This is a genomic window from Propionivibrio sp. (genome assembly GCF_016790145.1).
In the GTDB taxonomy this organism is placed as follows: Bacteria; Pseudomonadota; Gammaproteobacteria; order Burkholderiales; family Rhodocyclaceae; genus Propionivibrio.
The window spans coordinates 1-56,371 of sequence record NZ_JAEUOI010000026.1 but is presented as its reverse complement, the minus strand read 5'-3'; the positions used below and the strand labels follow the sequence as shown (position 1 = coordinate 56,371).

The 56,371-nt window shown below is 57.5% G+C and carries 54 protein-coding genes and 2 pseudogenes (1 of these 56 cut by a window edge); 26 read left to right on the top strand and 30 right to left on the bottom strand.

Going from position 1 to position 56,371, the window contains the following annotated elements:
• The 3 genes from JNM42_RS02845 to fliE all read left to right on the top strand — a co-directional run.
• A protein-coding gene (locus JNM42_RS02845; protein WP_294265847.1) for an ATP-binding protein crosses the window boundary here: on the top strand, positions 1 to 1,177 show its 3' portion. 8 nt of this gene lie to the left of the window's left edge; 1,177 of the gene's 1,185 nt are visible here — the last part of the coding sequence; the start codon falls outside the window, past its left edge; its stop codon occupies positions 1,175 to 1,177.
• Between the two features lie 10 nt (positions 1,178 to 1,187).
• Positions 1,188 to 2,561, top strand: coding sequence for a sigma-54 dependent transcriptional regulator (locus JNM42_RS02840; RefSeq protein ID WP_294265844.1), 1,374 nt, complete (start codon positions 1,188 to 1,190; stop codon positions 2,559 to 2,561).
• A 69-nt stretch (positions 2,562 to 2,630) separates the two neighbouring features.
• On the top strand, positions 2,631 to 2,954 hold the full coding sequence (fliE, locus tag JNM42_RS02835; protein WP_294265842.1) for a flagellar hook-basal body complex protein FliE: 324 nt from the start codon (positions 2,631 to 2,633) through the stop codon (positions 2,952 to 2,954).
• A 55-nt stretch (positions 2,955 to 3,009) separates the two neighbouring features.
• On the opposite strand, the gene JNM42_RS02830 is transcribed toward fliE, so the two are convergent.
• Positions 3,010 to 3,813 carry a flagellar brake protein gene (locus JNM42_RS02830; RefSeq protein ID WP_294265840.1) on the bottom strand — a complete coding sequence of 268 codons (804 nt, stop codon included), beginning with the start codon at positions 3,811 to 3,813 and terminating at the stop codon, positions 3,010 to 3,012.
• 161 nt (positions 3,814 to 3,974) lie between these two features.
• Between JNM42_RS02830 and JNM42_RS02825 the strand changes: the two are divergent.
• Positions 3,975 to 4,213 (top strand): annotated as a pseudogene (locus tag JNM42_RS02825) (ISNCY family transposase); the annotation flags it as partial.
• A gap of 220 nt (positions 4,214 to 4,433) precedes the next feature.
• Positions 4,434 to 5,199 (top strand): annotated as a pseudogene (locus tag JNM42_RS02820) (histidinol dehydrogenase); the annotation flags it as partial.
• Positions 5,200 to 5,331: 132 nt separating this feature from the next.
• Here the strand turns inward: JNM42_RS02820 and JNM42_RS02815 are convergent.
• The 10 genes from JNM42_RS02815 to JNM42_RS02770 all read right to left on the bottom strand — a co-directional run bounded on the left by JNM42_RS02815 (position 5,332) and on the right by JNM42_RS02770 (position 15,965).
• Positions 5,332 to 6,219 carry a cation diffusion facilitator family transporter gene (locus JNM42_RS02815; RefSeq protein WP_294265836.1) on the bottom strand — a complete coding sequence of 296 codons (888 nt, stop codon included), beginning with the start codon at positions 6,217 to 6,219 and terminating at the stop codon, positions 5,332 to 5,334.
• Positions 6,216 to 7,235: a DUF533 domain-containing protein gene (locus JNM42_RS02810; RefSeq protein ID WP_294265833.1), complete on the bottom strand. Its 1,020-nt coding sequence runs from the start codon at positions 7,233 to 7,235 to the stop codon at positions 6,216 to 6,218. The genes JNM42_RS02815 and JNM42_RS02810 overlap by 4 nt, the downstream gene beginning before the upstream one ends.
• Positions 7,236 to 7,395: 160 nt before the next feature.
• The gene (locus tag JNM42_RS02805; protein WP_294265830.1) at positions 7,396 to 9,924 is read right to left on the bottom strand and encodes a cation-translocating P-type ATPase; all 2,529 of its coding nucleotides are present in this window, start codon (positions 9,922 to 9,924) and stop codon (positions 7,396 to 7,398) included.
• A 269-nt stretch (positions 9,925 to 10,193) separates the two neighbouring features.
• Entirely contained in the window at positions 10,194 to 10,943 is a 750-nt protein-coding gene (locus tag JNM42_RS02800) for a cytochrome c3 family protein (RefSeq protein ID WP_294265827.1), read from the bottom strand.
• On the bottom strand, positions 10,940 to 11,518 hold the full coding sequence (locus JNM42_RS02795; RefSeq protein WP_294265824.1) for a hypothetical protein: 579 nt from the start codon (positions 11,516 to 11,518) through the stop codon (positions 10,940 to 10,942). Before JNM42_RS02795 ends, JNM42_RS02800 begins: the two co-directional genes overlap by 4 nt.
• Positions 11,519 to 12,802 carry a 2Fe-2S iron-sulfur cluster-binding protein gene (locus tag JNM42_RS02790; protein ID WP_294265821.1) on the bottom strand — a complete coding sequence of 428 codons (1,284 nt, stop codon included), beginning with the start codon at positions 12,800 to 12,802 and terminating at the stop codon, positions 11,519 to 11,521.
• A 102-nt stretch (positions 12,803 to 12,904) separates the two neighbouring features.
• The gene (locus tag JNM42_RS02785; RefSeq protein ID WP_294265815.1) at positions 12,905 to 13,249 is read right to left on the bottom strand and encodes a BON domain-containing protein; all 345 of its coding nucleotides are present in this window, start codon (positions 13,247 to 13,249) and stop codon (positions 12,905 to 12,907) included.
• Between the two features lie 208 nt (positions 13,250 to 13,457).
• A complete protein-coding gene (locus tag JNM42_RS02780) occupies positions 13,458 to 14,777 on the bottom strand; it encodes a ferric reductase-like transmembrane domain-containing protein (protein ID WP_294265812.1) in 1,320 nt (439 codons plus the stop codon).
• Between the two features lie 22 nt (positions 14,778 to 14,799).
• The gene (locus JNM42_RS02775) at positions 14,800 to 15,306 is read right to left on the bottom strand and encodes a diheme cytochrome c (RefSeq protein WP_294265807.1); all 507 of its coding nucleotides are present in this window, start codon (positions 15,304 to 15,306) and stop codon (positions 14,800 to 14,802) included.
• A gap of 242 nt (positions 15,307 to 15,548) precedes the next feature.
• Entirely contained in the window at positions 15,549 to 15,965 is a 417-nt protein-coding gene (locus tag JNM42_RS02770) for a DUF1924 domain-containing protein (RefSeq protein WP_294265804.1), read from the bottom strand.
• A 656-nt stretch (positions 15,966 to 16,621) separates the two neighbouring features.
• On the opposite strand from JNM42_RS02770, the gene JNM42_RS02765 reads away from it, so the two are divergent.
• From JNM42_RS02765 to JNM42_RS02745, 5 genes are all read left to right on the top strand, one after another.
• Positions 16,622 to 17,362, top strand: a complete 741-nt coding sequence (locus JNM42_RS02765; RefSeq protein ID WP_294265802.1) for a hypothetical protein — start codon at positions 16,622 to 16,624, stop codon at positions 17,360 to 17,362.
• Positions 17,363 to 17,481: 119 nt separating this feature from the next.
• Entirely contained in the window at positions 17,482 to 18,009 is a 528-nt protein-coding gene (gene hemG / locus JNM42_RS02760) for a menaquinone-dependent protoporphyrinogen IX dehydrogenase (RefSeq protein WP_294265799.1), read from the top strand.
• Positions 18,010 to 18,130: 121 nt separating this feature from the next.
• The gene (locus JNM42_RS02755; RefSeq protein ID WP_294265796.1) at positions 18,131 to 18,469 is read left to right on the top strand and encodes a PepSY domain-containing protein; all 339 of its coding nucleotides are present in this window, start codon (positions 18,131 to 18,133) and stop codon (positions 18,467 to 18,469) included.
• A 16-nt stretch (positions 18,470 to 18,485) separates the two neighbouring features.
• On the top strand, positions 18,486 to 19,151 hold the full coding sequence (locus tag JNM42_RS02750; protein WP_294265790.1) for a response regulator transcription factor: 666 nt from the start codon (positions 18,486 to 18,488) through the stop codon (positions 19,149 to 19,151).
• Positions 19,148 to 20,578 (top strand): sensor histidine kinase, encoded by a 1,431-nt coding sequence (locus tag JNM42_RS02745; protein WP_294265787.1) that lies wholly within the window; start codon positions 19,148 to 19,150, stop codon positions 20,576 to 20,578. The genes JNM42_RS02750 and JNM42_RS02745 overlap by 4 nt, the downstream gene beginning before the upstream one ends.
• A 266-nt stretch (positions 20,579 to 20,844) precedes the next feature.
• Here JNM42_RS02745 and JNM42_RS02740 read toward each other — a convergent pair whose 3' ends face one another.
• The 5 genes from JNM42_RS02740 to bamE all read right to left on the bottom strand — a co-directional run bounded on the left by JNM42_RS02740 (position 20,845) and on the right by bamE (position 27,175).
• Positions 20,845 to 22,644, bottom strand: a complete 1,800-nt coding sequence (locus tag JNM42_RS02740) for a peptidase domain-containing ABC transporter (protein WP_294265784.1) — start codon at positions 22,642 to 22,644, stop codon at positions 20,845 to 20,847.
• A gap of 284 nt (positions 22,645 to 22,928) precedes the next feature.
• Positions 22,929 to 23,147, bottom strand: a complete 219-nt coding sequence (locus JNM42_RS02735; protein WP_294265781.1) for a hypothetical protein — start codon at positions 23,145 to 23,147, stop codon at positions 22,929 to 22,931.
• A gap of 121 nt (positions 23,148 to 23,268) precedes the next feature.
• The gene (locus JNM42_RS02730) at positions 23,269 to 25,857 is read right to left on the bottom strand and encodes a response regulator (RefSeq protein WP_294265778.1); all 2,589 of its coding nucleotides are present in this window, start codon (positions 25,855 to 25,857) and stop codon (positions 23,269 to 23,271) included.
• A gap of 36 nt (positions 25,858 to 25,893) precedes the next feature.
• Positions 25,894 to 26,700 carry a 4-hydroxy-tetrahydrodipicolinate reductase gene (gene dapB / locus JNM42_RS02725; protein WP_294265774.1) on the bottom strand — a complete coding sequence of 269 codons (807 nt, stop codon included), beginning with the start codon at positions 26,698 to 26,700 and terminating at the stop codon, positions 25,894 to 25,896.
• Position 26,701: 1 nt separating this feature from the next.
• Positions 26,702 to 27,175, bottom strand: a complete 474-nt coding sequence (gene bamE / locus JNM42_RS02720; RefSeq protein WP_294265770.1) for an outer membrane protein assembly factor BamE — start codon at positions 27,173 to 27,175, stop codon at positions 26,702 to 26,704.
• A gap of 128 nt (positions 27,176 to 27,303) precedes the next feature.
• Between bamE and fur the strand changes: the two genes are divergently transcribed.
• Positions 27,304 to 27,753 (top strand): ferric iron uptake transcriptional regulator, encoded by a 450-nt coding sequence (fur, locus tag JNM42_RS02715; RefSeq protein ID WP_294265767.1) that lies wholly within the window; start codon positions 27,304 to 27,306, stop codon positions 27,751 to 27,753.
• An 8-nt stretch (positions 27,754 to 27,761) separates the two neighbouring features.
• On the opposite strand, the gene JNM42_RS02710 is transcribed toward fur, so the two are convergent.
• The 3 genes from JNM42_RS02710 to JNM42_RS02700 all read right to left on the bottom strand — a co-directional run bounded on the left by JNM42_RS02710 (position 27,762) and on the right by JNM42_RS02700 (position 31,055).
• Complete coding sequence (locus JNM42_RS02710; protein ID WP_294265765.1) at positions 27,762 to 28,289, bottom strand: putative metalloprotease CJM1_0395 family protein; 528 nt, start codon at positions 28,287 to 28,289, stop codon at positions 27,762 to 27,764.
• 157 nt (positions 28,290 to 28,446) lie between these two features.
• On the bottom strand, positions 28,447 to 30,102 hold the full coding sequence (recN, locus tag JNM42_RS02705) for a DNA repair protein RecN (RefSeq protein ID WP_294265760.1): 1,656 nt from the start codon (positions 30,100 to 30,102) through the stop codon (positions 28,447 to 28,449).
• Positions 30,103 to 30,128: 26 nt separating this feature from the next.
• The gene (locus JNM42_RS02700; protein ID WP_294265757.1) at positions 30,129 to 31,055 is read right to left on the bottom strand and encodes an NAD kinase; all 927 of its coding nucleotides are present in this window, start codon (positions 31,053 to 31,055) and stop codon (positions 30,129 to 30,131) included.
• 293 nt (positions 31,056 to 31,348) lie between these two features.
• Here JNM42_RS02700 and hrcA point away from each other — a divergent pair, with 293 nt between their 5' ends.
• The 3 genes from hrcA (at position 31,349) to JNM42_RS02685 (ending at position 34,628) form a co-directional block, all read left to right on the top strand.
• Positions 31,349 to 32,377: a heat-inducible transcriptional repressor HrcA gene (gene hrcA, locus JNM42_RS02695; protein WP_294265754.1), complete on the top strand. Its 1,029-nt coding sequence runs from the start codon at positions 31,349 to 31,351 to the stop codon at positions 32,375 to 32,377.
• Positions 32,377 to 33,480, top strand: a complete 1,104-nt coding sequence (gene hemH, locus JNM42_RS02690; RefSeq protein WP_294265751.1) for a ferrochelatase — start codon at positions 32,377 to 32,379, stop codon at positions 33,478 to 33,480. Before hrcA ends, hemH begins: the two co-directional genes overlap by 1 nt.
• 80 nt (positions 33,481 to 33,560) lie before the next feature.
• Positions 33,561 to 34,628: a VCBS repeat-containing protein gene (locus JNM42_RS02685; RefSeq protein WP_294265747.1), complete on the top strand. Its 1,068-nt coding sequence runs from the start codon at positions 33,561 to 33,563 to the stop codon at positions 34,626 to 34,628.
• A gap of 58 nt (positions 34,629 to 34,686) precedes the next feature.
• Here the strand turns inward: JNM42_RS02685 and JNM42_RS02680 are convergent, their stop codons facing one another.
• Positions 34,687 to 36,024, bottom strand: a complete 1,338-nt coding sequence (locus tag JNM42_RS02680; RefSeq protein ID WP_294265746.1) for a serine/threonine-protein kinase — start codon at positions 36,022 to 36,024, stop codon at positions 34,687 to 34,689.
• A 286-nt stretch (positions 36,025 to 36,310) separates the two neighbouring features.
• Here JNM42_RS02680 and grpE point away from each other — a divergent pair, with 286 nt between their 5' ends.
• From grpE to JNM42_RS02660, 4 genes are all read left to right on the top strand, one after another.
• Positions 36,311 to 36,865, top strand: coding sequence for a nucleotide exchange factor GrpE (grpE, locus tag JNM42_RS02675; protein WP_294265743.1), 555 nt, complete (start codon positions 36,311 to 36,313; stop codon positions 36,863 to 36,865).
• Positions 36,866 to 36,952: 87 nt separating this feature from the next.
• The gene (dnaK, locus tag JNM42_RS02670; protein ID WP_294265739.1) at positions 36,953 to 38,893 is read left to right on the top strand and encodes a molecular chaperone DnaK; all 1,941 of its coding nucleotides are present in this window, start codon (positions 36,953 to 36,955) and stop codon (positions 38,891 to 38,893) included.
• A 69-nt stretch (positions 38,894 to 38,962) separates the two neighbouring features.
• Positions 38,963 to 40,099, top strand: coding sequence for a molecular chaperone DnaJ (gene dnaJ / locus JNM42_RS02665; protein WP_294265736.1), 1,137 nt, complete (start codon positions 38,963 to 38,965; stop codon positions 40,097 to 40,099).
• Between the two features lie 209 nt (positions 40,100 to 40,308).
• Complete coding sequence (locus JNM42_RS02660; RefSeq protein WP_294265734.1) at positions 40,309 to 41,430, top strand: ABC transporter substrate-binding protein; 1,122 nt, start codon at positions 40,309 to 40,311, stop codon at positions 41,428 to 41,430.
• 50 nt (positions 41,431 to 41,480) lie between these two features.
• Here the strand turns inward: JNM42_RS02660 and cysS are convergent, their stop codons facing one another.
• Positions 41,481 to 42,869: a cysteine--tRNA ligase gene (cysS, locus tag JNM42_RS02655; RefSeq protein WP_294265731.1), complete on the bottom strand. Its 1,389-nt coding sequence runs from the start codon at positions 42,867 to 42,869 to the stop codon at positions 41,481 to 41,483.
• 124 nt (positions 42,870 to 42,993) lie between these two features.
• Here cysS and JNM42_RS02650 point away from each other — a divergent pair, with 124 nt between their 5' ends.
• Positions 42,994 to 44,091 carry a tetratricopeptide repeat protein gene (locus JNM42_RS02650; RefSeq protein ID WP_294265729.1) on the top strand — a complete coding sequence of 366 codons (1,098 nt, stop codon included), beginning with the start codon at positions 42,994 to 42,996 and terminating at the stop codon, positions 44,089 to 44,091.
• A gap of 60 nt (positions 44,092 to 44,151) precedes the next feature.
• On the opposite strand, the gene JNM42_RS02645 is transcribed toward JNM42_RS02650, so the two are convergent.
• The gene (locus JNM42_RS02645) at positions 44,152 to 44,388 is read right to left on the bottom strand and encodes a hypothetical protein (protein ID WP_294265727.1); all 237 of its coding nucleotides are present in this window, start codon (positions 44,386 to 44,388) and stop codon (positions 44,152 to 44,154) included.
• A 41-nt stretch (positions 44,389 to 44,429) separates the two neighbouring features.
• Between JNM42_RS02645 and JNM42_RS02640 the strand changes: the two genes are divergently transcribed.
• The 5 genes from JNM42_RS02640 (at position 44,430) to JNM42_RS02620 (ending at position 47,574) form a co-directional block, all read left to right on the top strand.
• Positions 44,430 to 44,993 carry a peptidylprolyl isomerase gene (locus tag JNM42_RS02640; RefSeq protein WP_294265725.1) on the top strand — a complete coding sequence of 188 codons (564 nt, stop codon included), beginning with the start codon at positions 44,430 to 44,432 and terminating at the stop codon, positions 44,991 to 44,993.
• A gap of 9 nt (positions 44,994 to 45,002) precedes the next feature.
• On the top strand, positions 45,003 to 45,494 hold the full coding sequence (locus tag JNM42_RS02635; protein ID WP_294265722.1) for a peptidylprolyl isomerase: 492 nt from the start codon (positions 45,003 to 45,005) through the stop codon (positions 45,492 to 45,494).
• Positions 45,472 to 46,272 carry a UDP-2,3-diacylglucosamine diphosphatase gene (locus JNM42_RS02630; RefSeq protein WP_294265719.1) on the top strand — a complete coding sequence of 267 codons (801 nt, stop codon included), beginning with the start codon at positions 45,472 to 45,474 and terminating at the stop codon, positions 46,270 to 46,272. The genes JNM42_RS02635 and JNM42_RS02630 overlap by 23 nt, the downstream gene beginning before the upstream one ends.
• A gap of 151 nt (positions 46,273 to 46,423) precedes the next feature.
• A complete protein-coding gene (gene nadC / locus JNM42_RS02625; RefSeq protein WP_294265716.1) occupies positions 46,424 to 47,305 on the top strand; it encodes a carboxylating nicotinate-nucleotide diphosphorylase in 882 nt (293 codons plus the stop codon).
• A gap of 131 nt (positions 47,306 to 47,436) precedes the next feature.
• Positions 47,437 to 47,574, top strand: a complete 138-nt coding sequence (locus JNM42_RS02620; RefSeq protein WP_294256313.1) for a hypothetical protein — start codon at positions 47,437 to 47,439, stop codon at positions 47,572 to 47,574.
• Between the two features lie 66 nt (positions 47,575 to 47,640).
• Here JNM42_RS02620 and thrC read toward each other — a convergent pair whose 3' ends face one another.
• The 7 genes from thrC to JNM42_RS02585 all read right to left on the bottom strand — a co-directional run bounded on the left by thrC (position 47,641) and on the right by JNM42_RS02585 (position 54,652).
• Positions 47,641 to 49,095 carry a threonine synthase gene (gene thrC / locus JNM42_RS02615; RefSeq protein ID WP_294265713.1) on the bottom strand — a complete coding sequence of 485 codons (1,455 nt, stop codon included), beginning with the start codon at positions 49,093 to 49,095 and terminating at the stop codon, positions 47,641 to 47,643.
• Between the two features lie 57 nt (positions 49,096 to 49,152).
• Positions 49,153 to 49,692, bottom strand: coding sequence for a GGDEF domain-containing protein (locus tag JNM42_RS02610; protein ID WP_294265710.1), 540 nt, complete (start codon positions 49,690 to 49,692; stop codon positions 49,153 to 49,155).
• A gap of 297 nt (positions 49,693 to 49,989) precedes the next feature.
• Positions 49,990 to 51,126: a hypothetical protein gene (locus JNM42_RS02605; RefSeq protein WP_294265707.1), complete on the bottom strand. Its 1,137-nt coding sequence runs from the start codon at positions 51,124 to 51,126 to the stop codon at positions 49,990 to 49,992.
• A gap of 18 nt (positions 51,127 to 51,144) precedes the next feature.
• Positions 51,145 to 51,402 (bottom strand): DUF2249 domain-containing protein, encoded by a 258-nt coding sequence (locus JNM42_RS02600; protein ID WP_294265703.1) that lies wholly within the window; start codon positions 51,400 to 51,402, stop codon positions 51,145 to 51,147.
• A gap of 274 nt (positions 51,403 to 51,676) precedes the next feature.
• Complete coding sequence (locus JNM42_RS02595; protein ID WP_294265701.1) at positions 51,677 to 52,987, bottom strand: homoserine dehydrogenase; 1,311 nt, start codon at positions 52,985 to 52,987, stop codon at positions 51,677 to 51,679.
• Positions 52,984 to 53,436 (bottom strand): GNAT family N-acetyltransferase, encoded by a 453-nt coding sequence (locus tag JNM42_RS02590; RefSeq protein ID WP_294265698.1) that lies wholly within the window; start codon positions 53,434 to 53,436, stop codon positions 52,984 to 52,986. Before JNM42_RS02590 ends, JNM42_RS02595 begins: the two co-directional genes overlap by 4 nt.
• Complete coding sequence (locus JNM42_RS02585; RefSeq protein ID WP_294265695.1) at positions 53,426 to 54,652, bottom strand: pyridoxal phosphate-dependent aminotransferase; 1,227 nt, start codon at positions 54,650 to 54,652, stop codon at positions 53,426 to 53,428. Before JNM42_RS02585 ends, JNM42_RS02590 begins: the two co-directional genes overlap by 11 nt.
• Before the next feature lie 148 nt (positions 54,653 to 54,800).
• On the opposite strand from JNM42_RS02585, the gene JNM42_RS02580 reads away from it, so the two are divergent.
• Both JNM42_RS02580 and JNM42_RS02575 read left to right on the top strand, forming a co-directional pair.
• A complete protein-coding gene (locus tag JNM42_RS02580) occupies positions 54,801 to 55,172 on the top strand; it encodes an Mth938-like domain-containing protein (RefSeq protein ID WP_294265692.1) in 372 nt (123 codons plus the stop codon).
• A 66-nt stretch (positions 55,173 to 55,238) separates the two neighbouring features.
• On the top strand, positions 55,239 to 56,117 hold the full coding sequence (locus tag JNM42_RS02575; RefSeq protein ID WP_294265689.1) for a polysaccharide deacetylase family protein: 879 nt from the start codon (positions 55,239 to 55,241) through the stop codon (positions 56,115 to 56,117).
• Positions 56,118 to 56,164: 47 nt separating this feature from the next.
• Here the strand turns inward: JNM42_RS02575 and JNM42_RS02570 are convergent.
• A partial coding sequence (locus tag JNM42_RS02570) for a Bax inhibitor-1 family protein (protein ID WP_294265686.1) occupies positions 56,165 to 56,371 on the bottom strand: 207 nt, incomplete at its 5' end.

Here is a 56,371-nt window from a genome sequence, read left to right as displayed (position 1 = left end):
AGCGGCTCAAATACCGGCCCCAGAAATGAAGGCGCAGGAATTGCAGCGTGCTTTCGACGTCTTCAATCAGGTATCGCAGGAACTCACTCAGGCGTACGAAGGGCTGCAAGCCCGCGTTGAATCGCTGACCGCCGAGCTGGCCGTTGCCAACGGCGAGTTGCGTCGGCAATACCAGGAGAAACAAGCGCTATCCGAACGCCTTTCCCTGTTGCTTAACGCCTTGCCGGCGGGCGTGGTGGTTCTCGACAGCGCAGCGACGGTCAGCGAAGCCAATCCCGTTGCCAGTCAAATGCTTGGCGCAACAATCATCGGCAGCGACTGGCCGACACTGGCACTGGCGAAGCTTGCCGCTACCGATTCCCCGGACGAGTGGCAGCTTGCAGCACAGCGAGTTTCAATTGCCGAAAGCCCGCTTGATTCGGCGGGTGGACGCCTGCTGCTGATTCACGATATTACGGTCGCGCACGAACTCAAGGCCAACCTCGAGCGCAACCAGCGACTGGCGGCGATGGGCGAGATGGCCGCGTCACTGGCGCACCAGTTGCGAACGCCCCTGGCGACGGCCTTGCTCTATAGTTCCAACCTGACCCAGCCGGAACTTTCCGACGCGGCGCGTACGCGCTTTGCCGGCAAGGCGAGCGAGCAACTCAAGCGCCTTGAGCGGCTGATTCAGGACGTTCTGCTTTTCGCGCGCGGCGAGAGCATTGGCCGAGATGTCATCCCTGCCGCATCGCTGATTGCAGATGCCGCACAGATAATGGAACCCCTGTGCCGCGAAAAAGGGATCTGTTTCACCGTCAGTTCCGAGGTGGGCGACTCTATTGTTACCGGCAGTCGCAAGGCGCTGGGTGGTGCGTTGTTGAATCTGCTGGAAAACGCACTGCAGGCCTGTGACGGGCGAACTGAACGCAGCGCAGAGGTCAGATTAAGCGCGGTCATCGCTGCGCGGAACCTGCGGGTCAGCGTGCGCGATACCGGCGGGGGTATCGAGCCGGAAGCACAGGCCAGGATTTTCGAGCCCTTCTTTACTACCCGGGGGCAGGGTACAGGCCTCGGTCTGGCGATTGCGCTCGGTGTTGTGCGCGCTCACGGCGGCACCATTGAAGTCAGTTCAATGCCGGGCGAGGGCTCGGAGTTCGTAGTCCTTCTGCCTTGTGCGGTGGCGAACAAACATTAACTGGAAAATAATGGCTCAGGGATTACCGATACTGGTTGTCGAAGACGACCCCAATTTGCGCGAAGCGGTGTGCGATACGCTCGAACTTGCCGGGCAGTCGGTCGTTTCCGCGCCGGGAGGCGAGGAGGCACTGAAACTGCTCGATGCGCAGGCCGTGTCGCTGGTGGTGAGCGATGTGCGAATGATGCCGATCGATGGCATTACGCTGCTCAAGGAGATTCGCAGCCGTTATCCACATCTCCCGGTAGTGCTGATGACCGCTTTCGCCGATGTCGATCGGGCGGTCGAAGCCATGCGTTCCGGCGCCTGTGACTTCCTGCTCAAGCCTTTCGAACCGAAGGCGCTGCTCGAACACGTGACCCGCTACCGTTTGCCCGAAGCCATGGACGATGACCGGGTAGTCGCCAACGATCTGGTCAGCCGCAATCTCTTTGCCCTGGCGGCGCGTGTCGCGCAGACCGACACCACCGTTTTGTTGACCGGGGAAAGCGGAGTCGGCAAGGAAGTTGTTGCCCGCTACATTCACAAGCATTCGGCACGTCGATCCGGGCCCTTTATTGCCATCAACTGTGCGGCCATTCCTGACAGTCTGCTGGAAGCGACTCTTTTCGGCTACGAAAAAGGTGCCTTTACCGGCGCACAGCAGGCGCAGGCCGGAAAGTTCGAGCAGGCGCAAAACGGAACGCTATTGCTTGATGAAGTGACCGAAATGCCGCTCGGGCTGCAAGCCAAGCTGCTACGTGTTCTTCAGGAGCGCGAGGTTGAGCGGGTGGGCGGCAAGAAGCCGGTTGCGCTCGACATTCGCATTATCGCGACGTCCAATCGAGACATGGCCGAGGCCGTGGCCAAGGGGGTTTTGCGCGAAGACGTCTATTATCGGCTCAATGTTTTTCCCTTGTTGATTCCGGCCTTGCGCCAGCGCCGCGAAGACATTGTCCCGATGGCGCGGCATTTTCTGGCGGAGCATGGCGCTCGGTCCAGGCGATCCGGGCTGTGGCTGGCGCCCTCAGCCGAGGACGCCTTGCTCAAACATGCGTGGCCGGGAAACGTGCGCGAGCTGGAAAATGTCATGCAGCGTGCCGTAATTTTTGCCCCGTCAGAAATCGTCGAAGCCGATGCGCTGCATCTTTCCGCGACGGCATTTTCGAATGACGGGGTAAAACAGGGCGCTATAGCTGAGGCTTTGGCAACGGTCTCTTCGGCGCTACTGTCTGATGGGCAAAAAACCGATAACATGAGGGATTTGGAGCGTGAGCATATTCTGGAAACGCTGGCTTTGCTCGGCGGCTCACGGAAACTTGCTGGCGAGCGTCTGGGAATGTCGGAACGAACCTTGCGTTACAAACTCAAACAATACCGTGACGCCGGTTTGTTCGACGAGTGATCGACTAGGCGCCAAGCCATCAGGCGCGCTTTTTGCATAGGACAGTAAGACCAGTATTTGGAGAAGCAAATGGAAACCCAGGGCATAGATCAGATGTTAAGCGTTTTGCGGGCGACGGCAGCACAGGCCGGTGGCCGTGTAGCCGAGGCACAGAGCGCACCGGCGGGTGGGGCGGATTTTGCGCAGATCCTTAAGAATTCGATTGATCAGGTCAATCAGACGCAGCAGCAGGCGGAAGGGATGGCGGCAAATTTTGCCGCCGGAGACGGCAATGCCAATCTGCACGAGGTCATGATTTCCCTGCAGAAGGCCAACATTTCTTTTCAGGAAATGGTGCAGGTACGTAACAAGCTCGTTTCTGCCTACCACGACGTAATGAACATGCAGGTTTAAAGCGTCTTCTCCGGATGTGCGTGATCAACGGCGCCCGTGCGGCGCCCTTGTTGCATCAGTTCATACCGGTCACGCGTGCCTTGCGTTCGCGCTCGACGCGAGTGATGTAACGCTGAACCATGGTCAGTCGGGGAGCGGGCAATCCCACGAATTCGCAGCCGACGCGAGCAAAGTGCGACCCGCCGCGTGTGGTGACGTCAAACAGGTTGCGAACGCACAGCGTCGCCACCAGCAAACCCTCGTCAGGCAACATCAATTTGCACTCGTGCAGCGTATCGCCGCGCTGGAAAAGTCGGGCCTGATCGAGCGTTGCCATCAAGCCAACACCACCACCGCTGATATCCGTCAGCGGCAGTTCGATTTGCATCACGCTATCGTCGGCGCGCCTGACCGTGGCCTTGAGTTTGACCGGGTTGGCGATCGGTGTGGACAGCCGATAAAACTCGCGGCGCTGCAAGCGGAGCACTGTATCAGGCACGGTAGCGAGAAATGCGGCACGCCCCTCACTCGTTGTTGACGACAACTTGTTCAGACTGAATTGAACCTTCACCTTGTCGATAAGGGACGTGAAAATCAGCCTTTCAGCCAGCAGCGCCCTGCGGTTCATCTCTTCATCGCTGCCAATATCGAGGACAAACTCGTGATTGTCTGCGCTCAGGCCGATGATCGACGTGAGCAGGAAAGAATGACCCTGGTCGAAATGGACCGTGATCATCGCTCCCTTCTTTAACAGGGCGCGGAGCACAGCAAGGATTTCCGCCTTCGAGTGCAGCAAAAACTGGCTGTAGACGTCGGATTGATCGAGTTCGAATTGAGGAGGGGAATGCTCTGAATCGACCTGAGCTTCGCTTTCTTCCATTGTTTTTCCTGATAGCGGGCGTGGCAATGAGTTTAAAGCATATTCCGCTCATGAGAAAATATGACTTGATCACTGTGTTAGCCCCAAGTAGAAATGTCCGCAGGTGGCTTGACTCACCCCTGTTAAAACTGACGGTGGATATTTTCAAGATGGACAAGCGCATGAGTCAAAAGGAAGTGAAACGTGCCCAGGTATTGGATCTTCTGAAAAGAAGCAAGATCAGCCGGCAAGAAGCATCGAACCGGAAGGGTGTCGGCGCCCGTCAAGTGAAGCGGCTGGCGGAGTGTTATCCCGCGGAAGGGATAGGCGGATTGGTCAGCAAGAAGCAGGCAGAGCCTCAAACCGAGTGCTGGATCAAACTCTGTGCGCCACAGCAGTTCAGCTGATTGGAGCCCACTATTGCGGGCGACCCGCTTGTCCATGCAGAGGTACCGCGTGTCCGGTTGCGCCACGCCCAGATCCTCGTCAAGTTGCAGCCCACTCCAAAACTCCCGCGCTAACCAGCTGGAACCCCATTGCCATGGCCGCTCCAGCCGCAATGGGTCCAGGCGCACTTGGACTACCGCACAGTCTAACTCCGGCGCTGGTCGGTCTTCCGGGAAAATCGCTATTTGCCTGGTGTCGCAGCCGCTGCCTTCAAGTACGTCGATCGTTTTGCACCAGGCGGCGCGCTGCGCGTCGTTGATCTCGCCCAGGTACAGCACGTGCCGTTACACGATGCCCCCGCCCTTGCGTCGGCAGTTCTCGACGACGCTCCAATCAAGATCGTCGGCCCCGGCAATGCTTACGTTGCCGCTGCCAAGCGTCGCGTGTTTGGCGTGGCCGGTATCGACATGGTCGCCGGGGATGGATCTCTTCTCGCAGGCCGAGCACGACGAACTGGCGCAGTCGATTCTGCTCTGTCCCGACGCGGACTACATCGAGCGCGTTGCCCGGTCCATCGAAAAACAGCTTCCGGGCATGCCGCGCCGGGACGTGATTCGCGTTTCGCTGGAAAATCACGGCGCATTGATCGAGGTACGCGATCTCGACGAAGCCTGCGCCATCGCCAACCGCATCGCGCCGGAGCACCTTGAGCTTTCCCTGGCCGATGCCGGGGACTGGGTGGAGAAGATCGACCACGCCGGCGCCATCTTCATCGGTCCGTATACTTCAGGATCGCTTGGCGACTACTGCGCCGGGCCGAACCACGTGTTGCCAACCTCGGGCAGCGCACGCTTTTCATCGCCGCTCGGTGTTTATGACTTTCAGAAGCGTAGCAGCCTGATCCGCATTTCAGCGGCGGCAGCGAAGACGCTGGGGCGCATCGCGTCAACGCTGGCCAGAGGCGAAGGCTTGCCGGCGCAAGCCCGCTCTGCCGAGTATCGGGTCGGGGCTGACACATAACAGGGGAACGAAAAAGCGAACCACCAAGAAACCAAGGGCGCAAAGATTCACCCAGAAAAACCAGATGGTTTACTTGGTACTCCTTGCTACCCTTGGTGGCTTGTTGGTAAAGCAGTAGAGTTTGGCTGACGGCTAACCCGGTTCTTCCTTCGGCTCGAGGTGGGTCGTGATATCCGCATGCTGTATCGCGTTACGGATATCGACCTCGATACGCTCCGCCCAGTCGTGGCCGTATTGCACCGACCAGTCTCCAGGCACCAGAACGTGCAGCGTGACGAAGGCGCGGCTGCCGGCCTGACGGGTGCGCAAGGCCTTGAAATCCAACCCCTGCGCGCGGTATCCGGCGAGCAGCGTCTCGATCAGCGCGAGCTTTTCCGCGGGCAAGGAGACATCCATCAGACCGGCGGCCGAACGGCTCATCAACTGAAACCCGGTCCACACGATATTCGCCGCCACCAGCAGGGCAATCGCCGCATCGAGCCAGAGCCAGCCGGTCATCCACACGAGTCCGACGCCGCCAATGACACCCGCCGACGTCCACACATCGGTCATCAGGTGATGCGCATCGGCTTCCAGCGTGATCGAATTGTGTTCCTTGCCGACGCGCAACAAGATTCGCGCGGTGGCGAAATTGATTACCGAGGCGAGCACCGAGACCATCAAGCCCAGCCCCACGGCTTCGAGTGGCTGCGGAGCCAACAGGCGCCCGATGGCGGTGTAGCCAATGCTGACCGCCGCCAGGAGGATCAGGAAGCCCTCGAAAGCGCTGGAGAAATACTCGGCCTTGCCATGTCCGTGGGCGTGATCGTCGTCCGCCGGGAGCGCCGCCAGCGTCAGCATCCACAGCGCCATCATCGCCCCGGCGAGATTGACCAGGGATTCGATGGCGTCCGAAAGCAACCCGACCGAACCGGTCATCTGCCACGCCACGCCCTTGAGCGTGATGGTGGCAACGGCCGCCGCGATGGACAGCCAGGCGTAGCGCGTCAGCGATGGGGGCTGTGTGCTGGCAGTATTCATGCGGCGCGTACCATGGCCATGATCTGGGATGCATCCAGGCCAACGGCTTTTTGCTGGATCTGCGGCAGATAGCGGGTCTGCATTTCCTTGGCCGGGCCGAGCAGATTCTGGAAGCTGTCCTTGAGCAGGGCACTGCTCATCTGCCTTCCCCCGGCGTAATAGCGCTTGGCGACCTGTCCCAGCGCGTAGGTTGAGGCAAAGGAAAAGGCCATGCCGGTGGCCGACTGTCCGAGCTGTTTTCCCAGTCCCCCCGCCACTTTCCCGAATAGTCCGCCCAGCAGTTTGCGCCCGAACTGTTCCAGATACTGCGAGGTCAAGCCGACGCCGAGCGTAGCCAGAAACTCGCGGATGTGCCCCTGGTCGAGTTCGTAGCCGTGCACCTTGCCGATGCCATAGACCATCTTGATCTGTAACGGGATGATGGCCATCGACGCCCACGATTGCGGCAGCAATTCGAGCGCGCCATTAAGGATCGCGTAGTTGAGGACGCTCTTGTCAATCTCGGGCTCAGGGATTCTGGGCGTCACCGCTACGAGCGGGCTAGGAACCGAGCAGGCCGTGGCCGCTGCGCTTGCCGCCGCCGAAGCGGCCACGGTTTTTTCAATAATCGCCGCAGAGGGCGGGGCGGCATCGTCGGCCAGTCCGGCTATAACCTCGGCCTGATGGTTGGCCTGCTCGGTGACGCTGCTTTCAAGATTGAGGGCAGCCGCGAGTGCAGCCAGGAATTTTTTCTCCGTTGCCGTCATGCGAGCGTCGGCATCGCAGATACAGACGGCCATTTCGTAAGCCAGTTGGCGGTGCCCCGGGTCAACCAGGGTGGCCGCCGCGTCCTTCAGGCTGGCCTGCTTGAAGATGACTTTCTGGTAGATGGCCGGCAGATTGGCCGCCCCTGGTTCGCCGCCGAGCGATTCGGCCAGTCGGCGAATCTGTTCGCGCTCGCGGTCATCGTTGGTGCCGTCGGCAAAAGCGGCGAGGAGGGCAAGGGTCAGGATGGCCTGTTGCTGATCGGTATTCATGAGGGCTTTCTTGAGGTAGGCAAAATCAAAGGGGTTTTAACTGGATAACGTGTGAGGTCGATAGCAGAAACGCTAGGTACCGCTATCGGTTCCGAATGGACGGTGCCAGCGACGAGAGCACCAGCAGTAAAAACCTCGGAATTGATTAGTCATATTCATGTCATTGAGGGATTACAAGTGTAGTGAGTGCTCTTCTGGCAATCTTTCGCTCCGACTGCTTCGCTGCCTCGAACAACAGCATCATGCCGGCACCGACGATGAAGGCGAGCAGCCCTTGCTGCAGGGAGGGAGGACTGAAGGTAAACGCAGCCGCAATGGCCGGGACGCCGGTTATAAGTGCCAGGCCCGTCAAAGTTCCGCCAAGCACCCACGCGGTGACTGGCGTCAGTCCTGTGAACATTTGCAGCCACCCCGAATCCGGGGAGCGGCTAGGAAAGATGAGCGCAGCATTGGCCGTGACCAGAACGATGAAGGCCAGCGCCCGCGCTTGTTCGGTCGGGGTGCCTGCCGAGATGACCGCCACATAGAAGGTAACGACAGCCAGCGTGACCAGCGTCCCCTGCACCAGGCTCAGGACAAGCTGCCGGGTCGACAGAAGATGCTCGGTGGTCGAGCGTGGTGGCTGCTCCATCAGGTGCGGGCTACCGGCCTCGGCTTCGAAAACGATGGAGCACGCTGGGTCAATGACCAGCTCAAGGAAGGCGATGTGAATCGGTGCCAATATCAGGGGCATCCCGAACAACACGGGCAAAATGGACAGCCCGATGATCGGGATATGCACCGCCAGCGTATAGATCATCGCCTGGCGCAGGTTGGCAAAGATACGCCGCCCAAGCCGAACGGCAGAAACGATGGCAGTGAAATCGTCCTCAAGCAGCACCAGTGAAGCCGCCTCGCGGGCGACGTCGGTGCCCCGCTTGCCCATGGCAATACCAATGTGCGCGGCCTTGAGGGCTGGCGCATCGTTGACGCCATCGCCGGTCATGGCTACGACTTCGCCGTTGGCCTTCAGCGCCTCGACGATATCCAGCTTCTGCTGCGGGGTAACGCGGGCAAAGACATTCACCGAAGCGATGCGTTGCGCCAGTTTGCTTGCATCCAACCCTTCCAGACCGGCGCCGGTCAGTACCTCACTGCCGTCTATTCCAGCGCTGGCAGCAATGGCGCGCGCGGTACTTGGATGGTCGCCGGTGATCATGACGACACGGATGCCGGCGTGCAGGCATTCGGCAACCGCGCCTGGCACCTCCGCGCGCAACGGATCGGCCAGCCCGATCAGGCCAACAAACCTGAAGTCGAAATCGTGCTGGATATCGGGAAGATTTTCCTTTATGACATGTTTTGCCTTGGCCACCCCCAGCACGCGCAACCCGCGATCGGCCATGGCTTCTGCTTCCTGGCTCATGCGCCTGCGTTCTTCCTCAGGCAAATGGCATAGATCGGCAATGGCTTCCGGGGCCCCCTTGGTCGCGACGACATCGTGATTACCGGAGCCCTTCTTCCACAGGTGGGACATGGCGAGAAGCTCTGGCGATAGCTCGTACTCCTTTTCCAGCGACCAGTCCGGATGAAGATGTTCCGTGTTGGCCAGCAATTCTCCGGCAAAGCGATGAAAGGCCTGCTCCATCGGATCGTGGGGATCGGTTTCGCTGGACAGGACGGCATACTCGATCAACTCGTGATAGGGCTCGGGCAGATCGCCTCCGCCGGGCTCGTCGGTAGCGAGAAACTTGCCACCGACCGACAGGGCGGCTACGGCCATGCGGTTTTGGGTCAGCGTTCCGGTCTTGTCCACGCACAGTACGGTTGTTTCGCCAAGGGTTTCGATGGCATTGAGGCGTCGCGTCAATACCTTCTGGCGGGCGATGCGGCGCGCACCAAAGGCCAGGAAGATGATCATGATGACCGGGAACTCCTGAGGCAAAATGCCCATGGCCAGCGTGATACCAGCAAGCAGCGCATCGAGCCAGTTGCCGCGCAAGCTCCAGTAGAGTAGCGCCAAGGCAAGGCACAAACCGATACCAATCAGCGCCAGACGCTTGGTCAGCCGGCCGATTTCATCGCGTAGTGGCGAGCTCTCGATGGCGATGGCTTGCAACGATTTTCCGATACGTCCCAACTCGGTTGCTTGACCGGTGGTGCTTACCTGCATCAGCCCCTGACCACGAACCACCAGCGTCCCGGCGAACACTTGGCCGTTATCGGAAAACTTCGCAACCGCCACGGATTCCCCGGTCAGCATCGACTCGTCGGCGGCCAGTTCATGCGCCTGCAACACCTTGCCATCGGCCGGGATACGGTCACCCTCAGCCAAAACAAGTACGTCCTCGCGCACGACCTCGCGCCCGGCAATGCGAGTCTGCACGCCATCACGGATCACCAGAGCTCGTGGGCTGGAGAGATCGCGCAAGGCTTCCAGGGCGTTTTCGGTACGCCGCTCCTGGAGGATAGTGACGAGCATGATGATCCCCACAAAACCGAGCAGAATCAGTGCTTCGTGCGCATCGCCCATGGCCAGATAGATGGCTCCGGCACCGAGAAGCAGCAGGAACATTGGCTCGCGCGCTACCTCACCGGCGATGGACAACAGGGAGCGTCGCTGATCCGTGCCCAGTTCATTCGAACCTTCTTCGGCCAAACGGGCAGCGGCGGCTTCCTGGCTCAGGCCTTGGGGAAAATCTGTCGGCATGATTATTTATAAGTGATGAGGGTGAGTAACATTAATGAATATCGACATGAACGAGCCTGGAAATGAATAATCACAATTGCATACAGGCACACAAGCTCGTGCTTGACAATCAGTCATCCATGCGAGCCCATGACACGGCTTTCTTCAGTTAAATTGGTTGTACACCCCTTGCTCATGAGCTGTTCAGCAATACGTGCTGGAAATAAAGTTTCGTAACCCATTCTGCCACCTTCCTCTTCAGCATGCTGATCGAATCAGGCTAAGCCCGCTCAATCGTCGCCATCGCGGTTTTTCTTCACGCGCTTGCTTTCACCTTCTCCGCCCTCGCGACGGATGTCATGCTCGTTGGCACTGCGGTGGCATTCAACGCAATTGCTGAAATTGCGGATATTTTCTTCGACGTGCTTGCGGCGAATATTTTCTGCCGTGTGCTCGTGGCAGCCGTAACAGGTGTAGCTGCTGTAATCGTTGCGCACATGGCAGGTGACGCAGCCCTTGTTGTGGTCGCGGTCGAGCTGGAAATACTTGTCGTGGTCGAAGGTCGCCGGTTTCCATTTGTCCTGGCTGTGGCACTGCTTGCAGTTGCCGGTAATCTGCTTGTGCAGCGGGTCGACAGGTGCCTTGTGGCAATCCTGGCAGATTTCACGCGTCTCCTTCTTCAGCAAGTCATGGTTGAAATGTCCTTGCGGCCGGAAGCGTTTGACGCCGGCATGATCGCTATGACACGCCACGCAATCCTCGCTGACCAGCTTCTGGTGGAACGGCGTCGAGGTCAGCGGTTTGACGATGGGCAGGCCCGTCGTGGTCAGGCGACCAATTTCCCCCGGCTTGTGGCAGGTGACGCAGCGCGCCGATTGCGCACCGGTCAGCGGGGCATGGCAGGCAAAACAGTCGGTTTCCAGTGACTTGTGGCCGGGGATCAGCTTGCCCGGCCCGACCATCAGATTGGGGTAGACGAAAACCAGAACCGTTAAGGCAATCAGGTTGACGGCCAGAATGATCTTGACGATTCGGCTCATATCCAGCCCCAGAACAAAATGATGCTGATGATGTGGCCGAGCGCCAGCACCGCGAAAACGATGAAAATCGGGATATGTACTTTTCGCCACTTGGCCATGGCGTCGAACGTCACCGCATCCCAGAACAAGGCTTTTTCCACCTCCGGCTGCGACAGGCCGCGCAACTGAAAGTGCTCGCGCTGGCCCTGCAAATGGCGGCGCGAGCGACTCAGCAGCAGTTTCCCGACCATGCCGCTGATCACATTGACGCCCATGGCGATGGTCGCCAGCCAGGGCAGGATGGCGTTGAAATGGATGCCGGCATGGATCAGCACCATCACCGAGCCCAGCCAGGCGCCGATCTCATGCAGGGTGAGCAGCGTTTTCGGATTGCCACTGCTGATGTATTTGCGTTTGCGCAGCGAGTAGACCAGCGAGAGGATGATCAGGATCGTTCCGGGAATGCCCAGATAACGGCCGACCCAGACCAGATTCAGCCGGTGCAGAAGAAAGTCGCCGGCCAGGGTGGCTAACGCCAGCAAGCCCATCAGCGCGGTGAAGGGCAGAATCTGCTCCCGCCAGAGCGATTTTTCCATCTAGGCCTCCAGGGTCAGGCTGGTCTTGGGCGTGCACACACAGAGCAGGCAGGTGCCCGGCTCGGGGTCGAAATCCGGAGACTGATGGTAGCTCACCTCGCCGGAGAGAATCGTCGTCTGGCAACTGCCGCAGCCCCCGGCCCGGCATCCGGAATTGACGGCGATACCACCATTCTCGGCAAAGTCGAGCAGGTTGCTGCTGGCGGTTGGCCAGGCCAGCTTTTTGCCCGACTGGGCAAAGGTCACGATGATGTCGCCCGTCATGGCGTCACCGCACGCCGCTGCCACCGCTGTCACCGCATTCCGCCGTTTGATCGAAGCCGGGCCGAAGGCCTCGAAGTGAATATGCGAATCGCGCACGCCCCAATTCTCCAGCGCCGGTACCAAGCTTTCCATCATCGGCGAAGGCCCGCAAATGTAAAAGTGATAAGACTTGATCGGTAGTTGCATGCGCAGGAGGCTTACATCGACGCGGCCACGGTGCTGATAATCGCGCCCAGCCATATCCTCCGCCTGCGGGTTGCTGAAGCACACGTGCAAATGAAAGTTCGGATGCAGCGCCGCCAGCGCTTCGAGATGGGATTTCATCACCAGCTCGCGGCCATGGCGCACACCGTAAAACAGCCAGACTTCACGCCCTTTCTGTTCAGCCAGACTCCAGTTCAGCATGCTCAGCATCGGCGTAATGCCGATGCCGCAGCCGATCAGTACCACCGGCGCTTCGCTGCGCTCGATATGGAAATGCCCGGAGGGTGCGCGCACCTGCAGCAGGTTGCCGACTTCGATGTGATCGTGAAAATGATTGGATGACCGACCGGGCGGGAGATCGATGCCTGCGCTGCCGGCGGGCGAAGGCACGCGCTTGATCGAGACGCGGTAACCATCGGGACGCGGGGCATCCGAAAGTGAATAGCAGCGAACGATCTGTTCGCTGCCGCCAGCACTCGTCGGTACATCAAGGCGGAAGGTCAGAAACTGCCCGGGCAGGAAAGACGGGAGCGGCTTTCCGTCTTCCGGAACGAGGTAAAACGAGCAGACCGATTGCATGGCGTCTTCGATGGTCTTGCGCTCGACACGGAAGGTTCGGAAGCCAGTCCAGGCGGCAACGGCAGTTTCCTCGCTGGCCGGAAGTACTGCTTGCGGCACCGGCAAATCCAGATCGGCCGCAACGCTGCGCAAGGCCTGATAACCTGCCCAGTGGCGCCAGAAGACGATGCCCAGATAGAGCGCCAGTTGCAGGACGATTCCCAGAGCGATCCAGAGCGACAGATAGAGTGATGTCATGTGACTATGAGCCAGGTGCGCCAATGATCGAGGAGAAGTCACCCATTGCCATTGGAACGCTGGAGCATTTGCCGGACTTGAGCGATAACACCTCGTTAAGCTTTATTTTTTGATTCCAAGTTCATCGTGGATGGTATGAACGCCTGGGATACTGCGGACTAATTTAATGGACTGGTCGATCTGGCTCTGGTTGTCGACCAAGCCAGTGAGCCTGACATCTCCCTTGAGCGTTGCAACAGCAATATTAAAGCGTTTGAGGTTTGCATCCTGTAGCAGTGCCGTCTTGACCCGGGTGCTCACCTCGCTGTCGCTAATATCGGCTCCCACCTTGGTGCTAGGCGGTGCTGTAGCTATCGCCTCCTGAGGTTTATTGCAGCCGGTGGATAACATCGTCATCACACCTGCAAGTGTTGATGCCAAAACAATTACTCCGGCGCGCGTTCTCATTAGATAAATCCTCATGCTGGCAGTCATCAAAAGATGACCAAGTTATTAAATTCCGCCAATTCACTCTTAAAGTATGTGCGCTGGCGAACAGTTCTCCTGCCTGGGTATGACTAATAGTTTGAATTGATCCGGTGTTGCGGATTTCAGCTCTAAAGAATTGAACAAAAACACTCAGGCATAGCCTGGGCTAAAATTAATTCCTGGCTTTCTAACGCATCTCAAAGGCCTCCTGATGGAAACGCAAACGTCCATTCCAGGAATCCTTCAAACCTTTTTTCAGCGCGTCGGCGAGTCCGCTCGGCCCGCAGAACCAGACGTCGGCCTTTTTCTTCTGTCCCTCGGCCAGCTTGAGCGCATCGGCGGTCAAAACGTCACCATGCTTTGCGCTGTGAATGTTCAGGCGAATTCCGGGTAGCGCGGCGCACAGCGTTTGCAGGCGGCCGACGAAGGGGTCGGACTCGTGGTTGCGCGTGCAATAGTGCAGGTCGGCTTCGCGCGTTTCTTCCGGGCGCGCTTGCAGAGATTCCAGCCAGGCCAGGAAAGGCGTTACGCCAATTCCGCCGGCCACCCAGATCTGGCGGCTGTCCGGTTTGCTGCGGGCAAGCTGGAAGCGGCCGTAAGGGCCTTCGATCCTGACCGTCTGCCCGGTCTTGACCCGCTGCGCAAGCTTATTCGTGAAATCACCCAGCGCCTTGATGAAAAAGGTGATCGTCCTCTCGCCGCGATCGGCGCTGGCGATGGTGAAGGGATGCGCGCCCTCGATCCAGTCAAAGGTGATGAAGGCAAACTGTCCGGGGCGATGGGCTTGCCACTGTTCGTCAAGCTGGCAGGTGACTTCGGTCACGTCGCCATCGCTGTTGACCGCAACAACCAAACCATTCACCTGACGGCGCCGCCCGATCATCCCGGCCAGTGACATGACGCTGGCGACTACGCCTACGGCAAGACAGGCGGCCATCAGCATACCCACCGGTTGCGCCCAGTATGTCAGAGGCGCCAGCAAGGCCGCGTGCAGGGCCAACATCAGATAGAGTACCGGCATGACCCGATGCAGGTGACGCCACAGGTGGTAGGGGAATCGCCGCCACAGGGTGACGGCAAGCATGGCCAACATCGCGTACAGCGCCGGTTCGCCCATGTCATCGCCTAGTTCGCGCAACACTTCGAGCAAACCGTCATATTTTATTTTCGGCAGACGTCCTTCGACTCCGATGAGCGGTTTGAGGATGTCGCTGGAGAGCTTGAGCAGCCAGTGACTGGCGCCAAAGCCGATAGCCAGGATTCCCGACCATTTGTGCAGGCGGTAAATGCGGTCGAGGCCACCGAGCGGTTTTTCGAGCCAGGCCGGACGCGTGGCGAGCACCATGGAGAGCGACATCAGGGCAATCGACAGCAGGCCCGTCAGATACATTCCCTCTTGGCGAACGATCCACAGGATGTGGCTGTCGGGTGGGAAGCTGGAGGTGGCCAGATCAAGGCCCCAGGTGGCGGATATTATCGCCAGCAGTATGAATAATATACTTTTCATGGAGTATTCTTATTGAATATTTTCACTCGTCGTAATAACCGCGTTCCGCGTCAACGTGGCAGGCCACGCAATTGGCCTTGCTGCCGACTTTCTTGCTCTTCCATTCAGCGGGAGAAATCCCTCGGTGCTCGCTGACCCACTTGGGCAACTCGGTAATCCGCAAGGGCCCGTTCTCCATGGAAACTCCGCGCAGAAATTTGCTGCCATTGCGCTGGCTACCGCTGTCTGCGGCATTGGCGTTGAGATAGCGGGTGATACGTTCGGTTTTAGCGGTGTCGATGCTGGCATCGTCGCCAAAATGGTTCTTCAGGTCGCCCATCATCCGCGTCCAAGAACTTTTCGGCAGCATCGAAGGTGCAAATGCGAGGTGACAGGAACCACATTCCTCACGCACCAGCGGATCGGCTACCGGGGGAAAGAAATGGCCGCCACCGGCCTGCGCCCGCTCAAGCAAAACGCCCGAGAAGAGCAGGACAACGAGGCCCAGTGCAATGGGGCGGAAGGGAATTTTCATGGTGATGCCTTTCAAGTCAGTTTTCCTCTCAGAGGCTATGAATTAATGGATAAACACCGCCCAAGCCGTGGCCCGAGGCCAGGCTTCGCGCTCATTCCGGCAAAAGCCGGAATCCAGTACCTTCCTCTGATATTCATAAAATTGATCAGATAAACGAGCTGGACCCCGGCTTGTGCCCCGAAGGAAACACTCCTGGGGTGCGACGGGGTGACGAGCGTGAAAATCAGGCAGTTATGATATTTCACAGATTCTCAGGCTTACTGGCTGATCATGTAGCTCAGCCAGTCGCCCTTTTCGAGCGGCGTGCATTCGCGCCCGAGCACGTCATTGCAATTGCGCTTGAACCACTTCTCGACCTTGGCCGGGTCGGTGTAGCGCGCGGGAGTCAGCGATACGGCGAGCGCTTCGATTGACTTGCCGGCCGGCGTGCGTCCGGCACTGCGCGGGCTGTCGGCGTGGCAGGCGGTGCAGGCCGGCGTTTCCGCCTTGCCGCCGGCAAACTTCGTGACATGCAGCTTTTCCCCTCGCGCGGCGGAAAACCCCGAAAATGCCGGTGATGCGGCCTTGGCTGAAAGGGCATACTGAGCCAGAAGCTCATCGCGTGATGCGGCGTAACTGCCGAGCGGCAGCAAAAGCGCGGCCAGCAGCAGCGTTGTTGCTTTTTGGGTTTTCAAGCGATTCTCCTTTCAATTTGCGGTTAGGTGCACTTTGCCGTAGCGAACCTGAACAGAAGCTGAATCGGCGGCTATTGATCCGGCCCGAGGAAATTTGAAACTACCGTCACCCCGGTGAAGGACGGGGTGAGAACTTCATCCATTTTTGGCCTGAGCAATAATCTGCAGCTTGGTCAAGGAAGACAAAGTATCGGTCACCTCGGGGAAACCTAGTGAGGACGGTGTTTTCATCGCCAGTGGGGTGCTCGCCAGGCGCGATGAGAACAAGATGTCACTGGAAGACAGCGCCTTGGCAAGGCGCGCGTTAAGCTCCGGTTAATAAAACTGCGATTAGACTGATGTTTCCCTATTTGCAGATGACAATCCCCCATGAAAACTCGAATGACTATATCTGCTGGCCTGTTGCCTGGATTCGCCGTTAGTTTCTCCGTGATGATGACCATTGTCTTTCTCTCCGTTCCCTATTCAATGTCAAGGCACCCCGGTGAAACCTCCCAAAGACCGGCGGCGGGTCAAAGTAACCCTCCTGTCTAACCATCAGACAGGAGTTTTTGCCGGTGAGCATCACCACGACAGCCTCAGTTCCGACGAAGCAAGTGGCGAGGAACTCGCTCAAGACGCCGCCTTGACAGCAAACACTTACAAAGGAAATGCATATGGACAAGCCTGGTCTTATCGCTCAAGCCGCCAACTTCGCGCCGGGGTTCTTTCAGGTCCGACGCCGGACCTGGTTTGCCGCCGGCATTGGCCTGCTGGTATTTATTGGCCTGCTGATCTGGGCCGCTTTGGCTCTGGTCAGTTGGCTCTGGGGACAAACCCAGAGCCTGGCTGGCGCTGCTCCTGACGCGCTACGTGGGACGACGAATATGTTGCTTGAACAAGTCAAAGGAATTGTCCCCGGCGCTCAAGGCGTGCTGGATCAAGCCAGACAGAGTGTCCCCGGTGCTCAAAACGTTATCAATCAGGTCAAGGAGCGTGTTCCCGCTGCCAAGGGAGTGCTGGATCAGGTAACAGAGAGCGTGCCTGGCGCGCGTGAAATGCTGGCCGGGCTGGTGCCTGCCCTAAAGCCGGAAACGGCTCCGCAACGCGACGTGTCCGGCGAAGATCTCGGGCCGGTAGCGCGCTACCCGGGACTCACGCGCAGCCAATGGCAGCGGGCAATCGGGCCAGGGGCAGCCGCGACGGTTGAGTTTGAAGGCAAGGCGGATTACGTCAAGGTTCTGGATTACTATGCCAAGGAATTCGCCGCGAAGGGCTTCACTCAGGCGTTGCAGACCTCCACTCTGGAAACAGAAACGCACGAATACACGAAAGGCAGCGAGCGCTTCCTCCTGAAGATCGCGCAAAAGCCCAAGGGTGGAACCGTCAGCGTGCGCATTGAGAGGGCAAAGCCGTAATTGATTTCAGGCAGCGACAGGTGTTGACCGCCCCAGGGTCGGATTCGAACATCTGCAAGTCGGGCGACAGCCGGATGGGCACGGATTGATCCACTATTGAAAAATCACAGAAAAGCAAAATGGCCAATATCCTTATCCTGTTTTCATCTACCGATGGTCACACGAAAAAGATAGGCAAACGTCTGAAGCAGGTGATTGAAGAGAGCTCGAATCATGTAACACTGGTTCCTGTCGATGATTTCCGTCAGGTAGATCTGGATTTTTATGACAAAATAATTATCGGTGCCAGTATTCGCTATGGGAAACATAACCCGTTGGTTCTGGATTTTATTAATAGCCACTTGCAGCTTCTGGAAAGTAAATCGAATGCCTTTTTCTCGGTCAATATCGTTGCCCGAAAGAAGGAAAAGAACCGTCCGGAAACCAATCCCTACATGCGCAAATTTCTCAAGCAGATAGCGTGGCGCCCCAAGAAACTTGCAGTCTTTGCCGGCAAACTGGATTATCCGAAATACAGATTCTTTGACCGCTTGATGATCCGCTTGATCATGTTGATGACCAAGGGACCTACCGACCCATCGACGGTAGTTGAATTTACCGATTGGCAAAAAGTTGACGAATTCGCTCATCTTGTCCGTGATATGTAGAAAGCTTGCCTTGCTCTCACTTGTTCCGCCAGTAAGGGATTGGAATGCAGATGTCCGCGAGGGGTGATTGTTGAGTCGCCCGCGCGACTTCATCTTTTTTGAATTTTTCCCAGGAGAAGCAATGGGATCGGGAGGAAAAAAAACGGGCATGTTGGCGGTCGGCCTTATCCTGTCCATTGCGGTTTTTTTTCCGGTTTTCGCCGCCGATGTCGGCGACCATGACCGTGCCCGCCAGGCGCTTGAAGCCGGCGAGATACTGCCGCTTAAAACGGTTCTGGAGAAGGTTGATCGCGACTCGCCGGGCCAGGTCATGGAAGTCGAGCTGGAGCGCGACAAAGGGCGCTGGGTGTACGAGATCAAGGTATTGCGACCGGGCGGTTCGCTGGTGAAGCTCAGGGTGGATGCGCGTGACGGGACGATTATTCCGCACCGGGATCATGATGCAAAAATTGAGCGTTGATGGGGGGTAGCCACGAATGCGTGTCCTAGTCGTTGAAGATGAGCCGACAATTGCGGCGCAGTTGGCCGAGGCGCTGGGTGTCGCCGGTTATGCCGTCGATGTGGCGAGTAATGGCGTCGATGCGCACTTCCAGGGGGGTGACGAGAACCAGCCCTTTGATGCGGTCGTTCTCGATCTCGGGCTACCGCAGTTGGATGGGCTCACCGTCCTGAAGAAATGGCGTGCCGCCGGACGAACCATGCCGGTGCTGATCCTGACCGCTCGTGACAACTGGCACGAGAAGGTGGCCGGGATCGATGCCGGTGCCGACGATTATCTGGCCAAGCCCTTTCACATGGAAGAATTGCTGGCGCGCCTGCGTGCGCTGATCCGCCGGGCCGGTGGCCATGCCAGCGCCGAACTGGTGTGCGGCGAGGTGGTGCTCGATACCCTGCATAGCCGAGTCACGGTGGGGGGGCAGGCGCTGACGCTGACCAGCCACGAATACCGGGTGCTCGACTATCTGATGCACCATCCGGGGCAACTCGTCTCGCGCAGCACTCTGATCGAGCACATCTATGCCCAGGACTTTGATCGCGATTCCAATACCGTTGAAGTATTCATCGCCCGTTTGCGCAAGAAGCTGCCCGAGGGCGCGATCGAAACGGTACGCGGTTTGGGTTATCGCCTCGTTTCTCCATGATCGGCGCTGGCACAAAACAGCCGTCGACGGCGCTGCGCGGTTCGCTGCGTCTACGCCTGTTGCTCGGGACGCTGGTCTGGATCGCGGTCTCGATTGTCGCTGCCGGCTGGGCGCTCGGCAGCCTGTTCAGTCAGCACGTCGCCATGCAGTTCCACGCCGAGCTCAACACCCATCTTGATCAACTGGCGGCGCATCTGGTGCTTGATCGGGCCGGGCAGCCTTTGCTTCCCGTGGCTCAGAGCGATCCGCGTTTCAGCAAGCCCTACTCGGGAATTTACTGGCAGATCGATCGTATTGGCCCGTCGCCCACCGCCGCCCTTGGCCTGTTGCGCTCACGCTCGCTTTGGGATGAGGTGCTCAGGTTGCCCGCCGATACGCTGCGGGATGGAGAAGTTCATCAGCATAGTGTTCCAGGCCCCGGCAATGCCAGGCTGGGCGTCGTTGAACGTGTCGTCACAATTGAGGATGCAGCGGATCGGCCAGGTCAGACCTTCCGGCTGCTCGTCGCTGCCGATGAGCAGCAAATGCACGAGCCGGTGGAAAATTTCAAAGGCATGCTGTGGCTGGCGCTGGGGATGCTCGGCTTCGGGCTGGGGCTGGCCGTTGTCTTCCAGGTGCTGGTCGGGCTCGCTCCGCTCAGGCGTCTGCACGGAGCCCTGGCCGCCGTGCGCAACGGAAGCACGCAAAAACTTGAAGGACGTTTCCCCGGCGAAGTCCAGCCGCTGGTCGAGGAGTTCAACAGTGTCCTGACCCAGAATGCCGAAGTCATCGAGCGGGCGCGTACCCAGGCGGGAAATCTGGCGCATGCCCTGAAGACGCCGCTGAGTGTGATCGCCAACGCGGCGGTGGCAAAGTCGGGCGGGCTGGAACAAGTGGTGACCGCCCAGGTTGCCGTGGCGAGAAAGCAGATCGACTACCACCTGAGCCGCTCAAGAGCGGCGGCCTCGGTGCGTGTTCCGGGTGCGCGCACAGCCGTTTTGCCGGTACTCGACGGGCTGCTGCGAGTGATGCGGCGAATTCATGTCGAGCGCAATCTCGAAATTGTTGTCCACCCGCTCAGCATGCCGGTGGTCTTTCGCGGCGAAGAGCAGGACGTGCAGGAGATGTTGGGCAATTTGCTCGACAACGCCTGCAAATGGGCCGTGCGGCGCATCGAGGTGTCACTGGCGGTGAGCGGCGGCGAAGTGCTGATAACAATCGACGACGACGGGCGCGGCATCGCCGAAGGCGAGCGCAAGCGGGTGCTGAATCGCGGTGAACGTGTTGACGAGCATGTTCCCGGTTCCGGTCTCGGGCTGGCCATTGTCGACGATCTGGCCCGCCTCTATGGCGGACGGGTCGAACTGGCCGAGTCGCCACTGGGCGGCCTGCGTGTCGTGCTGGTCTTGCCGGCGGCCGATGAGCCGGCCGTCAGGGACGTGCTTTAACGCCAAACCGAGCGAAGTTTGCGTAGGTCGGGATAGCGCACCGTAACATGAGAAGCAGGCCTGTGAATAGTGGTGGCGCGTCGTCCCGGCGAAAGCCGGAACCCAGAAGCAGGTTGTCATTCTGGACACCGGCCTTCGCCCCGAAAGGAACACTCTCGGCGTGGCCTAGCAGAATAAAAAAGCAGAATAAAGCATCACATTCAATTCCATCCACCCATCAGACCCAATGGCGCAAACCCCCCAGCAATTTTCACTGTACTGCATTTTCATTTCCCCGATTCCTCCCCCACCACCTCAACCTTCGTCGCATTCCGATCCTCACCCATGCTAAACACCTCATCGACCTGTAACCCCCTCGGGATCTGATGCGTAATGAACAGCATCGTCACCTTCCCCTTGAGCTTGTTGATCGTCTTGGCGAAGAGTTCGGCCGTCGGCTGGTCAAGATTGGAGACCGCCTCGTCGAAGATCAGAATCTTCGGCCGTTTCAGTAAGGCCCGGGCAATGGCAATGCGCTGCTTCTGCCCGCCCGAGAGCCCGGTACCGCGCTCGCCGATCTCGGTCTGATAGCCCTCCGGCAGCTTCTCGATCACCTCGTGGATCTCCGCCGCCTTGCACGCCGCGATCACATCGTCGAAGCTGGCATGCGGGTGCGCCATCACCAGGTTCTCGTAGAGCGTCCCCGAGAACAGCACCGTCTCCTGCGGCACCACGCCGAACACACTGCGCAGCTCGTTGGCCGCCAGAAAGCGGATATCCTTGCCGTCGAGCTCGATCTGCCCTTCCTGCGGCAGGTAGAAGCCGAGCATCAGCTTGGCCAGCGTGCTCTTGCCGCAGCCCGAGGGGCCCATGAGCACCGAGAGGTGGCCGGGCTTGAAGGCCATCTCCAGGTTACGGTAGAGCCAGGGCAAGTGGTCGCCATAGCGGAAAGCCAGGTTGCGGATGCTGAGGTGGCCTTTGCTGGTCTGTTCCCGTTTCGGGATCAGCGCCTGCGGCTCCTGCGGCATGTCAAGAATATCCCCCAGCCGCTTGACGGCGACGTTGGCCTGCTGGAACTCCTGCCACAGGCCGACCAGGCGCAGCATCGGCTGGCTCATGCGGCTGGCGAACATCTGGAAAGCGACCAGCATGCCGACGGTGAAGCCCTCGTTCTGCATCACCAACAATGCGCCGACGATCAGGATCGACAGCGTCATCGCCGGTTCGAGGGCGTTGGCGACGACGCTGTAGGTGTTGCCGATCTGTTTGGTCGAGAAGCCGGCGGCGAGGTACTGGGCGAGCAGGTCGCCGTAGCGGCGCTCGATGTCCGGCTCCATCTGCAGCGACTTGACGGTGGCCATGCCGCAGACGTACTCGGTGAGGAAGGACTGGTTGCGCGCGCCGAGCATGAATTGCCGGTTGAGCCGCTCGCGAAAGAGCGGGGCGACGAGCAGGCTGATCAGGGCAATCAGGCCAAGCAGGCCGACGGCGATCAAGGAGAGTTGCCAACTGTAGGCGAACATCACGGCCAGGAAGATGAGCAGGAAGGGGAAGTCGAGGATCAGCGTGACGGCGGCGCCGGAGACGAACTCGCGGATCGTTTCGACGCCGTGCAGGCGGGCGACCAGGGTGCCGGTCGGGCGTTGCTCGAAGTACGGCAGCGGCAGGCGCAGCAGGTGGCGCAGCACCTGGCTGCCGAGCACGGCGTCGATGCGGTTGCCGGTATGCAGCACCAGGTACTGGCGCAGCCAGCTCATGCCGCTGGTGAATAGCATGAACATGACCAGTCCGACACCGAGGACGATCAGCGTGCTGCTCGACTGGTGCACGACGACCTTGTCGATGATGACCTGGGTGAACAGCGGGGTGGACAGGCCGACGAGCTGGATGGCCAGCGAGGCGAGCAGGACGTCGCGCCACAGGCTCTTGTGCTTCAGGAGTTCGGGGATGAACCAGGAAAACCCGAAGGCTTTCTTCTCGGTGGTGAAGCCGGCGATGTCGTCCGGCTCGCCGCCGCTCGCCGTGCTGTCGCGGGCGACGAGGAGCAGTTCGGGCGCCAGGAGGGTGGCGGCGTCGGCGATCGGCATCGTCTCCGGAGTCTGCTGGCCGGGGCGGAAGTAGAGGAGCTGGTCGGTCGAGGCTTTGACGATGAGCAGGGGGCGGAGCGGGGGGAGTGGGGGAAATGGGGGTATTGGGGCGTCGGGGGCTTGCTCCTGGGTTGCGGGGGATTCGGGGGAGCCGTCGGAGGTGCCGGCGGGTCCCTGGCCGTCGACGACAGTGAGACTCGTCGATGAGCCCGCAGCCGCGGGCGGCGATTCGGCGGCGGCCTCCCTCTCCAGACTATCGGGCATTTCGGGTGCGGCAAAGGCGATCAGTGGAAACGGCAGTTTTGCCAGTCGCTGCCGGCCAGGGGGTGATGGCCGGTCTTGATGCCCAGCGCGCGGGCGGCTTCGTGCAGGGTCAGCAGGGTGTAAGGCGGCGGGTAATTTTGTGCGATGAGCGAGGCATCGAAGGGGATGCGGAACAGCCCGCACAGGCTGCCCAGCAGCCACAGAGCTGCGTCCCGCTCCAGCTCGCCCTGCAGGCGCATCAAGACTCCCCGAGCGATTCGCTCTCTTGTGCATTCAGTATGAGAGCATTTTTATATTACATGCGGCTTACGGCGATGCAAATTGAACCCTGGAAACCGCAGTAAAAGCTCCTGCGTGCTGTTAGCTCTGCTTAACGGGTGTTGTGCCGATTGTCATACGGCTCGATTCGACAACACCGGCTTGAACAAAACGTTCCATTTCAGGTTTGAGTCGAGTCATTTCCAGCACCAGATCTTCGCTGAGCTGAGTGCAACGCTCCCAGTCGACCACCTCAGGCGCCTTGGCGGAGTCTTCAAGATCAAGCGCAATACGGCGCGCTGCTTCAGCGTGGAAAATGGCCAGCAGACTCTTGACGGTGTGCGCATCCAGACAAAGTTGCGCAGCATTCCTGTCGCGCAAATCGGATTGAATCTGCGACAGATGCTGATCCCATTCATTGACCAGCATTCCAGCCATGGTCTGCAACAGATCGCGATCACCCAGATCGCGCATTGCGGCAACCAGATCGAGCGAGGTCTCAGTCAGCGCAGGAGCGTTCCGCGAAGCTGGCGGATCAATTTCGCCAGCCCGGCCAAGACCACGATCGATAGCCGCGTAAAGCTCAGCCGGTTTGATCGGCTTGGCTACATAGTCGTTCATCCCGGCCTGCTGGCAACGTTCACGATCTCCATCCATCGCGTTGGCTGTCATTGCGATGATATAGACCTGCTTGTATTCCTGTGAGATGACCCAACTGCGCCTCATTTCGCGGGATCGTATCGATTCAGTCGCTTCGATACCATCCATGACCGGCATCTGCATATCCATAAGGATGAGATCGAAGGATCTTTCCTCGAAGCAATCCACGGCTTCTGCACCATTATTGGCCAAGCTCACACGATAACCCCGCTTTTTCAAAAGACGTTCAGCGAGTTCCTGGTTGACCGGATTGTCCTCGACCAGAAGCACATCGAGCTGGAGTGATTGAGCGGACTCAATTCGATTAGCAAAATCGAAGGGGGAGAGCATGGGTTCAGGCTCACCCTTGCCAACGGAAGCCAGCTTCAATGCTTCAATCAAGTCTTCGCGAGCAATCGGCTTTACGAGATGGGCATCAATGCCGAGTTCGCGCAGATGCTTTAAATTCTGACGTTGCTGCTCGGTATTGAGCAACATGATCAGTCTCTCGGAATGATCACTGCCCTGCCATGACTCAGCCCAAGCCACGCCTCCGGGCAAGGTGATCTGAGCGTCGATCAGTACAAAGTCGTAAGGGAAACCCAGTGTCCGCGACTTCTCGATTGCTGCAAGTGCTTCCTGTGCCTCGGCAATATGCGTCGCCTGCATACCGGTTTGCGCCAGATAGTCCAACAACTGCACGGAAAGTGCTGCGTTGTCTTCTACGAGCAGTGCACGCTGACTGCTGTAACGTTGTTCCGGCTGTGCTACAACATGGGCAGAATCGACACCAAAGCGGGCCGTACAGTAGAAACAGGAGCCTTCTCCTTCAACACTTTCGAGCCAGATTCGACCGCCCATCATCTGAATCAGATGGGAACAGATTGTCAAACCCAACCCGGTGCCGCCAAAACGCCTCGTTGTTGAATCATCCGCCTGGGAAAATGCATCAAAAATCGCTCCTTGCCGGGAAACCGGAATGCCGATGCCCGTATCGCGAACGGCAAAGCACAGAAGTACCGAATTAGAAGCCTGCTCAACAAGCGTAACGTCGACCGAGATATCGCCACGCTCGGTAAACTTGATCGCGTTACCGACCAGGTTGGAGATCACCTGACGAACCCGCGTTGGATCCCCGACGACACGGGGAGGCACGTCCGCCGACAGCGAAACGATGACTTCCAGTCCTTTTTTGTGTGCCGTTACCGACTGCGTTCGAACCGCTTCAAAAACCAGATCTGCGAGCGAGAACGGAATCTCCTCGAAGCGCAGCTTGCCGGCCTCGATCTTTGAAAAATCTAGGATGTCGTTCACGATGATCAGCAGCGACTCGGCTGAGGACTTGACTGTCCTCAAGTAATGCCGCTGCTCGGCATCGAGTTGGGTATCGAGCGCCAGTTCGGTCATGCCGATAATCCCGTTCATCGGCGTACGAATCTCGTGGCTCATGTTGGCCATGAAAAAGCCGCGCGCCCGATTGGCGGCTTCGGCCGCCTCCCTGGCCGTCAGCGCATCCGCTTCCGACTGCCTGAAATCCTTGATATCACGATGCAGCAACAAAATACGCGAGGGTTCCCCGCGCGCATCACGGGCAACCGCCAGGCCCTTCAGGAAAAGCCACTTCCAGTGGCCCGCCTTGGTTTTCAGACGGCATTCAGCCTGAAAAAAACGGGACCTGTCGCGTACATAGTCGGCAATTGCCGCGTCGAAGACAAGAAGATCATCCGGATGCACCATAAGCCGCCAGGTGTCGATCGTGTCTTCAAGTTCATTGTCATTGTAGCCGAGCAGTACTTTCCACTGTTTGCCGGAATCGATACGAGCACTTTTGAGATTCCAGTCGGAGAAAGCATCGGCGGAGAGTTCGGACTGAAGCTGATGCACGCCGAAAAGCTTTGCTATCAGGTTATCTGCTACATTCAGAAGTTGCTCAACACCCTGCGTCAGTGCCGGATGCTCCTTGGCGGCTACCTTCAGCAACTGCTTTAATTCCGGCTCGCCATCTCCGCCAAAAATATCGCGAAGTTTGCCGGCTAGAAGCTGGGATTTCATTCCTGGAAGCCAGGTTATCCGTTGGGCTGAAGGAACTCAGCGCAAACCCAGAACATCCTGCATATCGAACAAACCGCTCTGTTTGTCAGCAAGAAAGCGTGCTGCACGCAGACTGCCCAACGCATAAGGCATGCGGCTGCCTGCCTTGTGGCTGATTTCGACGCGCTCGCCGATCCCGCAATACATGACGGTATGGTCACCGACGATGTCGCCACCACGCACGGTAGCGAAACCGATGGTCGACGGGTCACGCTCGCCGGTTACCCCCTCACGGCCATAAACTGCGCATTTTTTCAGTTCGCGCCCGAGGGCCTTGGCGACCACCTCGCCCATGCGAAGCGCGGTTCCGGAGGGCGCATCGATCTTATGTTTGTGATGCGCTTCGACAATCTCGATATCATAGCCTTCGGCAAGAATGCGCGAAGCCGTTTCGAGCAACTTGAAAACCACGTTAACGCCAACGCTCATGTTCGGCGCATAAACGATTGGAATCTCGGACGCCGCATCGGCAATCGACTGCTTGCCTGCCTCATCAAAACCGGTTGTTCCGATCACGATGGCCACCTTGTGGCGACGGCAGAGGGCAAGATGCTGCAGCGTGCCTTCAGGGCGGGTAAAGTCAATCAGGCAATCGGCCTGTGCGATCCCGGCCTCGACGTCAATCGTTACCGGCACGCCACAGGGCATTCCAACCAGTTCACCAGCGTCCTTGCCCAGCGCAGGCATGCCAGGCTGCTCGATGGCCGACACCAGTCGGGCCTCGCCATCCTTCAAGGTCGATTCAATGATCATCCGGCCCATTCGCCCGCTGGCGCCAACGACAGCAATCCTGATTCCACCCATTTCAGAAACCCACGCTTTCCATCATTTTCCCGAAGAAACCCTTTTCTTCAAGCGGCGGTGCAACGCTATCCTCGGCAATCGAACCCAGGTCGATCTCGCGCGTCCGGGTCTCCGGTACCGCAGAAGCATCCGAGGCCTGAGCGGCCAGCACATCGCCACTAACGCGAGCCAGTCTGCCGTTGACATCAAAAAAGGTTGAGAACTTTCTCATCTCGACATCACCGTTCCCCTTCTGCATTCGATAGACGTAATCCCAACGATTGGCATGGAACAGATCGGTCAGTACCGGTGAGCCAAGAATAAAGCGCACCTGATCCTTGGTTTGACCCGGTCTGAGCTGGGCAACCATATCCTGAGTCAGAACGTTGCCCTGCTGAACGTCAATCTTGTATTCATTGACGATGCGTGGCACCGAAGAACAAGCGGAAAGAGCGAGCACCAGGAGAGCCATTAGGGCAAGTCGTAAAAGTGTCATGCTTGAGTTGCTTCTTGGTAAATTGTCGGAAATGCGCTGAGAAAAAGAGCTGGGAGGCTTAAAGTGGTGTCATACGGTATATCATAACCGAAATAAGCGCCTCTTTTCTCCACCGATCAAACCAAGTCATGAGCCAATCTAGCGATCTAAAGAGCATGGGGCTCAAAGCCACCCTTCCCCGCCTCAAGATTCTCGAGCTTTTTGAAAACGCCCCGGTACGCCACCTGAGTGCTGATGATGTCTATCGTATGTTGCTCAGCGAAAACATGGACATCGGTTTGGCGACCGTTTATCGCGTACTGACCCAATTCGAGCAAGCGGGTCTGCTTGAACGCCACCATTTCGAGTCAGGCAAGGCGGTATTCGAGATCAGGGCCGGTCAGCACCATGACCATCTGATATGCATCGACTGTGGACGCGTTGAAGAGTTTTTCGATGAGGAAATCGAACGCCGTCAGAACAAGATCGCCAAGGGACGCGGCTTTGTCATTCAGGAGCATGCGCTTTACCTCTACGTGGAATGCAGCAAAGCGGAATGCCCGCATCGGAACAAATCCGGGAAGACCGATCACCGCTAGCAGCCGGATCAGGCAAAGAGATCCAGCCGCCCGCCCACTTCGGCATTGATGCCTTTGCCCTGCTCGATGATCCGATAAAAACGGGAATTGCCCTGATTTGCCTTTGCGGCTTCTTCCCGTTGCTGCACGATCAGTTCAATCCGCGCCTCGCCTTCCATGCGAGTGGCCTGTGCGGCGACGCGGCGATCTGCAGGAGAAGGATCAGCGGGAGCCAGGGCCGTAGCGCGGATATGTTCCACCTTGGGAATGGTTTCTTCCGGAGTCCGACCGGGTCTGGTATCAATTGACACTTCGCCGGCCACCGCGTATAGCTTGTTGTCCGGCCCGCTCGTATAGGAAAAAGTCGGGCCGCCACGCACCAGATCGGCACCGACCAAAAGGTGCGCTTTCTCATGCGCACGGACCTTGCGATCTATTTCTTTGAGTTGTTGAACCTGTTGTTGTTCTGCCGGCGATAATTCACTTGCCTGTGCTGATGCATAAATCGCCGAGTCGAGAGCACGGGTTCCCGTACCCAGCGGCTTCGACGCTTGCAAGTCGAAACGTGCGGGGTTTCCGATAGCGTAATCTGGTGGGCTGTAACTACTTGCCTGACTCAGAATCATCGAAGAAATGGCCTTTAAAACAGAGAGCTATGCTAGCAAGAGTAGCCCATCAGCCTTTGCTTTTCAATCGCTGATTACTCCGTCTGTCTCAGGATATGTTCAGCATTTCTCTAGCGTGTTGCCGGGTAATGGCCGTAATTTCAACACCCCCGAGCATACGGGCCAGTTCTTCAACCCGTGCATCATCATCCAGTATTACGACACGGCTGCGCACCATTCCGTCCTCGGAACGCTTTATAACCTGCCATTGCCAGTTGGCGCGTGCCGCCACCTGGGGCAGATGCGTCACGCACAGAACTTGGCGTTCGGCACCCAATTCACGCAGCAAGCGGCCAACAACCTCGGCCACCCCGCCGCCAATCCCCACATCGACCTCGTCGAAAATCAGCGTTGGAACGCTGGCCGCCTGACTTGTCACCACCTGAATGGCCAGACTGATGCGCGACAGTTCGCCGCCCGAAGCGACCTTCGCCAGCGAGCGAGACTCGCTTCCCGACAAGCCGGAAATGCGGAACTCGACCTGCTCCAGACCAAAAGCCGTACCAGTCTCAACGGGCACCAGTCCGACCTCGAAGCGCCCGCCGCCCAGCGCCAGTTGCTGCATGACCCGACTGACTTCGACGGCCAGCGAATCAGCGGCTTTGGCACGGCTCTTCGAGAGTCGTCTGGCCGCATCCTCGTACTGTTTGCGTGTTGCAGCAACACGCTTTTCCAGACCGACAATATCGCTCGTCTCCCCCAGAACAGTCAGCCGCCCCTGCCAACGTGCAAGGAGCGCCGGCAAGTCTTCCGGACTTGAGCGAAATTTTCGCACGCAGGCGAGCACCGCCTCTATCCGGCGCTCAACTTCATCCAGACGTTGCGGATCGAGATCAACCCGATCCGTGTAACGGCGCAATGCCGAAACCGCTTCGGCAAGATCTGCCTGTGCCGAATGCAGCAGGGAAGCAACATCAGCCAGCGCCGGATCGTACTCGGCCAGTCCGTCGAGCCGGCGGGTCACCGTATCGACCTGCACCTCGCAAGCGGCATCGCCTTCCGACAGAAAAGCCAGCGAAAAGCGTGCACCTTCGAGAAGACTGGAGGCATGTGCCAGACGCTTGTGCTCGATATTCAGGCTTGCCCATTCCTCCAGCGAAAAACCGAGGGTCTCAAGTTCCCGAACCTGCCACTCAAGCTGTTCGCGCTCCTGTGCCAGCGCCTCGGCACCACCCGCCGCCGAATCAAGCATGGCCCTGGCTTCGCGCCACTGGCGCCAGGCCGCAGAAACCTCATCGAGCAAGGGATTGAGCCGGGCATGCGAATCAAGCAGTACGCGCTGCGCATCGCTACGCAGCAAGGACTGATGGGCATGCTGTCCGTGAATATCGACCAGCGACTCGGCCACCTCGCGCAATTGTGCAAGCGTAACCGGCGACCCGTTGAGATAAGCACGCGAACGGCCATTGCCATCAACTACCCGGCGCAGCAACAAGCCGTCGGCGGCATCCAGATCCTGCGCGCACAACCATTCAGCGGCGGCTGGCGAGCCCTGCAGATCGAATTCGGCGCTGACTTCGGCCCGTTCGCTACCGCTACGGATCAGGCCGCTATCGGCGCGTTCGCCCAACGCGAAAGCCAGCGCATCAACGAGAATCGACTTGCCGGCCCCGGTCTCCCCCGTCAAGGTTCCGAAGCCGGCCTTGAACTCGAGTTCCAGTCGATCGACCAGAACGAAATCCCGAATTGTCAAACGACGCAACATGGCGTGGGAGTGTACTTCAGAGGGCTCTAGTGGACTACCGGCTTCTCGCTCCAGTGCAACTTCTGGCGCAGCATGGCGAAATAGCTGTAACCGGGCGGATGCAGGAGGCAAATCGATAATTCCGATCGACGGATACGCACCGAGTCATCGGGCCTCAGATCAAAAGTCACCTGACCGTCAAAGTGCACCCGCGAATCGGTCGCATGCACGATGCGGATTTCAATTTCGTTGCGGTCTCCCACCAGAATCGGCCGGTTGGTCAGCGAGTGGGGACACAACGGCACCAGCGCAATTCCGGAAACATGAGGATGCAGAATGGGGCCAGCAGCCGACAGCGAATACGCCGTCGAGCCGGTCGGCGTTGAAGCGATCAGCCCGTCCGAGCGCAGGTTGTAGATAAACTCGCTATCGACGAACAGTTCGAACTCGATAAGGCGACCGATGGAACCTTTGTCGACCACAACGTCATTAAGCGCGAGATTGGAAGCGATGCTCTGCCCGCCGCGCCATATCTCGGCGACCAGCAGCATGCGACTCTCCGGAGTGAACTTGCCGCCAAGCAAGTCGTCCAGGCAGGTCAGCATGTTGCAGCGCGCAATATCGGTCAGGAAGCCGAGGCGACCCTGATTAACGCCAACCAGCGGCACGCCGTAGCGCGCCAGTTGCCTTGCTGCATTGAGCATGGTTCCGTCGCCGCCAAGCACGATGGCCAGATCGGCCTGCTCGCCAATCGCCGCAAAGTCGCAGATCGCCCAGTTGCGCAGATCGGCGGGTGCCTCGGAATGGTTTGCCGTCGCCTGCTCGACGATGACCGTCATTCCACGCTCGTGAAGATTTCTCGCCAGAAGACAGAGCGACTCCATAATCTCGCGACTGTGGTACTTTCCGATCAGCGCAATGGTTCGGGGCGAAAACGCACTGGCGCCGGATGAAGAAACGGGATCATCATTCATGGAGCGAATTAAACCACAATTTGAATCGCTTTCGCCGTCTCAAACCATGGCAGGTACGATATGAAACTCCAATCCGCAGAACAAGGGCAAGAAAAAAGTGCAGAACTGCAATAGACAGAATGTAATCGCGAGAAAAGCCGCGGTTTGGCCGGAATACCGTTATGGCGAAGGCCAATGCGTTGTGGGTCGCATGAATGCTCACGCTTATGGACGTACTCGCGGTCCAATCAAGCTTTGCTTCAAGACATTTTTCTTCGTGGTTAAACGTTCTTTCTTTTTGTAGAATCGATCCCATGCTCGACGAACGATCCAGAACCCTGCTCAAAACCCTGATCGAACGCTACATTGCGGACGGACAGCCCGTCGGTTCGCGCGCACTATCCCGGTTTTCGGGGCTCGATCTGTCTGCGGCTACCGTACGCAACGTCATGGCCGACCTCGAAGATCTGGGTTTCATTGCCAGCCCGCACACGTCGGCCGGGCGCGTTCCGACGCCACGGGGCTACCGTTTTTTTGTCGACAGCCTGCTCACCATGCAACCTCTGGCGACGGAGAAAATCCACGACATGGAGGGGCAACTTCATCCATCACAACCACAGCAACTGATCAGCAGCGCATCGCACCTGCTCTCCGGTCTCACCCATTTTGCCGGCATCGTGCTCACTCCGCGGCGCCAGACGCCCAGAATCAGGCAGATGGAATTCGTCAGCCTGTCCGATAAACGCATCCTGCTGATACTCGTCACCACCGATGGTGACGTACAAAACCGGATTCTGTTCACCGAGCGTCCCTATTCGCCAGCGGAACTTGTTGTCGCCACCAATACCCTCAATCAGTACTTTGCCGGCCAGGATTTCGAACAGATCCGCCACCGGGTCAAGGAAGATCTGCTCAAACTGCGCGGCGACTTGCAAGGCTTGATGGCCGCTGCCCTGGCCGCAGGCGACGAAGCCATGAACCGGGCCGATGAACATTACGTCATCTCCGGTGAACGCAACCTGCTCGAAGTGGAAGAGCTTTCGTCCAACATGAAGCGGCTGCGCGAACTGTTCGATCTTTTTGAGCAACGCACCGCCCTGATGCAACTACTCGACATTTCGCACCGCGCCGACGGGATCCAGATTTTTATTGGTGGCGAATCCGGTCTGGCGCCGCTTGACGAATGCAGCGTCGTCACGGCGCCCTACGCAGTCGACGGCCAGATCGTCGGATCGGTAGGCGTCATCGGCCCGACACGGATGGCCTACGAACACGTCATTCCAATCGTCGATATCACCGCCAAACTGCTTTCCTCCGCACTGACCTACCGAGCCAACTACTGATGCCACGCTATCTTCCCGAACCCGGCTACCGTCACGGAACGGCGGCAAAGACCGCCGTTTTGCTGATCAATCTGGGCACCCCGGAAGCGCCAAGCACGCCGGCGGTACGTCGCTATCTCAAGGAATTTCTCTCCGACCCGCGTGTGGTCGAAATTCCGCGTGCCATCTGGTGGCTGATACTCAACGGCATCATCCTGAACGTCCGGCCAAAAAAGTCGGCTGAAAAGTACGCCTCGGTGTGGACGCCCGATGGATCACCGCTGAAAGTGCACACCGAACGACAAGCCAAAATGTTGCGCGGCTTTCTCGGTGCAAGCGGACACCGTGTACAGGTCGACTACGCGATGCGTTACGGTCAACCGTCAATACCCACCACCCTCTCCCGGCTCAAGGCCGAGGGCTGCACGCGTATCCTCCTGCTCCCGCTTTACCCGCAATATTCTTCCAGCACGACGGCTACTGCCTTTGATGCGGCCAGTGCCTGGGCCGCTTCAATCCGGAATCAGCCCGAAATCCGGACGATCAGGAGTTTTGCCGACGACCCGGGCTACATCGAGGCACTGGCCGGCAGCGTTCGCCAGCACTGGATGACCAATGGTCATCCGACCACGTCCTACCGGCTGATCATGAGCTTTCATGGGGTACCGCGCTACACGCTCGACAAGGGCGACCCTTACCACTGTGAGTGCCATAAAACGGGTCGTCTGCTGGCCGAAGCCCTTAGTCTCGGCGCCGACGAGTACCAGATCTGCTTTCAGTCGCGCTTCGGTCGCGCCGAATGGCTGCAGCCTTATACGGCACCAACGCTGGCGGCTCTCGGCAGCCAGGGCGTACAGCGGATCGACGTCATCTGCCCGGGGTTTCCTGCCGACTGCCTTGAAACCCTCGAAGAAATCGCCATCGAAGGCAAATCCGAGTTCATCCAGGCTGGTGGCATGGACTACCACTACATTCCGTGCCTGAACGAGCGCGATGAGTGGATTCACGCACTGGCCAATCTGGCCGCCACACATCTGCAAGGCTGGCCGACCCGGAACACGCCCGACCCGACCGCGCTCGAGATCAGTGCCCTGCGCGCGAAAGCGCTTGGTGCGAAGCAGTAGCCGTAAACAGTGCTCAAGTGATCGTCTTCCACAGCCGTTAACCCTGTTCAAGGGGTTAACGCAAGTCGAATGAGGTCGCCATGAAAATCGCCAGTTCCGCACTGCAGATGGAATCGAGCCACAACAAACTGCAACAGCACGAAATCCGCGAGTCGCTTCGCACCTGGGTCGGCGATCACCGCCCCGATTTTGAAGGCAACCGGCGCGCGCACCTGCCAGCCTTTGATCGCGTTCAACTCTCTGACGCCGGCAAAAGCGCACAGTCGAGTGAAGCCAACGCCATTCAGGACAGCGTTGACGCTGCTGAAAATGACCCGATGCTGCGCCTGATCCTCGCCATGGTGGCCATGCTGACCGGCCGCGAAGTCAGGGTTTTTGACGCCAGAGAACTGCAGGTGGATTCCCCGGCACCCGCAGTACAGGATCCGAACCCGTCAAATCAGTCAAATCAGGCCCAGGCAACGCAGCAAGTGACCGGTTACGGCGTCGAAAATGATCGCCACGAGTCCTACACCGAAAACGAGAAGACGAGCTTCGCAGCGGCTGGAGTTATTCGTACGGAGGATGGCAAGGAGATCAATTTTAACGTTTCGCTCTTGATGGCGCGCAGCTACCATGAGCAGTCCGATGTCAGCATCCGGCTTGGAGATGCCCGGAAAAAGCAGGACCCACTTGTTCTCAACTTCAGCAGCACAGCCGCCCAACTGAACAGTCAGCACTTCAAGTTTGACCTCAATTCCGACGGAAACAGCGAAGATATCAACTTTGTGACCGGTGGCAGTGGTTTTCTTGCGCTTGACCGCAACAGCGACGGCAAAATCAATAACGGTTCCGAGCTATTCGGACCCGGAAGCGGAAACGGCTTTGCCGAATTGGCGGCATTCGATGCCGATCACAATGGCTGGATCGACGAAAACGACGCCGCCTTTGATCAGTTGCGAATATGGACCCGGGATATTTCCGGCAAGGATAAACTGTCGACGCTCAAACAGTCCAATGTTGGGGCACTGAGTCTTGCCCGAGTTGAAACACCATTTGACCTCAAGGATGACAATAACGCCCTTCAAGGCCAGATCAGATCAAGCGGTGTTTTTATGCTTGAAGAAGGCAAGGCCGGCACGCTGCAGCAGATCGACCTGACGGTTTAGGGTGTAATGACATTCATTTCATGGGCGCACGAAATGAGTGTCAACACCCCCTGACGAATCAAGGCGGCGCCAGTTCCAGATCACAGCCGGAACTAATACCCTTTACCGCAGATTGACCCAGCTTGGCCAGCGCCTTGTTGGCCTCGCGCAGTCGGGAAAGTACCTTGGTTATCAGCGTCTTGTTGAATCTTTCAAGAACCTCATCCGAGCTGAGGTCGAGTGCTGCACTGTTGATTTCCAGAAACAGGGTCGGTTCCAGCGTAACGACCGTAGAGGAGCGCGTCGTATCACTTGGATGAAGATACGACATCTCGCCCACCACCTCGCCTGCATTGAGACGGCAAATGGACTTGCCGCCCACCGAAACCTCGACGAAGCCGCTGATAATCACCCCGAAAATACGATTCTTGTCACCCTCACGTATCAGTACAACCTTTTCAGACAACTCACGCCAAACGCTGATGCGCAAAACCTCCCACAGTTCGATATCTTCGAATTCGGTGAAGAATTCAAGTCGGCGCAACTTCTCGAAATGCGTCATATCCTGCTGGGTCGAATCCTCGTCCAGCATCTGATAGCGGACGGTCGAGAGATCCTTGGCGAACTCGGCGCCATTGCGATAACGGCTGTAAAGATCCTTCTCCAGCGCCTTCTTGATTATCGGATCAAGGCCGGCCGGCAGGTTCGGATTGAGCGCGCACACCGAAGGGGTGTCCGAATTGACAATCTTGTAAACCAGCGCCCCCTGATTGCTGGCGCGAAACGGCAAGCGCCCGGTCAACAACTGGAACAGCAGGACGCCAAGCGAATAAAGATCCGTCTTCTGGTTAAGCGGATAGTTCTTGATCTGCTCGGGCGACATGTAAGCTGGCGAACCAACCCCCATAACGAAAGTTGAGTCCTTGTTCATGTCCTTGTGCAGATTCAGCGCAAGACCGAAGTCGGCAATCTTTGGATTATCGTCCGCGTCGATCATGATATTGGCCGGCTTGATATCCCGATGTACAACACCCTGCCGAAAAGCATGATCAAGCGCCAGACAGCACTTGAAAATGATTCCAATCACGCGATGCATGGGCAACAGGCGATTGATCGCACAATAGTGGTCAAGCGCTGTGCCCTCAATGAATTCCATGACGAGAAAGGCTCGCTCAGGTTCAATTACGGCATCGTAGATTTTGACGATATTGGGATGATCAAGACGCCGACCGATCGAATCCTCCGTCTGAAAGAGCTTGCGCAAGCGCCGCGACATGGCCGCATTTTCCTCGCCGAAATGAATCAGCTTGACCGCCACCTCACGATCAGTATCGGGGTCGCGTGCCAGGTAGACGACAGCAGTCGCGCCCTTGCCCAGGGTGCGAATGATTTCGTACTTGCCTATTTTCTCTGCCATGCCAGTACCGGTCGTTATCGAGGAAGTCGCGCACGCGACTCCTGTATCCCCTTTAGCAATATGTCAGGGATAGTGCATGAAACGGGAATGCCAAAGATGCTGATTATATGAGTTGGTAGCAAATCCATGCCTTGTATTCCGTGTCATGCAGGAGTCTAAACTCTACAGCAGAAGAGCAATCAGACGCATCAAAATATATACCAATGCTAAAAAATTAGGGGAATGTGCTTGAAATTGAGAAGACCGCCCCAACTTAGCCGCAAAGTTTTATGGGAGACCGCCAATTATGCAAGCACAAGACAATGTACAAGGCAATGTAAATGCTGATGAAGCAATTACCGGGAACGCGGATGCGGTTACCGAGAGCACTGCTGATAGTACGCCCAGCCTTGAAGAACTGATCAGGCTGGCCGAACTCAAGGCCGAAGAAAGCCACGACGCCTGGCTGCGCGCCAAGGCTGAAACTGAAAATGTTCGTCGGCGAGCACAGGAAGACATTGCCAAGGCAGCCAAATTCGCTATTGAACGCTTTGCCAGCGAGTTGCTGGCCGTCAAGGACAGCCTTGAAGCGGCTCTCTCTGCCGAAACGCCCAGCGTCGACAGCATGAAATCCGGTACTGAGTTGACCCTCAAGCAATTGAGCGCCGCCTTTGAAAAGGCAAACCTGAGCGAAGTTAACCCGCTTGGCGAGAAGTTCGATCCGCACTTTCATCAAGCGATCAGCATGATTGAGGCTGAACAGGAGCCAAATACTGTCGTTAACGTCCTGCAAAAAGGTTATCTGATCGCCGAGCGCGTGTTACGCCCGGCCCTGGTCATCGTTAGCAAGGCAAAAGCTTGAAAAACGGGCGATAAGCCCCACTTAACGCTCACATCGACGCATTACGTTTTTCACGAATCACATTTAGACACTAAAAAGGACACTGACATGGGCAAAATCATTGGTATTGACCTCGGTACCACCAACTCCTGCGTTGCCGTCATGGAAAATGGCAAACCGAAGGTCATCGAAAACTCCGAGGGTGCGCGTACTACGCCGTCGATCGTTGCTTATGCAGAAGACAACGAAATTCTCTGTGGCGCTCCGGCCAAACGCCAGGCCGTAACCAACGCCAAGAATACGCTGTTCGCCGTCAAGCGCCTGATTGGACGCCGTTTTGACGAGAAGGAAGTGCAGAAGGACATCGGGCTGATGCCCTTCAAGATTCTCAAGGCGGACAACGGCGACGCCTGGGTTGAAGTGCGCGGCAGCAAGATCGCTCCGCAGCAGGTTTCTGCCGAAGTATTGCGCAAGATGAAGAAGACGGCTGAGGATTATCTTGGCGAGGAAGTCACCGAAGCGGTCATTACCGTTCCCGCCTACTTCAACGACAGTCAGCGCCAGGCGACCAAGGACGCCGGCCGCATTGCCGGCCTTGAAGTCAAGCGCATCATCAACGAGCCTACGGCCGCTGCGCTAGCCTTCGGCATGGACAAGAAGCAGGGCGACAAGAAAATCGCCGTCTATGACCTGGGCGGCGGTACCTTCGACATCTCGATCATCGAAATCGCCGAAATCGATGGTGAACACCAGTTTGAAGTGCTGGCCACCAACGGCGACACCTTCCTCGGCGGAGAAGACTTCGACCAGCGCCTGATCGACTACATCATCGACGAGTTCAAGAAGGAATCCGGCGTCAACCTCAAGACTGACGTGCTGGCGTTGCAGCGCCTCAAGGATGCCGCCGAAAAGGCCAAGGTCGAGCTATCGTCAGGCCAGCAGACCGAAATCAACCTGCCCTACATCACCGCCGACGCCTCCGGACCGAAGCATCTGGCGGTGAAGATCACGCGCTCCAAATTCGAGTCGCTGGTCGATGAACTGATCGAACGCACCATCGAGCCCTGCCGTATCGCGCTCAAGGACGCTGGTTGCAAGATCACCGACATCAACGACGTTATCCTGGTCGGCGGGCAAAGTCGCATGCCCAAGGTACAGGACAAGGTCAAGGAATTCTTCGGGCAGGAACCGCGTCGTGACGTGAACCCCGATGAAGCTGTCGCCGTTGGCGCCGCCATTCAGGGTGGTGTACTACAGGGCGAGGTCAAGGACGTGCTGCTGCTCGATGTCACCCCGCTGTCACTGGGCATCGAAACGCTGGGCGGCGTCATGACCAAGCTGATCAAGAAGAACACGACGATCCCGACCAAGGCCAGTCAGGTCTTCTCGACCGCCGATGACAACCAGAACGCGGTGACCATCCATGTTTTGCAGGGTGAACGGGAAATTGCCGCAGGCAACAAGAGCCTAGGCCAGTTCAACCTGTCCGACATCCCGCCGGCACCGCGCGGCATGCCGCAGATTGAAGTCACTTTTGACATCGACGCCAACGGCATCCTGCACGTTTCGGCCAAGGACAAGGCCACCGGCAAAGAAAACAAGATCAAGATCCAGGCCTCCTCCGGACTGTCCGAGGAAGAAGTCCAGCGCATGGTGCAGGATGCCGAACTGCACGCCGAAGAGGACAGAAAGGCGCATGAACTCGCCGAAGCCCGTAACCAGTGCGACGGAATGATCCACATGGTCAAGAAATCGCTCACCGAATACGGCAAGGAACTATCGGCTGAAGAGAAGGGGGCTATCGAAGCATCGATGAAGGAAGCCGAAGATGCCATTCGCGGCAACGACCTGGAGGTGATCAAGGCGAAGAGCGAGGCGCTTGGCACGGCGGCACAAAAGCTGGGTGAAAAGGTGTACGCCAAGCAGCAAGCCGAAGCTGGAGCGGCTGAAGCGGCCGCCGGTGCGGGTTCGGGCAAGGCCGGCGAAGCCAAAAAAGATGATAGTGACGTCGTCGACGCAGAATATACTGAAGTCAAAGACAAGAAGTAAGCATCAGCCGTAACGGGCGAGGAGCGTATAATCGCGCCTCGCCCCACCCCTCTTACCGTTCAAGAAACTATGGCTAAACGCGACTTTTACGACATTCTCGGCGTCAACCGCGACGCTTCCGAGGAAGAAATCAAGAAGGCCTACCGCAAGCTGGCCATGAAGCACCACCCGGATCGTAATCCGGACAACGCCAAATCAGAAGAGCACTTCAAGGAAGCCAAGGAAGCCTACGAGATTCTCTCGGACGGGCAAAAACGTGCAGCCTATGATCAGTATGGTCATGCCGGAGTCGATCCGCAGGCCGGCATGGGCGGTGGTTTCGGTGGCGCTGGGGCGGGCGGTTTTTCGGACGCCTTTGGCGGAATCTTCGACGAGATTTTCGGCGGAGGAGGCGCTCGTGGCGGACGTTCCAATATCTATCGCGGTGCCGACCTGCGTTACAACCTCGAAGTCACGCTTGAACAGGCCGCCTTCGGTACTGAAACCAAGATTCGCATTCCCACAATGGAAGTCTGCGAACCCTGCCACGGCACCGGGGCCAAAGCCGGCACGCAACCAAAAACCTGCCCGACCTGCCAGGGAAGCGGCCAGGTGCGCTTGCAACAGGGCTTCTTCTCGATCCAGCAGACCTGCCCCAAGTGTCACGGCACCGGTCGCTTCATCGCCGATCCCTGCGGGGCCTGTCAGGGAGCCGGCCGCACCAAGCAGCACAAGACACTGGCCGTAAAAATACCCTCCGGGGTTGATGAAGGTGATCGTATCCGCCTTACCGGTGAAGGCGAACATGGCATCAACGGTGGGCCCGCAGGCGACCTGTATGTACAGATTCATCTCAAGCCACACGCCGTTTTCCAGCGTGAACAGAATGATCTGCATTGCGAAATGCCCATCAGCTTTACCACGGCGGCACTCGGCGGCGACATTGAAATCCCGACACTGGACGCTGTGGCCAAGATCAAGATTCCCGCCGAAACACAATCAGGAAAGACCTTCCGCCTGCGTGGCAAGGGAATCAAGGGCGTTCGCAGCCACAACCATGGCGACCTGCTTTGTCATGTTGTGGTCGAAACCCCCGTCCATCTCACGGAACGCCAGAAAGAACTGCTACGCGAACTTGAAGAATCCAGCCGAGAAAACTCTGGCCACCATAATCCACGCGCAAAATCGTGGATGGATCGCGTACGCGAGTTCTTCGCTGCCAGCTAAGCAGATGCCACGAGCAACCCTGCGGCCTGTCGCTTTGACATTGCGACAGGCCTTTTTCGTTAACCACTAGCGAAAAGGGATGGATTCTTGATTGTAAGACAGGCGTCAGTTTTCCTAGTCATCCTTTTGCGATACTCGGGTAATTTTCGTTCTTTCACGGTCAGCAATAAATAGCGGGGGTTAGCATGAGATTTTTTCGGAAGGCTTTGTTGCTAGTACTTGTCAACTGGATCGGCTGCCTTGGCGCCGCCGAGGTCGGGGTTACCGATACCAGCATTTTAATCGGCATGACGGCACCACTGTCCGGCCCTAATGGTGCGTACGGGATGGACATGAAAGAAGTCATCAGCGCCTACTTCAAGCAGATCAACAATGCTGGCGGCATCAATGGGCGCAAGCTTGAATTGCTGGCCCTGGATGACGGCTACGAAACTGATCGCGCAGTAGCCAATTCCAAGACGCTGATCAACGACAAAAAAGTCTTTGCCATGATCGCCTCTTATGGCTCCAGCCCGACTACCGCCGCCATGAACGATGTCTTTGGTCCGGCCAAAGTGCCACTGATTGGCGCCATCTCCGGAGCCGATTCGATCCGTCAAACCCCAAAAGACAATCCGAACAATCGGTACATGTTCAACGTTCGAGCCAGTTACGCGAATGAAACCGAGGCCATCGTTAACCAGTTGGTCTCAATTGGCCTGAAAAATATCGCTGTTGTATACCAGAATGACGGTTTCGGGAAATCCGGACTGGAAGGTGTTACCGCAGCACTGAAGAAGCGCAATCAGACGCCTTCTGCCGTTGCCACGGTCGAACGCAACTCCATCGATGTAAGCCAGGCAGTGGAAACAATAACCAAGGCCAGTCCACAAACTGTAGTGATGATCACGCTGTACAAGCCGACGGCCGAATTCGTACGCCAGATGCGGAAAGCCAAACAGCACCCGCAGTTCATGACGCTGTCGCCGGTGGGCGCTGATCTACTGGTCAATGAACTCGGCGATGACGCGCGTGGCATCGGTATTTCGCAAGTCATGCCCTACCCCTGGAACGATACGATTCCAATCGTGCGCGACTACCAGAAATTGCTGGGCAAACAAGGTAAATTTTCCTACTATGGTATCGAAGCGTATGTCATGGCCAGGCTGATGGTTGATGCGATTCGCAAAAGTGGCAAGGAACTCAGTCGCGAGAAACTCGTCAGCACGCTGGAAAGCCTGCAAAATCACGATCTCGGTGGCTATCAGGTCAGTTACTCGGCAAATGATCGGCTCGGATCCCGCTTTGTCGACCTGACCGTGATTGGTAACGGTGGTCACGTGTTGCGCTAGTTGGCTCAAGCAACCTGCCAGTCATTTCGGCGGCTGTTGCCAAATGATTCTCAGGCGCGGCGCCAGCTTGTTCCCTGAGCCCCATCTTCAAGCACGATGCCTGTCGCCAGTAACTCGCTACGGATGCGATCGGCTTCGGCGAAGTTTCTGGCCTTCTTGGCGGCGGTTCGCTCGGCGATCAGCGCTTCGATCCTTTCTGACGATTCACCCTCAGCGACTTCGCTCTCGCCACCGCCCGGTGTAGCCTGCAAGAAGGCTTGAGGATCGCGCTTGAGCAGCCCGAGCAGTCCGGCCAGCGCTCGTAACTGCCCGGCGAGTGGTGCAGACTTGCTGCGATTGACTTCGGTTGCCAGATCAAATAATGCTGCGCAAGCTTCCGGCGTATTGAAATCGTCATCCATAGCTTGACGGAAGCGCAGGGCGTGCGCCTCGTTCCAGTCAACGTTCGCATCCACCACCGGCACCGCCTTGAGCGCCGTGTACAACCTGGCCAGCGCCTGACGAGCATCGTCGAGATGCACGTCTGAATAGTTGAGCGGGCTGCGGTAGTGCGCACGCAGGATGAAGAAGCGCACGACTTCGGCATCGTACTTCTTGAGCACCTCGCGAATGCTGAAGAAGTTCCCAAGCGACTTCGACATCTTTTCGTCATCAACCCGAACAAAGCCGTTGTGCATCCAGTAATTTACGAACTGGCCGTTGTGCGCACCTTCGGACTGAGCGATTTCGTTTTCGTGGTGTGGGAACTGCAAATCCTGTCCGCCGCCGTGAATGTCGAATTGCTTGCCGAGCAACTCGCAACTCATCGCCGAGCATTCGATGTGCCAGCCCGGCCGGCCCCTGCCCCAGGGCGACTCCCAGAACGGCTCGCCTTCCTTGCCGTGCTTCCACAACACGAAGTCGAGGGGATCTTGCTTGGCTAGGTCAACATCGACACGTTCGCCGGCACGCAGGTCGTCGATCGTCTTTCCGGAGAGCTTGCCATAGCCGGGAAATTTGCGCACCGAGAAGTTCACGTCACCGTCGACCGCCTGGTAAGCCAGACCGTTCGTTTCGAGCCGGCTGATCAACTCGAGCATCTGCGGCACATAGTCGGTGGCACGCGGTTCGTGGTCGGGCTTCTCGACGCCAAGCGCGAGCGCGTCTTCGTTCATGAAACCGATGAAGCGGTTCGTCAGTTGACCAATGGATTCGTCGTTCTCCAACGCCCGCTTGATGATTTTGTCATCGATATCGGTAATATTGCGCACATAGATCACATCCAGACCACTCGCCCGCAACCAGCGCTGAACCATGTCAAAAACAACTAGAACGCGGGCATGGCCGAGATGGCAGTAATCATAGACCGTCATCCCGCAAACGTACATGCGAACCTTGCCAGGCTCGATAGTAACAAACTCCTGCTTTTCCCTGACCAGGGAGTTGTAGATTTTCAGCATATTTTGCCCACGAGAGCATCCCGCGAAAAAACGGGTGCATAAGGAATACTTTCTTTGGATTCGACGCGCTTCTTGTTAGAATCGGTCAGTTAAGTCACCAACTTTTACTAAGCATACCATAACGATGCGTCCAAACTCCCACACGCCTTCACTGGCGGGCCTTTCAGCCATTATTCTTGGCCTGGCCCTGAGCGCTTCCGTTTCTTTCGCACATGCTCAAACTCTGCCTGAAATCCAGCGTTTGATGAAGCAAAACCAGATGCCGCAAGCGCTTGAAAAAGTCGACATCTACATTTCAGGCAAGCCGAAGGACGCTCAGGGTCGTTTTCTGAGAGGGCTGATCCTGACCGAAATGGGACGTCCGACTGATGCCATCGCCGTTTTTACCAAGCTGACCGAGGATTTTCCCGAGCTCCCTGAGCCCTACAACAATCTAGCAGTGCTTTACGCCCAACAGAAGCAATACGACAAGGCGCGCGCTGCTCTCGAGATGGCCATCCGGACAAATCCAGGCTACTCGATTGCGTATGATAATCTCGGCGATGTATACGCCAAACTCGCCAGCCAGGCCTATGACAAAGCGCTCCAGCTCGACTCGTCGAATACCGCCACCCAAACCAAGATGACGCTGATTAAGGAATTGATCAGATCCTCCTCCAAGCCTGGTGTAAAAACAGGCACAGCAAGCACACGCCCAAGTGCTTATCCGGTCAAAGCTGCTGCCAAAACCCCGACGGCAACACCCGCCGCCGCATCGACAGTAGCTGCCGCTCCAACCAATCCGCCAGGCAAACCGCTTGAGAAAGTGCCTGAGCCAAGCGCCGCTGCTGACATGCCCGAAGCCGGAGCGCCCGACGCACCACCTGAAAATTCGCCGCTTTCGGCAAATGGCGAATCAGAGGTCAGCAAGGCTCTGCAGGGCTGGGCCAGTGCCTGGTCACGAAAAGACGTGAAGAGTTACCTTGGCTACTACGCCAACGATTTCCAGACGCCGAACGGTATTGCTCGCAAAGACTGGGAAGCCGAACGCACCCAGAGTATCGAAAAGCCAGACAAGCTTCAGGTCAGTGTTGATGAAATCAATGTCTCTCTCGACGGCGACAAGGCGACGGTTAGGTTTCGACAACACTACACCTCGCCAACACTCACATCTTCCGCAAGCAAAACCGTGGTTTTCGTAAAATCAGGAGGTAAATGGCTCATTCAGCAAGAACGCGGCTGATGCGGCGAGCAGCGCTCGCCATCGCCCTGATTCCCGCGCGCGCAGGAGTCAATCGTTTACTCAAGTACGAACAGACTCCAGACCACTTTCTCGGACTTGGATCCGAAACCACAACTCTGCAGGCTTGACGACGGGCACCGTGAATGCAATACACTGACCAAGAAAATCGACGAATGGCTTGGCGACTTGGGAAACAAGGATAGTTACCGCAACCTCAAACATTACTCGACAAAATTCCATTCCAGGAATCAAAGCCTGATTCAGATTGCACAGCAAAAGCGCCAGTACCGGATCCATGAGGAGAGTACCTGGATAATTATTTTTAAAGGAGTCGCCTGATGCTCAAACAACTTGCCATGATTGCCGCCGGGCTAATGCTTTCTCTGGCCGCCTTCGCCGCACCCACCGTAGAGATACAGACCAGCATGGGTACCATCGTCATTGAACTTGATTCGGAGAAAGCACCCAAGACCGTTCAGAATTTCCTGCAATACGCCAGGGAAGGCTTTTACAAGGACACAACCTTTCACCGCATCATCGACGGCTTCATGATCCAGGGTGGCGGTTTCACCAGGGACATGGAGCAGAAACCGACCAACAAAAGTGTCGAGAACGAAGGGAAGAACGGTCTTAAAAACGTGCGTGGCACGATCGCCATGGCTCGCACGTCGGACCCGCACTCGGCCACCGCCCAGTTTTTCATCAACCACAAGGACAACGCCATGCTCGACTATCCTTCGCGCGATGGTTGGGGTTACGCTGTTTTTGGCAAGGTAGTCCAGGGCATGGACGTGGTCGACAAAATCGCCAAAGTGCCGACCGGCAACCGTGCCATGCACCAGAATGTGCCTGTCGAACCGGTTATCATACAGTCTGTCAAAATCATCTCCGATAAAAAGTAAGGAATATCCATGATCAAGCTGCACACCAATTTCGGCGTCATCACCCTTGAGCTCGATGCCGAAAAGGCACCGGAATCGGCCAGGAATTTTCTTGCCTATGCTGAGGCCGGACACTACGACAACACCGTTTTCCACCGCGTCATCCCCGGCTTCATGGTTCAGGGCGGAGGCTTTGAGCCGGGCATGAAACAGAAGCCGTGCAAAGCTCCGATCAAGAACGAAGCCGATAACGGCCTGAAGAACGAAGCTTATACGGTTGCCATGGCACGCACGTCCGACCCGCATTCAGCCACCGCCCAGTTCTTCATCAACGTCGCCGACAACGAGTTTCTCAACTTCAAGGCACCGAATGGCAACGGCTGGGGTTACTGCGTCTTCGGCATGGTGGTCGAAGGCCGTGACGTGGTGGACAAGATCAAGGGCGTCAAAACCGGCAGTTCAGGTTTCCATCAGGACGTTCCGAAAGAAGACGTGATCATTGAGCGCACTGAAATCTGCTGAGCACCGCAATCCGCTACGCTCTCAGTCTGTCGTGCTTTATTTCATTTCAGATCTACACCTTTCGCCGCAAGCACCAGGCGCTACCCGCCTCTTTCTTGCTTTTCTCGGCGCTCGCGCACGGGCTGCCGAGCATCTCTATATTCTCGGCGATCTCTTTGAAGTCTGGCCAGGCGACGACTGTATCGACGATCCGGAGAACGCATTCGACGGTGCCATCGTCGATGCCTTGCGTGCGTTGACCGACTCCGGAGTCCGCTTGTCGGTGATGCACGGCAACCGCGACTTCCTGCTCGGCGAAGAGTTTGCTGCGCGCAGCGGTGCAATCCTGCTGCATGACCCCTACGTTCTGTCGCTGCCCGCCTGGCAGTTTGTTCTCGCGCACGGCGACACGTTGTGCACCGACGACAAGGACTATCAGGCATTTCGCGCACAGGTTCGCGACCCGGCCTGGCGCAGGGACTTTCTGAAGAAGCCCTTGACAGTGCGCAAGGCCATGGCTGCTGCAGTGCGCCAGCAGAGCGAGCATGCCAAACGAGAGAAACTGGAGCAGTCCCAATACCTCATGGATGTTAATCCCGCGGCCACCGACGACTTCCTGCGTGAGCACGGCTATGCCACCTTCATTCATGGTCACACACACCTCCCGGCAACGCACGATCATCTGGTTGACGGTATCCATGTCGAGCGCTGGGTGATGTCTGACTGGCACGAAGATCGCGGTGAGTGCCTGTGCTGGGATGGCGAACACCTCAGCCGTGAAGTGCTGATCCAGGCTTAGAACCTCTTCGCCATAAAGGCGCCAAATCACAATTGCCGAAAAGACGAGCGAAGGACGTGCTCAGCAGACCAGCAATTTTGTGTCAAGTGCTCGTGGCTGATGGCCCGATGATAAAATTCGGGCTTCCGTAGTTCAGCGCTCTGGATTTTTCATGAACCTCACTGTTGATGTAGCACCCGCAAATCTGCTCGATGATGAAATTGAGCGCAACATCGCTGCGGCACTGACCGAGGATGTCGGTAGCGGCGATCTCACGGCGCAACTGGTTCCGGCAGATGTTCTTACACGTGCCACGGTGGTCTCCCGTGAACACGCCGTGCTCTGTGGCACAGCATGGTTTGGGCGTTGCTTCGAGAAGCTCGACCCGGCCATCTCGATCACCTGGAAAGCTGCCGATGGCGATCGCGTCATTCCCAACCAGATGCTATGCGAAATCGAAGGCCCGGCACGCGCTCTGCTTACCGGCGAGCGGACGGCGCTCAACTTTCTGCAACTGCTGTCCGGTGTAGCGACCAGGGCACGGCAATACGCCGACGCAGTTGCCGGCACCCAGGCACAGATCGTCGATACACGCAAAACACTTCCCGGCCTGCGACTGGCGCAAAAGTACGCCGTCAAGTGCGGTGGCGGTGGAAATCATCGCCTCGGTTTATACGATGCCATACTGATCAAGGAAAACCATATCCTCGCCGCCGGAAGCATTGCAGCGGCTATGGCTGTAGCCAGACAGGTGGCCGACGCTACGGGCGGACGCTGCAAGTTCATCCAGGTTGAGGTCGAAACATTCGCCGAGTTGCATCAGGCACTTGCGGCCGACGCAAAAATGATTCTGCTAGACAACATGAGCCTCGACCAGATGCGCGAAGCCGTGGCGATATCTGCGGGTCGTGCCGTTCTTGAAGCCTCGGGCAACGTCAATCTCGACACTGTGCGTGGTATTGCCGAAACCGGTGTCGACCGGATCTCGATCGGCGGCCTGACCAAGGATGTGCGCGCCCTGGATCTGTCGATGCGCTTTCAGGGTCAGCCCTAAGGAACCTGGCGTCCTGCACCAGTGAAAAACCCTCATCCGCGGCAAGTGTTGTCGCTATAATTAGAATCAATACAAGAAAATTCGAACGCAGCCTGTTTTACCTGCGGCACGACAAGAGTAAAGGACATTCCATGCTGTTTGCGTTGTTTTATGTGATTGCCATCACTATTCTGGTCATGCATTTCACCGGGTTTCTGGCGCGACATAATCTTGAATGGCTGGTGCTGGTCCTCGCTGCCGCCGTCTTCCCGGCCGTTATCTATCTCTAGCCAACTGCGGCATGAAAAATGGCACCAGCGCTGCTTTGCTCTCTGCTTGCCAAAGCTCAACAAGGATCAGCCACCCAGCCTTGATTCGATGAACCGTTTAACCGCATCGACGCTGACATCCATCACCTCGACCCGCTGCGGCAGCCGTTCAATGCCCTGCATCGCTGCCGGACGCTCAGGAAGACGCCCCATCGCCTCGACAATGGTTTCTTCAAACTTGACCGGTAGCGCAGTTTCAAGCACCACCATCGGGCTATCCGGCGTGCGCTTCTCGAGCGCCACCTTGAGGCCGTCCGCCGTATGGGTATCAACCATCACGCCGTACTTTTCAAAGGTTTGACGAATCGTTGCCAGACGGTCTACGTGGCTGCTCATGCCTGAAACAAAGCCGAAGTCCGGCAATTTGGCGATGTAAGCCGTTTTGGAGAGATCGAAGCTGCCGCCGGCATCGACTTTTGCCCACAGTTCGCGGATCACCGCCGGGTCGCGCCCGACGAGGTCATAAACAAAGCGCTCGAAGTTGGACGCTTTGGAGATGTCCATCGACGGACTCGACGTCGTGTGTGTTTCTGCCGTTGCACGCGGACGGTAGATGCCGGTGCGGAAAAACTCGTCGAGCACGTCGTTCTCGTTGGTCGCCATGACCAGCCGTCGAATTGGCAGCCCCATCATGCGCGCGATATGGCCGGCGCAGATATTGCCAAAATTGCCGGAAGGCACGGCGAAGTCGACCGGCGTGTCGTTTGAGCCGGAGACACCACCGGTCGCCGCGAAGTAGCCCTTGAAGTAGTACACAATCTGCGCCGCAACACGCGCCCAGTTGATCGAATTGACCGCGCCAATCCTGTGCCTTGCCTTGAAATCGTGGTCGTTGGATACCGCCTTGACGATATCCTGCGCATCGTCAAACATCCCGCGCACCGCGATGTTGTAGATGTTGGCATCCTGCAGCGAGTACATCTGTGCACGCTGGAAGGCGCTCATCCTGCCGAACGGCGAAAGCATGAAAACACGCACGCTGTGCTTGCCGCGCATCGCATATTCGGCCGCTGAACCGGTATCACCTGATGTGGCACCGAGGATATTGATCTCTTCGCCCTTTTTCGCCAGCACGTATTCGAACAGATTGCCGAGCAACTGCATGGCCATGTCCTTGAAGGCCAGCGTCGGCCCATTGGACAGTTGCAGCAACCCCAACCCAGGCTCAAGCCAGCGCAGCGGCGTAATGTCGCGCACATCGTCGCCTGCACGGCCGTTGCAATACACCTCGGCGGTATAGGTCTTGTCGACTAGCCACTGCAGATCGGCGGGAGGAATATCGTCAATGAACTTCGACAACACGGCGAAGGCCAGACCGGCGTACGACAGGCCGCGCCATTGATCCAGTTCGGCGTGCGTTATCTGCGGATAAGTTTCCGGAAGATAGAGACCACCATCGGGCGCCAGGCCACCAAGCAGGATTTCAGTAAAGGTATTTCCAGGACAACCCTGTAAATCGCCGCGAGTCGAGATATACCGCATAGTCATAACCGGATGGATGAAGCGAGGAGTTTACCATACCCTCGACCGGCGCTACATTCAGCAGGTAACGACGCAGTTCTTCCCGGCCCGTTTGGCGGCATAGGTTGCCGCGTCAGCACGTACAATAGCGTCGTCAATCGACTCATCGAGGCCAGGCAGAACCACGCCGGCGCTGAAAGTCATGACGCAATCTGTTCCGGGAATGGCTTGCGCGGAAAACTCGCTCAAAAAGCGGGAAACCGCAGCGGCGGCGTCTTCCAGTACGGTGTCCGGCAGCATCAAAACGAACTCCTCGCCGCCAAAACGGCAGAGAACGTCAGCCGGACGCATCGACTGTTGCAATAGCCCAACCAAATGAACCAGCGCCTTGTCTCCTGCATGGTGGCCAAGAGTGTCGTTCAGGCGCTTGAAATCATCGAGATCAATGTGGGCCAGAGCAAACCTTGCGCCACTGCGACGTGCACGTGCCAATTCGCGCTGACTGGCCTTATCGAATCCCCGGCGATTCAGCGCACCGGTGAGTGGGTCGGCACAGGCCGTTTCTCGAGCTTCGTCCAGCGCTTTTTCAAGTTCTGCAATACGCAGCTCAGCGGCCAATCGCTCAAAGTTCGCATCGTCCCGAACGAAAGATTTCTGGAAACTGACGACAGTGGCGGATGATCTTCCGAGCGGGTTTGAGCGTGCAACGCACGACGATTTGGCTGAAGTTGCGAGACGGCGATGCAAACGGCGTGATGCCTGTCGATTCGAATGCACAAGAGGTGAATCGTTGTGGTTCATGGTGTCCTGCTCCATCAGTTGCACCCAGAATTCGGTGGCTATGAGAGAATATACGGACAAAATGTGGGAATCTTGAGATACTATTTCATCAACAAACTTAACTCTATGTTTTAATTAATCTTTTTGAGACATCAGCGTGCTTGGCTTGCAGAACGAACGAATTAGAGCATAAAGAAAGAATAGCAGTCCGGCCGCCGACAACCAGAGGCCTTCCCTGTATCCCAAGGCCAGCATGCTTCCGGCGCTGATAAAGAGAAGCGCACGTATCGCGCCTCCCGCAACAAGCAGCTCACGCATCTGCTCTCTTTGCATCGTTCGCCGTCCGGGGAAACGCCATACCGGCAACAGTTGCGAAAGCGCCCCGCTTAGCAGAGGCATCAGGAAAGCCGTCATGAAGGCGGATACCGCGTCGTGACCACTTACCAGCCCGACGCCATGGGCAAGGCCAAAAACAAGGAGCAGCAGAAAGCCACACAACGCTGTTGCCAGCGCCGCCGAGGCGCCATCGTCAAAGATCGTGCGCAAGCCATAGCGTCGTAACCAGGACAGCCCGAGGCGGCACCCAACGTAAGACAACAAAGCCGCGCCGAGCATTGAAAGCGGCCAGCAAAAAGCGGCGCCAAGTCCGCACAACAGAACACCGGCCACTGCGTGTGGCAGATCGCTGTGCAGACGGGCAGCCGCTTCGGTATCGGGCCCACTCAAAACGGTCGGCAGCAGAACCTGCAGGGTACCGATAGCCGACAAGCCAATGAATCCCAGCGTATTCAGATGCAGGTGAAGCAAACGAAGTTCATGGCGCCACGCGGGCCACAAAGTCATAGCGGGAACCAGCGCCAATCCGACGAGCAGGAAGGCCACCGCAGCAAGATACCAGCGCCAGCCCGGATGAGGCTTACCAAAGGTACATCGTGCTCTGAAAACCAGCCAGCCGGCAAAACCGATTGAAACCAGTAGCCCGACACCTGCGGAGAAATTCAGTGCTCCCTTACCAAGCTCACCAAAAAAATACAGGAAAGCCAAAAAACCGCTCGCCTGAAGCAGTAGCGGCACCAGCAGCACCGTACGATGCGCCCCGCTACTGCGGGTCAATACCGGAACAAAATAGCTAATCGCGCCAAATATCAGCGGCAGAATGGCTACCGCGAAGACCAAGTGAGTCGTTGCCAGCAGAGACGGCTCACCCAGAACGAGCAGAACCAACGTGGAAAGGAATACGGCAAGGGCAGATATCCCGAGGTAGATCAGCATGCCCTCGCCTTCGCTGCGTCAAGCCAATTTGGCAAAATCGATAACAATGGCGCCCGGTTCGCGCTGAACGTAACTAATAGCCACGGCCTGACCATAACGCGCCTGCAGTTGTCCCAGCAGTGGCAAGGGATCGTGATCGTTACAAAAGCGCATGGTCTCGCCGGGCAACAGCGCATCCAACGCACCAAAAATGGCGGCATGGCGAAAACGTTTGGCTATCCCACGCGCGTCAAAGGGATAGAGGGCTTCCGCAGTAGGCTGGTCACAAGCGTGCATGAGTAACTCCTGAAAATCACCGAGTTGGTGGGAACCGGCATTGTGCGCAACATCGCGTCAGGCGTCTTTGATGTAAACCGGTGAAAACCCTCAGGATGTCAGGGGAAATATCAGAGGGAAACGCGGGTCAGGCAAACGCCAAATACCATCAAGTCGCCAGGTTGCGAAAATCACAAACAGGCGATTCCTGCGATGCATGCCGCGCTAGCCGCCTAAGCATGGGCTGGCATGACATCCCATCTCAAGACTCACGAATTCATTGGCTCTCAGGCCCTTACAGAAGCTCCTCAAGGCGCAAGCGAGTAAGTTTTCCCTTGACCACAGCCAGTGCCTCGATCCTGGTGATCGCGGCATCGACGTTCTTCTCGCGCGTCTTGTGCGTGAGCATGATGATATCGGTCTGCTCTTCACCTTCATCCGGCTCGCGCTGAATCATGGCGTCAATCGAAATCTGCTGGTCGGCGAGAATGCGCGTGATATCAGCCAGCACACCGGGCTTGTCCTCAACACGTAAACGCAGGTAATAGCTGGTGATCACCTCGGACAGCGGCAGGATCGGCAGATCGACCATCGCATCCGGCTGGAAAGCGAGATGCGGGACGCGGTGCTCGGGGTCGGCGGTATGCATGCGTGTGACGTCGACCAGATCGGCAATGATCGAAGAAGCGGTCGGCTCGGCGCCGGCCCCTTTTCCGTAATAAAGCGTAGGGCCAACCGCGTCGCCCTTGACCAGCACGGCGTTCATCGCCCCTTCGACGTTGGCAATCAGGCGTTTGGCCGGGATCAGCGTCGGATGCACGCGCAGCTCGACACCCTCGCTCGTGCGTTTGGTGATGCCCAGCAGCTTGATGCGATAGCCCAGTTGTTCGGCATATTTGATATCCGCCGCTTCCAGTTTGCTGATGCCCTCGATGTGCGCCTTGTCGAAGCTCATCGAATTGCCAAAGGCGATGGCACTCATGATCGTCAGCTTGTGCGCGGCGTCAATGCCTTCAACGTCAAAGGTCGGATCGGCTTCGGCATAGCCCAGCCGCTGTGCCTCCTTGAGCACCGTCGCGAAGGGCAGTCCCTTGTCGCGCATTTCGGAGAGGATGAAGTTGGTGGTGCCGTTGATGATGCCGGCGATCCATTCAATGCGGTTGGCGGTCAATCCCTCGCGTAGCGCCTTGATGATCGGAATGCCGCCGGCAACGGCGGCTTCAAAGGCCACCATCACCCCCTTTTTCTGGGCCGCAGCAAAAATCTCGTTGCCGTGCGTGGCGAGCAAGGCCTTGTTGGCCGTGACCACATGCTTGCCATTGTCGATGGCCCTGAGAACCAGTTCCCTGGCAATGCCATAGCCACCGATCAGTTCGACAACAATATCGATCTCCGGATCATTGACCACCGCGAAAGCATCGTCGGTCAACTGGCAGGCGCCGCCGGTGACTTTCCCGGCCAGCTCAAGATTCTTGTCGGCAACACGGGTAATCAGAATCGGCCGGCCGGCACGGCGAGTAATTTCCTCGGCATTTCGTTTGAGAACTGTAAAGGTGCCGCCACCGACGGTGCCGATGCCGAGCAGTCCAACGTTGATCGGTTTCATTTCAAAATCTTCCTGAAGCAAAACGAGGAAACATGCATTCCCTCGCGAAAATAAAAACGGTGTGCACGCTGCCGCTGCACGCCGGAGTCCAGCGCCAGTACTTCACAACCAAGCGCAATGGCTTTTTCTTCAAGCCAATCGAGCATCTTCTTGCCAGCGCCCTGCGAGCGACGCGCCTCGTCGCTCACCAGATCGTCGACATACAAACGACGTCCTTCATAGGTGTTTTCAATCAAGCGCCATACGGCGAGGGACAGTACCACACGGTCATCAACGACCAGCGCCATGCGCGCTCCGTTGGCGAACACTCCGGACAGACGCGATACATAAGCTTCCGGAAGTTGCGGCCGCAGTTGCCGATGCACGGCTTCCGCCAGAACCAGCCAGCCCGGCTCAGTCACCCTGCCAGCGTCATCGGTAACGGCAACAACGCGCATCTCAGGTGCCATGCCGTTTGCGATACCCCTCAAGGAAGCGAGCAATGCGGGCAATCGCTTCGCGCAGATCGTCTTCGTGCGGCAGAAAAACCAGACGGAAGTGATCGGGATTCGGCCAGTTGAAGCCTGTGCCCTGAACCAGGAGAACCCGCTCCTCCTGCAACAGTTCGGCAATGAAATCCTGATCGTCGGTGATCGGGTAGACCTTCGGGTCAAGTCGCGGAAACATGTACAGCGTGGCCTTCGGCTTGACGCAGGTGACGCCTGGAATGGCCGTGATCAGTTCATGCGCCAGGTTGCGCTGGCGACACATGCGCCCGCTAGGCGCGATCAGGTCATCGATGCTCTGATAGCCGCCAAGCGCCGTCTGAATGCCGAACTGCCCTGGAACGTTGGCGCACAGGCGCATTGAGGCTAGCATGTCGAGCCCCTCGATGTAGTCGCGAGCATCGCGCAGATCGCCGGAAACGACCATCCAGCCGGCACGATACCCGCAGGAACGGTAGTTTTTCGACAGGCCGTTGAAGCTGAGCATCAGCACATCCTCGGCCAGCGAGGCAATCGCCGTGTGCGTCCGGCCATCGTAGAGCACTTTGTCGTACACTTCGTCGGCGTAGATGATCAGGCCGTGTTCACGAGCGATGGCGATGATTGCCAGTAACATGCTGTCGGGATAGAGGGCGCCGGTCGGGTTATTCGGGTTGATGACGACGATGGCGCGGGTCTTCGGCGTAATCTTGGCGCGAATGTCATCAAGGTCCGGTAGCCACTCGTTTTCCTCATCGCACAGATAATGTCGCGGCGTCCCGCTGGAAAGGCTGACCGCCGCCGTCCACAGCGGATAATCGGGTGCCGGCACCAGCACTTCGTCGCCCTCGTTGAGCAAGGCATTCATGGCCATCACGATCAGTTCCGAGACCCCGTTGCCAATGTAGATATCTTCCAGCGTCACGCCCTTGATATGTTTCTGCTGGGTATAGTGCATGACCGCCTTGCGGGCGGGGAAAATGCCTTTTGAATCGGAATAGCCTGCCGCGTAGGGCAGGTTGCGAATCATGTCGAGCTGGATTTCTTCAGGCGAATCGAAGCCGAAGGCCGCGAGATTGCCGATATTGAGCTTGATGATCTTGTGCCCCTCGTCCTCCATCTGCTTGGCCTGCTGCAATACCGGCCCGCGAATGTCATAACAGACGTTGGCCAGCTTGATCGATTTGAGTACGGGTTCCATGACATTCAACCTTTGCGGCTGCCCCAAGGCAGACCGTCCTTTCTGAACACAATTCAGGTGCTGCAAATGGCAGCGAACAGGCTCACCTTCAAATACAAGGCAGCAAAAAGCTATAATCCTACTTTATCGACTGGTGCACCGCAATTTTATGAAGCTGCAACTCGTCCAATTGGTGGGTCGGAATGCCTTTACCGCTTATGGCGAGGGCTATGTCAGCGTCAATGCCATCCGCCACAGCAGCAACCTTGTCGTACTTCCCGATCGACTGATCCCCGACTGGACTCAGGCGAGCTTCGTAACACTCAATATTACCGATTTTGAATTGCTCGCTTCCCTTGATGCCGAGATCATTCTTCTTGGCACAGGCAATCAACTGCGCTTTCCCCGACCCGAGTTGCTGAGGCCGCTCATCCAGGCGCAGAAAGGTCTGGAAGTGATGGATATTCAGGCTGCCTGCCGCACCTATAACGTTCTGGTCAGCGAAGGGCGCAAGGTCGCTGCCGGTCTGATTTTTTACTGACCTTCAGAGATCAGGCCCTCAGCGCAACTTGCCGGCTTGCCCGGCATGAATTCAGACAAGACTGTTATGAAACGTATCGCACTCAAGATCGACGTCGACACTTACCGTGGAACACTATCGGGCGTTCCTGCACTGATAGGAATCCTCCAGCGCCACAATGCCGAGGGCACCTTCTTTTTCTCGCTCGGCCCCGACCATTCCGGCCGCGAAGCGCTTTCCTCGTCCCTTGGCCGTTACTATGGCCTAAGCACACGCCTGTATGGTCGCCTGTTACCGGGCCCGATCATCGGAACCCGCTGCAGTGAAATACTGCGTCAAGCAAGCAACGCCGGGTTTGAAACCGGGATTCATGCCTGGGATCGTGTCGGTTGGGAACAGAAAGTTCATCAGGCCGGAAATCCCTGGATCGAGGCCGAAATGAGCAAGTCCTGCGCTTGCTTTGCGGAAATATTTGCCGAGATGCCCAGAGCACATGCCGCCGCCGGATGGCGGATGAATCGCCATGCGCTACGCCTGACCCAGCGGCTCGGATTCGCCTACGCCAGTGATTGCCGCGGCAACCATCCCTTCATACCGGTGATCGACGGGGAAATTGTCGCCTGCCCGCAACTCCCGACCACGCTACCGACCCTCGACGAGATCCTCATGCTGGCACCCGGGTGTACTCCAGACCAGGCCGCTGATCGAATCCTGCAACTGTCCACCGCCATCGTCGGCGACCATGTTTTCACTCTGCGCGCAGAACTGGAGGGAATGAAGTTCTGCAGCACGTTCGAGCGTCTGATCAGCGAATGGAAAACCAGGGGCTATCAACTCGTTGCCTTGCGAGAAATTTACTCGACGCTCGACCTGCATCAACTGCCGCTCCACAACGTCCGCTTTGCCGACGTCCCCGGTCGCGTCGGCCCGAGAATGATGCAGGGTCAAGCCTTTCTGCAGGACTGAAACAAAAAAGGGCGACCACAGTCGCCCTTTTTGGTGAACCCAACTTGTCAGTCACGATCACCACTGAAGGCCATCAGCAGATGCAGCAAGCTGACAAATACGTTGTAGACATCGAGGTACACCGCCAGCGTTGCCGAGATGTAGTTATCCTCGCCGCCATTCACGATCCGGCTGATGTCGTAAAGAATGTAGGCCGAGAAAATCATCACGGCAACAGCCGAAATGGTCAATGACAAGGCCGGGATCTGGAAGAA

Excerpts from the sequence above, each read along its gene's own strand:
- recN (WP_294265760.1), bottom strand. The coding sequence starts at position 30,102 with ATGTTGCGTCGTTTGACAATTCGGGATTTCGTTCTGGTCGATCGACTG.
- JNM42_RS02580 (WP_294265692.1), top strand. The coding sequence starts at position 54,801 with ATGAAGCTGCAACTCGTCCAATTGGTGGGTCGGAATGCCTTTACCGCT.
- JNM42_RS02795 (WP_294265824.1), bottom strand. The coding sequence starts at position 11,518 with ATGGAAAAATCGCTCTGGCGGGAGCAGATTCTGCCCTTCACCGCGCTG.
- JNM42_RS02685 (WP_294265747.1), top strand. The coding sequence starts at position 33,561 with ATGAAAATCGCCAGTTCCGCACTGCAGATGGAATCGAGCCACAACAAA.
- nadC (WP_294265716.1), top strand. The coding sequence starts at position 46,424 with ATGAACCTCACTGTTGATGTAGCACCCGCAAATCTGCTCGATGATGAA.
- JNM42_RS02790 (WP_294265821.1), bottom strand. The coding sequence starts at position 12,802 with ATGACATCACTCTATCTGTCGCTCTGGATCGCTCTGGGAATCGTCCTG.
- JNM42_RS02605 (WP_294265707.1), bottom strand. The coding sequence starts at position 51,126 with ATGCTGATCTACCTCGGGATATCTGCCCTTGCCGTATTCCTTTCCACG.
- JNM42_RS02815 (WP_294265836.1), bottom strand. The coding sequence starts at position 6,219 with ATGAATACTGCCAGCACACAGCCCCCATCGCTGACGCGCTACGCCTGG.
- hrcA (WP_294265754.1), top strand. The coding sequence starts at position 31,349 with ATGCTCGACGAACGATCCAGAACCCTGCTCAAAACCCTGATCGAACGC.
- hemG (WP_294265799.1), top strand. The coding sequence starts at position 17,482 with ATGGCCAATATCCTTATCCTGTTTTCATCTACCGATGGTCACACGAAA.
- JNM42_RS02780 (WP_294265812.1), bottom strand. The coding sequence starts at position 14,777 with ATGAAAAGTATATTATTCATACTGCTGGCGATAATATCCGCCACCTGG.
- JNM42_RS02810 (WP_294265833.1), bottom strand. The coding sequence starts at position 7,235 with ATGAATACCGATCAGCAACAGGCCATCCTGACCCTTGCCCTCCTCGCC.
- JNM42_RS02590 (WP_294265698.1), bottom strand. The coding sequence starts at position 53,436 with ATGGCACCTGAGATGCGCGTTGTTGCCGTTACCGATGACGCTGGCAGG.
- fliE (WP_294265842.1), top strand. The coding sequence starts at position 2,631 with ATGGAAACCCAGGGCATAGATCAGATGTTAAGCGTTTTGCGGGCGACG.
- JNM42_RS02645 (WP_294265727.1), bottom strand. The coding sequence starts at position 44,388 with ATGGATCCGGTACTGGCGCTTTTGCTGTGCAATCTGAATCAGGCTTTG.
- JNM42_RS02640 (WP_294265725.1), top strand. The coding sequence starts at position 44,430 with ATGCTCAAACAACTTGCCATGATTGCCGCCGGGCTAATGCTTTCTCTG.
- JNM42_RS02620 (WP_294256313.1), top strand. The coding sequence starts at position 47,437 with ATGCTGTTTGCGTTGTTTTATGTGATTGCCATCACTATTCTGGTCATG.
- thrC (WP_294265713.1), bottom strand. The coding sequence starts at position 49,095 with ATGCGGTATATCTCGACTCGCGGCGATTTACAGGGTTGTCCTGGAAAT.
- JNM42_RS02680 (WP_294265746.1), bottom strand. The coding sequence starts at position 36,024 with ATGGCAGAGAAAATAGGCAAGTACGAAATCATTCGCACCCTGGGCAAG.
- grpE (WP_294265743.1), top strand. The coding sequence starts at position 36,311 with ATGCAAGCACAAGACAATGTACAAGGCAATGTAAATGCTGATGAAGCA.
- JNM42_RS02735 (WP_294265781.1), bottom strand. The coding sequence starts at position 23,147 with ATGCGCCTGCAGGGCGAGCTGGAGCGGGACGCAGCTCTGTGGCTGCTG.
- JNM42_RS02700 (WP_294265757.1), bottom strand. The coding sequence starts at position 31,055 with ATGAATGATGATCCCGTTTCTTCATCCGGCGCCAGTGCGTTTTCGCCC.
- JNM42_RS02785 (WP_294265815.1), bottom strand. The coding sequence starts at position 13,249 with ATGAGAACGCGCGCCGGAGTAATTGTTTTGGCATCAACACTTGCAGGT.
- dapB (WP_294265774.1), bottom strand. The coding sequence starts at position 26,700 with ATGGGTGGAATCAGGATTGCTGTCGTTGGCGCCAGCGGGCGAATGGGC.
- JNM42_RS02595 (WP_294265701.1), bottom strand. The coding sequence starts at position 52,987 with ATGAAACCGATCAACGTTGGACTGCTCGGCATCGGCACCGTCGGTGGC.
- JNM42_RS02635 (WP_294265722.1), top strand. The coding sequence starts at position 45,003 with ATGATCAAGCTGCACACCAATTTCGGCGTCATCACCCTTGAGCTCGAT.
- JNM42_RS02600 (WP_294265703.1), bottom strand. The coding sequence starts at position 51,402 with ATGCACGCTTGTGACCAGCCTACTGCGGAAGCCCTCTATCCCTTTGAC.
- JNM42_RS02755 (WP_294265796.1), top strand. The coding sequence starts at position 18,131 with ATGGGATCGGGAGGAAAAAAAACGGGCATGTTGGCGGTCGGCCTTATC.
- JNM42_RS02730 (WP_294265778.1), bottom strand. The coding sequence starts at position 25,857 with ATGAAATCCCAGCTTCTAGCCGGCAAACTTCGCGATATTTTTGGCGGA.
- JNM42_RS02765 (WP_294265802.1), top strand. The coding sequence starts at position 16,622 with ATGGACAAGCCTGGTCTTATCGCTCAAGCCGCCAACTTCGCGCCGGGG.
- JNM42_RS02750 (WP_294265790.1), top strand. The coding sequence starts at position 18,486 with ATGCGTGTCCTAGTCGTTGAAGATGAGCCGACAATTGCGGCGCAGTTG.
- hemH (WP_294265751.1), top strand. The coding sequence starts at position 32,377 with ATGCCACGCTATCTTCCCGAACCCGGCTACCGTCACGGAACGGCGGCA.
- bamE (WP_294265770.1), bottom strand. The coding sequence starts at position 27,175 with ATGACACTTTTACGACTTGCCCTAATGGCTCTCCTGGTGCTCGCTCTT.
- JNM42_RS02840 (WP_294265844.1), top strand. The coding sequence starts at position 1,188 with ATGGCTCAGGGATTACCGATACTGGTTGTCGAAGACGACCCCAATTTG.
- JNM42_RS02585 (WP_294265695.1), bottom strand. The coding sequence starts at position 54,652 with ATGGAACCCGTACTCAAATCGATCAAGCTGGCCAACGTCTGTTATGAC.
- JNM42_RS02740 (WP_294265784.1), bottom strand. The coding sequence starts at position 22,644 with ATGCCGATCGCCGACGCCGCCACCCTCCTGGCGCCCGAACTGCTCCTC.
- JNM42_RS02575 (WP_294265689.1), top strand. The coding sequence starts at position 55,239 with ATGAAACGTATCGCACTCAAGATCGACGTCGACACTTACCGTGGAACA.
- JNM42_RS02800 (WP_294265827.1), bottom strand. The coding sequence starts at position 10,943 with ATGAGCCGAATCGTCAAGATCATTCTGGCCGTCAACCTGATTGCCTTA.
- JNM42_RS02745 (WP_294265787.1), top strand. The coding sequence starts at position 19,148 with ATGATCGGCGCTGGCACAAAACAGCCGTCGACGGCGCTGCGCGGTTCG.
- fur (WP_294265767.1), top strand. The coding sequence starts at position 27,304 with ATGAGCCAATCTAGCGATCTAAAGAGCATGGGGCTCAAAGCCACCCTT.
- cysS (WP_294265731.1), bottom strand. The coding sequence starts at position 42,869 with ATGCTGAAAATCTACAACTCCCTGGTCAGGGAAAAGCAGGAGTTTGTT.
- JNM42_RS02805 (WP_294265830.1), bottom strand. The coding sequence starts at position 9,924 with ATGCCGACAGATTTTCCCCAAGGCCTGAGCCAGGAAGCCGCCGCTGCC.
- dnaJ (WP_294265736.1), top strand. The coding sequence starts at position 38,963 with ATGGCTAAACGCGACTTTTACGACATTCTCGGCGTCAACCGCGACGCT.
- dnaK (WP_294265739.1), top strand. The coding sequence starts at position 36,953 with ATGGGCAAAATCATTGGTATTGACCTCGGTACCACCAACTCCTGCGTT.
- JNM42_RS02650 (WP_294265729.1), top strand. The coding sequence starts at position 42,994 with ATGCGTCCAAACTCCCACACGCCTTCACTGGCGGGCCTTTCAGCCATT.
- JNM42_RS02830 (WP_294265840.1), bottom strand. The coding sequence starts at position 3,813 with ATGGAAGAAAGCGAAGCTCAGGTCGATTCAGAGCATTCCCCTCCTCAA.